The following is a 57,671-nucleotide window of genomic DNA, read 5'->3' as shown; positions in this document are numbered from 1 at the left end:
GTAATGTATTGATAAGGAGCAATAATATCATCTCCCAATACACCATATGAAGCCCTGATCTTCAGGTCGTCAATAAATTTAACTTTATCTTGAAACCAGCTCTCTTTAGATATGCGGTAACCTGCGGATATGGATGGGAAATATCCCCACTGGTGGCCGGAAGCAAAAAGAGATGAACCATCAGCACGAAACTGGGCCTCTAATAAATACTTTTCATCATAATTATAAGCCAGCCTGCTGATCACACTACGGCGGTTATAATTGTAGGTGTTATTGTTATCACTGCTGCTGCCACCATTGGTAGCATCGCTGGGAGCACTGCCTCCCTGTGAAAGCTCTGGCGTAGTAGTTGTTGGAAAATTGTTTCGTTGAGCCCAGAAGTAATTATAAGTATTCTGGCTTTGTTCGTATGCTACGAAGGCATTGATATTGTGTTTACCTAACTGCTTTACAAAGTTTAGCTTAATATTGGAAGTAATAAGCGATTGATTGAGCTGCGACTCATTCAAATAAGCAAGTCCGTTTGAGCCACCCTGAATGCTTGGTGTGTAAAGGTTGGTAGTACTGCTATAAGTATAAACAGTGTAAGGCGTATTAAATGTTTTGTTAAACACGCCTGTTTTATCTGCCGAAAAGAAACCGTCAAGCGAAAGGCCACTTATGCCCGGGATATCATAACTCGCCCGGAGTATACCGTTAAAAGTTTGCGTGGGATTATTGGAGGTACCACCAATACTTGTTGGTGTGAGCGCTGGATTGGTATTATCGAACCCGGAAGTAGGCAGGCCATTTGGATAAAAAGCAGCTGTAGTTGGGTATCCCCTGTAAATACCACGAAAATTATTGGCGGCAGAAGTAGTCGGGAATTTCCTATCTTCTTCCCTGCCCTGTAACGATAGCCCTACTTTAAATCCTTTGGCAACCGTAGCGTCAATATTCGCCCTGAAGTTATATTGATTGTATTTTGCGGCGCCATTTTTATAAAGACCACCCTGAGAAGTGGTACCAACGGAAGTATAATATTTAACATCATCCGAACCACCGGCAATCGTTACGTTCTGTTGGTTCTGCAACGCGTAATTCTTTAGGGTTATTTTTTCCCAGTTCGTATTTGGATAATTAAGCGGGTCAGAGCCGTCCCTGAATTTCGTTATCTGATCATTGCTGTAAACCTGGTTAAAGCCGCCTGCCGGATTATCATAATAGCTGATATCATTCATAATTTGGGCATAGGTTGGCGCATCAGCCAATTTAGGTAAACGTGTTGGTGAGCTAAACCCTTCATTAAAATTATAAGAAACGGCAGCCTTACCCGTTTTACCATGTTTGGTAGTTATTAAAATAACACCGTTTGCCGCGCGGTTACCATAAACAGCCGCGGATGCATCTTTTAATACCGAAACGCTCTCAATATCATTGGGATCAAGACGTTCCAGGCCACCGATCTGACCCGGGATACCATCAACCACCACCAGTACCGAATTACTACCAGTTGTTGCCAGTCCCCTGATTGAAATATTTGAGCCATCGTAACCCGGTTCACCAGATCCGTTGCTGGCGATAACACCAGACACCCGGCCTGCGAATGAACTTGAAACGTTAGGCTGAGGGCTTTTAGCTAAATCACCGCCCTTTACTACCGAGATAGAACCAGTGAGGGTAGCTTTTTTCTGCGTACCATAACCCACAACCACTACCTCATTCAATGATTTTGATTCGGGCTGTAATTGCACATTGATACTTGTCTGCCCGTGTAATGCCACTTCCTGTGATACATAACCAATGTAAGTGAATACCAGCGTGCCTGATGACGCATTAGGTACATTAAGCGAGAACTTACCATTAACGTCTGTTAAAACACCTGTAGTAGTTCCTTTTAATGTAACACTAACACCGGGCAATGTTTCACCTTTTTCATCGGTAACTTTACCGCTTATTTTTTCATCCTGCACGTTGACCATTTTACTACCGCTGGCAAAAGCCACTGAAGGTACCTGGCAGATGATTAAGCAGGTAATTGCCATACCTGCCATTAATAGGAAAAACCGGGGTGCTTTATTCCGATGAGGGGAATCTTTTACATGTAAAATTAATTTCATATATTTTTGAATTGGGGTTTAATTTGGTTTAAACCTTGTTTCGTAAACGACACAGTTACGGACAAACGGTTAAAGCGGTTAATTGCCTTCCCGACTATCCATGTCAGATAAGTGCCAGATACAAAAGGTTGGTTTATACCTTGGTTATTGGTAAGGCTAAAATGAGGCTAAATTGCAAAAGCAAGTGAGGGGCAAATTCGGATTTAAAACGGGATAGAATCATAAAAAAGGCTATAGAACGCCTTTTTAAGCCTGTTTGCTCAGGGGGGTAAACTCATATGGTCTTTATACTTAGTAAAGTTTTCAAAACAGATCTCCCACCCAAATCCTCCCAGAGAAAAAGGCTTTTTATGAAGTTTGTGGCTAATCCTCTCCTAAACATAATCCTTAAACAGGTGAGCTGTTCCACTAAAAAGTGGGTTTACATGGTTTACACTTTTTATGGTTAACATTTATACACTTAATTGATAATCAATTATTTAAATAAACCACTTTTTGGGCTAAAGTATTCCATATCATTAGATAAGAAATCATGAGGTATTAAATATCTGGTGTTGAATAATGATTTGGTGGATGCAAATCAGATTATCATGCGGTGTCGACTCACCCCATCTGCGCTTCGCTGGACGACCCTCTCTTCCGCTTCGCGGTAAAGAGGGTAAAAAAACACCGTCATTGCGAGGTACGAAGCAATCTATATGCTTTACAGAGCAAATATGCAGAGTTAATCGGCTTGTGTAGAGACTGCTTCGTACCTCGCAATGACGCGCGGGAGAAAGATATTGCCTTACCCTCTTTACGCCGAAGGCGAAGAGAGAGGGTGGTCGAGTGAAGCAACGACCGGTGAGTCGATTATGGAATTGATATTTTGCCGAGCACCTCTTTTATCAATTTTCCTTAACCATATCACGATTAACATTATAGTTATTGTGAAAGGATTTGCGATATTTTTTTACGTAATCTGAAGGATTGATACCAAAAAGTTTATTGAACTGCTCCCTGAAATATTTAAGGTCGTTTATACCAACCATAGAGGCAGTTTCATATACTGTGCTATCGGTAGTTAACAGGATCTCTGCTGCCTTTCTCAGCCTGATAAAACGGATAAACCCGTTGGCCGATTGGCCCGAAATGGATTTGATACGCTTATATAAATTGGAATGGCTCATCCCGATCTCTGAAGCCAGTGTTTTTATACTAAACTCAGGATCGGTTAAATGATGCTCTACAATTTTGAGACACTTTTCCAGAAACTCCTTATACTCGGGCGAGATCTTTAAATCGTTCGATTTATTGAGCGTGATCTCATTATAGAAATACTTTTGCAGATTGTTCCTGCTTTTCAGGATTCCGTTAACACGGGCTATCAATATTTCTTTTTCAAAAGGCTTGCTGATATAATCGTCGGCTCCCCCTTCAATGCCTTTGAGCTTAATTTCGGGCGATGAACTGGCGGTTAGCAATATCACCGGTATATGATTTAACAACGGATCCTCCTTGATACGGCTGCATAGCTCAATGCCACTCAGCCCCTGCATCATAACATCACTTACCACTATATCCGGCACCAGCTGGTAAGCAAGCTCAAGTCCATCGGTGCCATTATCAGCCTCAAAAATCTCAAATTCACCGGCAAATATCTGTTTAAGGTAAACGCGGATCTGCTCATTATCATCTATAAGCAGCATCGTTTTGGTATCTGAACTTAAAGCTTCCTGACTTTTAGCGATAGTTGTGGTTTCATTTTTGACCAATTCGCCTTTATTCTCTATCAGTTCGTCTAAAAACACGGAGGTTTCGGCTACATCCTCAAAAACAAACTGTTCGCCAAAATGCGCTCTTCCTTTTAATAACAAAACATGGAACAAGGTACCTTGCCCCGGCTGGCTTGTATAGCTGATGCTACCTTTATGACTTTCAATAAATACCTTAACCAGGTAAAGCCCTATACCAAAGCCACCGGCCAATGGTGTTGTATTTTGTAACTGGTAAAATTTATTGAACAATTGATCACCGACGCCTTCGGCTATACCACAGCCACTATCCTTTATTTCGATATTAACTTGAGCATCATCATCGGTTATAATGCAGCTTACCAAGCCATGCTCGGGGGTAAATTTTAAAGCGTTGGATATCAGGTTAAACAGGGCAATCTCTATTTTTTCCCGGTCGGCAAATATTTCGATAGCTTCTTTTTCGCTCAAAAAATCAAACTGGATATGTTTGGTGCGGGCCTGGTGATTAAAACATAAGAACACTTCATGGCAAAGGGTCACTATATTGAGCCGTACAATTTTAAGTTTATCCGTATCACTTTCGGCTTTTCTAAAAAGCAACAGCTGATCAACCAGGCTTAACAGGCGGCGTGCGTTACGGTAAACGATATGCAAATTACCAGGGTCACTACCCTCCCCGCTCTTGCCAAACAGCATATCCTTAACCGGGTTAATGATCAGCGTTAAGGGTGTACGAAACTCATGTGAAATATTAGTAAAAAAAGAAAGCTTGCGTTCATTAAGTTCTTTATCTTTTTCGGCAGATAACTGGGCAACTTTTATCTCATATTTAAGCTTGGTTTGATTGGCTTTGTATAGTAAATAATAATAAATGACCAGTGCTGCTACGGCGATATAGATCAAATAAGCCCACCATGTTTTATACCAGGGCGGCAAAATCTTTATTTGAATAGTAGCACAGTTTTTAAACCATACTCCATCCTGGTTAGCGGCTTTTACCTTAAATGTATAATCGCCTGGTTCAAGATAACGGTAGGTTGCCAGTCGTTGATTAGCAACATAGTTCCACGATTTATCAAGGCCTTCCAGTTTATAGGCAAAACTGCCTTTTTGCGGGTAGGTATAATTTAACGAGGCATACTGGATAGAAAATACAGACTGATCTGGCTGCAGCGTAATCTGCCGGGTTTCGCTTATTGCTTCAGGTAATACGGTCCTATTTCCATCCAAAGCACCAACTTCAACCTGCTTACCAAAAATTTGCAGCCCTGTTATCATAACCTTGGGCTGATAATTGCTTTGCGTTACTTTTTCAGGATCAAAAAAATTGAGGCCTTCCGTGCCCCCAAAATACAGGAGCCCGTTATTGGAGTCGTGCAAGACCGAGCCGGCATTAAATTGACCAGCTTGCAAACCATCAGACTGGTCGTAGTTCAGTATTTTGTCTGTAAGGATATTAATGTTTGATATCCCCTTATTAGTGCTTAACCATAAGGAGCTATTGCCCGAAGCTTTGATGGCCGATACGGTATTGTTTGCCAGGCCATTTGTTTCGTTAAATTTCTTGAAAAGCCGCTTTTTAAGATCGTAGGAGATCAGGCCATCACCTTCCGTTCCTAACCATAAGCGATGTTGTTTATCCGGATAAATTGAAAAAATTACCTGGCTGGGTAAATTATTCTTTTCATCAGCTGTTTTAAAATAGCGGCTGAATTTATTTTGTTTAAAGTCATAAAAATCAAGCCCGCCCCCATAAGTGCCTATCCACAGGTTCCCATTTTCGTCTTCGGCAATGGAGCGTACGTCGTAAGAAGTAAGACCACTATTAGCCGGTGTATAATTGGTAAATGTTTTGGCAACAGCATTAAACAAGCTTAGGCCGCCGCCATTGGTGCCTACCCATAAATTTTGATGGCTATCCTGAAAGATAACTCTTACATCATTAGCGCCCAGACTTTTACCATCTACAGAATTGTGAGCATAATTAGTAAATGAATCTGTTTTTTTATGATACAGAAAAAGTCCTTTGGCATAGGTACCAAACCAGGTATTGCCGCTTTTATCGCTATAACCATATAAAATGGCGTTATCTGTAATACTTCCGGGTTTGCCATCGGCCCTATATTGTTTAATCAGGCTGCCATTAGGGTTGGTTTTAAATATGCCTTCGCCGTCTGTACCGAACCATAAAAATCCATCCTGATCCTGGCACATTCCATAAAACCTGATCAAGCTTTCGCCACTGGGTTCAATCCGTTTCCTGGTGATCTTTGAAAATTTATCTTTGATATTACTGATCATGTAAATACCATCGCCATAGGTACCCACCCAGGTATTCCTGTCTTTATCAATAAAAAGCGCCTGAACAGAGCGTTGTGTAAGGTAATAACCATCGTCGCCGGTTACCGGCTGTAGTAAAAAGTTTTTGGTATCATAATCAGCGTTTGTTCCCAGATCAACTTTGTACAATCCGCCATCCTGCAGGCCAACAAGCAATTGCTTATCACTATCCTCCATAACCGAAATGTATCTTTTACTTTTAATACCGGGCTGGCTGGTTTGCAGTAAAGTAAATTTATTTGATTGCCTGTTAAAGTATAAAAGCCCATTCCCTGTAGCTATCCAGATGTTGTGAAAATGATCTTCAAAAATGTCATTGAGCCGCGCTGTCGGGAGGTTTAGTATTGGTGATACCAGGTTCTTTTTATAGGTTATGGTGCCTTTTGTATGCTCAAATACGTTGATACCCGTTTCCTGTGTACCTACCCATAACAACCCTTCGGAATCTTCAAACAAACTGATAACCCGGTTACTGGATAGCTGGGGCAAATTGGCCTGGGTATAATTGGTAAACTTTGCCGATTTGATATTAAAGTAAGAAAAACCAAACCCGTAGGATGTTACCCATAAATTACCATCATGGCTTTGGATTATATTGCCTATATCATTTTTAGCTGCACGATTTGAAGATAATTTATAGTGGATGAATTTCTCTGTACGCGTATCCAGCTTGCTGAGTCCGTTTCGTGACGACACCCAGATGTTTCCATGCACATCACAAAAAACCTTCTGAACATAATTACTGGCCAGACTTCCCGGGTCACCCTGTCGTGATTTAAACACTTTAAAAGTTGTTCCGTCAAAACGATTCAGTCCATCATTGGTAGCAAACCACATAAAGCCCTTATTATCCTGGGTGATACTGTTTACAATGCCAAAAGAAAGACCATTTTTTAAAGAATAGTTCAGAATCTTATTCTTTATTGGAGATTGGGCGTAGCTCAGGGAAACGATCACCAAAAGAAAAAAACAAAGGGGGTACTTTTTTGCTATCAAAATAATTCCAGGTTAACAAAATATTATAATTGGGAATTAAAGCTACTTATTAATTGTTTAAAATACAATAATTATTAAAACCATATGCAATTTATTTTTGCCATCCTCCTTAAATCACCCCAATAATATCTATTTACCGATACAGAAAGTGTTAAGTATCTTCGTTAAGACAAATACGACTGATTGGGATGTTTAGTCCTTCCAATGTACCATATCATAAGGGTAATACGGGTTGTCTTTATAGCTGCTATCATCAAGACCCATTATTTTAGTTATGGCACCGGCCTCCCAGCACCAATACCCTCTGTATGCGCGTTCTTTTTTATGAGCGTCGTACCATGGATCATCTTTATGCAGCCTGTACCAGTTTTCCAAATAAGTTTTCATAGCCTTTTCGGCCTCATTTTTGGGCAGTTTGGTCAATGCAAATATATCGCTGTACAGATTTTTATAAATCACGTCATCTGGTATTTTTCCGGTGGAACTTTTGGCGTTGATGATATACCAAAGCAAACCATCCGGTTTCCACTCTTCAAAGCTCGATCCTTCATCGGACTGAGAAATGTAATCAACAATCTTTTTGAAATTTCCGTCGGGGATGTTTAACAGATAACTCAGGGAAACCATATCGATCATATCGGCATAAAAGGCGTCTGCATCCCAGCTTATACCATAATAATCGGTAGCCTTTAAAAAGTCGTTATAGCATGTGCTAACATCTTTGTTCATCGAGTAATTGATGTACACGAGATCAAGATATTCCATAGCAATTATCCAGTGATTATATGGTTTAAGTTTGCCTTCACTCTTAAGTTTTTCATTATCTTCCGAATACATTTCCAGGTTACGCTGTTTCTTTTTGATCATTAAATCAAAAAAAGCCTCGTCTTTAAACTGAGCCCGGATCGGTTTTGCGGTTTCGGCCTTAGAATTTCCAAATATGCTGTTAAAAAAACCCATTTTATATATTAATTATGTTTAAAACCAACTTGCAATTGTTTTGCCCAAGCCGCTACCGGCAATTCCTCCTATCACCCCTCCAACTATTCCTCCTACAACCGTGCCAACGCCAGGGCATATAGCGGTACCAATGATGGCACCTAGTTCTGCTCCGGCTATTCCGCCGGCAAGCCCGCCAGCTGCACCACCAACAGCCTCTTTCGTTTTTTCACCAAAGCCACCTTCTTCTTCGTAGGCCGAATATATGTTATATGCATCAATAGCAACACCAACAACGATAAGACCCCGCCCAGCCACCTTACCAGCAACGCTTAACGCTGGTGATCTGGCAATTGCCTGACTTGCTTTAAACAAACCATCATTAGCTCCGGTAGCATATCTACTGCTGCGCACTGCCTGGGAGAAATTTGATTCAGAAAGCGCCGTTAATGCTTTTGAATTGCGCAGAGATGAGCGGACACTGTTCATCATGTTGCCTGCTCTTGATGTTTGGATCTCCAATGCCTCACTTTGTCCCCTGGTAGCCTTAAAGCCTCTGTCATTCATAGTTTCGGAAGACATGGTCCCATCGGGCCTTACTTTGGTGACCTCCCGTGTAAGCGTACCATTATTATTAGCCCTTGCGAATGCCTCTTCATCGGCCGGATTAATAGCCCCGTTGTTATCAATATGGTTCCTGGTCCAACGGGCACTTAACTCACGCCCGTTGTTGGTATTGGCTATAGTAGCTGTATTATATTTGGTATCGGTTATTTTAAGCTCATTGCCTTTTGCATAAGCACCGTCTATACCAGAGGCTGTAGGCTTATCAATGTTTATTAGCGGGTGTTCGCTTCTTACATCGCGGTACCCCTGCTGCCTGTGGTAAACATTATCTTTCATTTCGCCATAGTTACCTTGCCTGCGGTAGTCGCTTGCGCTGTTAGGGCGCACCAAACTCAGTTTACCGTTTTCAACATCGTAAATAGTGCCCCGTTGTAATATATCTAAAGTATTGGTGTAATCGCCATAAGTAAATACACCTGCACCCAAGCCTGTTAACGCTCCGTTGCTGCTTCCGCTGGGCGCATTAAAGTCTACCTTTATTTTGCCTCCCTTTTTACAGAGCAGGTTCGCATCTTCAAATAATAGTTTATAACCATTTACCTTTACCCCTTTATTAGTTTTATCCCAGTAGATAGGTTCAAACTGACAAGGACCACCCGTAGCTGAACACCTGCCCATTGGCTGAATATTTTCGCCGGGGATCATGTCCATTTCACTGGCCAAATACTCACCATATATTTTGGTATTGTTATGATGAGTTACCTTTAGCCTGCATGGGCTTGAACCTTTATCGCAAGTAAGGCAGCTGTTATCCGGGATATATTTCTTTGACATCTTATATAACTTTAAGACGGTGTAACACTTCCTTCTTATTATACTATTAACGAATTATTATTTATAAGACTACTTCCATTCCATCTGCCTGACTCAGGCAATTCGGCTTGCTCAATCCGTTTACATTGATGCGCGCTTGCAACAGTGTAAAATGAAGGTACGTGTAATTGTAAATATAGATCGGCGCTTTGCAATTCACCATTGTTAAACTGGTATATTTCCTCCATCTCTGTTTGCAAATCAACCTTTAAATCGTACATGTTGGTCAGGTCTTTCATCATTCGGACAAAAGATCTCCGGTCAAACTTTTCGTTGTCAACGGCAGCATTGTTGGTTATTTTTATCCAATTGCCTGTCTGTTGGTTATGCGCATCAATGATTAACGGGAGATCAACCAAGCCAAAAAAACCTTTAAACAACACCGGATATTTTTCTTCAGCCTCCAACGTTCTGTAAAAGGGTTGAAAAAAACACCGGTAATGGCTATAACCCATAAAGCTTTGCAAAAAACGTTTTGGGTCCTGTAGTAATTTTTCAGTCTCAGAGAGCATTACATGAATGCCTTCATGGTTTTGGTATTTATTGGCAATTTTCGCCCGGTAACCATTATTCCATTGGGTAATAAAATGGTTAAAATTATTGATGCCGATAAATTTTCCCTCGGGGTCGGTAATGATCTGTACCGGCGATTGCAACCATTCCATGTCCGCTGCCCATTCGTGGATCAACGCTGATCCCTCCATGTGCTGATCAAGCAAAGTATACTCAAAAATACGCTGTTTCTCGTCCTGATCTATCAATCTTAAGCGCACCCACCTGTCCTGTACAAACTCTAATACTTTTGTACCGGTTATAGTACGATTAGATGAGGTAACCTGATACCAGGCACTTTCAAAATCGGTTGCAAATGATAATTTCATGATCAGGATTGATTAATTTCAACATCAGCCGCGATGATATGTGCTAAACTACCGCCATCGATATTCATTTTATCAACTGAGGTGATCTCGGCAGTTTTGCCTGAAGCAGCAATTTTACCCGCTGGGGCATCCATAGTTACGTCTTTTGCCGTAGCACATAGTTTTACACTCTCTGTTTGACTGGTGAAAGAAATATCTTTTTTTGCATTGGTGGTTATTCCCTCATCCTGCGCAGTAACGCCGATCGATTTTTTGGCCGTCACATTAATTATGCCATCGCCACCACCTTCTTTCGCCGGTGCCGCGGTTATATTTATACTATTACCCGCATTAATATTAATATCTTTTGATACCAGGGTAATGGTATTGGGTGCAGAAATGGTTACAGTTCCATCGCCATTAAGCGTTACCACATTTCCGCTCGGATCTTTAACGTTGACACTGCCATTGCTATCATCTAATATTACTGTATTGCCACTTCGGGTAGTGAGCGCCTTAACTTTATTACTTTGGCTGCCGCCGCCGCCGGTTTTACCACTAAACATACTGCCGATAATAATTGGCCTGGCGATATTGCCTTCTTCAAACGCAACTAAAACCTGATCGCCGATCTCAGGGATAAAAACGAACCCACGGTTCTTGCTTACTTTATCAGAACTGCCCGCATCCGGTGCAACTACCCTTAACCATTCTGTAACATCATTGGATTGGCATTGCCATTTAAATTTCACCTTAATACGTCCATGCCCATCGGGATCAGCATTATCTACTACATCAGCCAGTTGCATATCCGGATTGGGCTTAATCATCGCATTCACCTTTATACGTTCTGTGTCGGCTGTTACCCCTTCAAAAGTATTTTGATAGTGACCCACCCCATCAATCTGGTGATGAACCCCTGTTACCAGGAACTTGCCAAAATCCTGTACCTCAAAGCCCGAATTTCCGCGCATACTCATGCTTACATTAAGTACTTTGCCCAATCCAACCTGCGGATTATCACCGTGACCGATAATATTAACCAATTCTGATACCTGCGCTTTTTGTTTATTATTTACAAAATCGTTGATCTCTTTTTTGGAGTTTACCCTTACATCGATAGGTCCGTTATAAACCTTACTATATACTTTATTTGATGCTTCAACAGCATGTGCCACATCCGGATTGCCACCTGCCACGCCCTGTGGTTCGGCAGTTAACAGTTCATCTTGCTTTGGGTTATAAGCAAACTTATTCTGTTTTAACGGCGCTATCTGCATTGCATATTGCAAACTATGCAGGTCACGACCGTAAATAAGGTTCACTTCATCCAGTTTATCCGGCTTACCAAAGTTTAATTTCTGACCGTCATAATAAAACCATTCGTGATACTCTGCCGACAGGCGATTGATAAAGTCGTAATCACTTTCGCGATATTGGATGATATAATCAATGGGTGTTGTGTTGGTTGGCTTAATATTAAGTTTCAAATCATTTTGCGGAGCGTCCTGTGTGGCCAGTTGAATAATGGTTTTCAGATCCTTATTCAAGTATGATCCCAGATCGGGTCCGCGGTCAATCAATATCCCCGGACTAAAGCCGCTCACCACAATATCACCAAGAAAGCCGTGGCTTTGTGATAATTCAACCCTGGTTACTATCCCGCTAAAAATGTTTTCGCTGCCGCCAACTGCACCAAACTGTACGGTTATATTTTTGCCGATAAAATCCTTAGAATTTTGCAGGGTTACCGCATTATATTCTTCAACCTGATCATGATTAAAACGCAATTGAAAGGTATGGTGCTCATTAAAACGCTGATCAAGGCTAAATGTTGAGAAGTGCGTTATTGGAGTACCTTCAATGTTTATATCAACTGATAGTTTCTTTTCCATAATTTTGTATATAATTCCATTGGGCTTAGGTGGTTACAGGCAGAAATAACTTATTTAATATTATATATTATACAATGGTTTGATTTGGGTTTTGTGTTGTTTTATCTGCTTTTATTTATGATATGATATATGGTTTAGGTGATTTTATATATCGCGATCTTAAACAGGCCTGGAAAAAAATGAGCTTCATAGCCTTTCCTGGTGTATTTATCTGGTTTGATGGTTGTCGGCATCACCTTTTCGTTATAGCCATGTACAACTATTACCTGTCCTTTTTTTAAGTAGCCTGATCCGATCATGGTATCAACATCAGTAGGTTTTACATGGATACATCCATGTGAGCCGGGTAAATCAACTACAAACTTCGATTGATTTGTTTGTCTCGTACTGTTATAATAACTAATGGCCTCGCTACCCGGAATGGTATGTATAAAATCGCCAAGGATACTTTCATTTTTGTCTAAAACCCCATTATAGTTGGTATCCCTAAAATACTTTACGGATATATGCCCAAAATCATTAAAAACCCATCTGTCTGGTGTTTGCATACCATACAATGCAACATGATTGCCTGCATAGGTGGCAAACCCTATTGTTACCCAGTAATCAAGAATGGCCCTGGTGATAGCCTCTTCTGTTTTGTATGTTTTTAACCATAAAGGTCTGTAAACAGTTAACCTTTTCCACAGGCCCTTATTACTTACATCTACATAAGTAACATTATTAATAAATTTTAAACCCGCACCCCAAGGCACTCCAGACCATAAAGCATATTTACCATAGCTAACGTGTTTTTCAATACTGGCTATAACAAATCGTCCAGCGGTGGTGGGTGTCATTTCATGCCCGTCTCCACCCATCGTTTTAGTTGCAGGGCCTCCATGAGCATCAAACTCTTTTATTTTTATTAAAAAATTGATGTTCATAATCTCGATGGTGTAATTTTTATTTGCTCAATGCTATTGTCGCTGTATTCTGGTAGTTTTTTGCTTTCAACCAATATTGATATATTGGGAGCATTTCTATAATTGAACGATGTAAGTATATAAGGAGCTTCTTTAGGTCTTGCATTCAAGGGTGTTTTTTCCCAATCCCCAAGCTTTTGCTTAAAATCATTAAATGTAATTTGTTTATAAATAGATTGTGGAGGTACAAGCGAACAAAAAAATATTTTTGAAGTATCCTTATCACTTTTTACAAAATAAACACTTAGGTATTCCTTACTACTGTTAAAGGGTTTAGTAACATGTTCTATATTAATTTTATAAGTCGACGAATAGGGTTTTAAAACCTCTATTGCTTCCATAACAGAACAATGTTTTTTTGACATGTTTGTTGAAAGATCGGCCACTATACTTAATAAGATATTTTTGTCAATCATTTTTAAAGCCTTCACCTCCTTTTGTTGGCTTGAGCCTGTTACCGGTGAGTTACAAGCACTAATTACAGCTAAAAAGCTCATGCCTATTAGCACAATAATAAGTTTGCATATACTGAGTACACTTTTCATTAAATTTTACTATCCAATAAAATATGCATAGATAACCCAGGGACGGTTTTTATTATAGATTATAATTGATGTATGGGAAGAAAATTAACGGAGGATATAACTACACCCTCCGTTAATAAGCTTAGTCTTTTTTACTTAGGCCAATCGTTTTCGTGCTGGGCATTACCCATTTTTAGCTTGCGTGCCGATATAACAAAGCTTAATGACATTGGGTTGTTTCCAATGATAGATATACCTTCATTATACTGGATAATGTAACCTTCTTCAAAAGTCAACTCCTTCATTTTAGCGTCTTCGTCTGATTTTTTGAAGGTAATCGTTCCGTTGATGGGCTTGTATTGATTATTAACCATTGATTCGATAACCGATGTATCCTCAGTTGATTCAACCTCAACTTGTATGGTACCACCATAAACACCTGATGATGGACGGCCTTTTGCGTCCACATCCCTGTTTAATGAAAAGCTGCACTGCAGCACATCAAATTCTTTTGATCCGAGATTAATTCTTGCTTTGAAAGCCATAATTCTAAAATTTTGAAATTAAAAAAACGCCTGGTGTTTAAATACCAGCTCAATTTGGTCAAAAAAAATTAATTAATTTAATTTTTGCCCGGCCAGTCATTTACATGCTCGGCACTGCCTAATTTAAGCTTACGTGCAGAGATCACAAACTTCAGGCTCATTGGAGTGGATCCAGTAATGTCAATCCCCTCAGAATACTTTACAATGTAACCATCTTCAAAAGAAAGCTCCTTCATTTTAGCATCTTCTTCAGATTTTTTGATCAGTAAAGTACCTGCAATAGGTTTGTACTGGTTGTTTACCATCGACTCGATGATGGAAGTGTCTTCGGTTGATTCGATCTCGATATCGATCGTACCACCATAAACGCCAGAGGAAGGGCGTCCTTTTGAATCAACATCGCGGTTAAGCGCATACGAGCAAGTAAGTACATCATAATCCTTGCCCGAAAAATTTAATCTTGCTTTGAAAGCCATAACGATAAATTTTAAAGGTTAATAATTTAAAAGAATACAGTTTTTCTGTATTCTTTATAACTACAAATAAGAATTATTATTGTTTTACTAAATATTATTTTTTTATCAAATAAGCTTTAAGCCAAACGAATATAATTTTTGCAGCCACTTTTTGCTGTATTCGTTTTGCAAGGAGTATAAATGCCCTATGGTACTGGTATGTACGGGTTTTATCTGCCGCTTTTCAAGGATAGTTTTTTTGATAGCCAGATAGGTGGGATGTTGATTTTTTTGCCAGTCGTCCCAGGCCGGTTCATCCAGTATAGATATTATTCTGGCAGATTTTCCACTAAAGTTAATATCCATACGTCCGGCAGAACTTATAAATACCTGGTCTGGCATAAATATGCGGTCAAAAAACCCTTTGATACGGGTATTAATGGAATCTTTATATACCGGGCAAAAAATAGCGATGTGCGTTGCCCACTTTAACATATTGATAGATTGTAGCAGATCAGGCTCCGTAACGGTATTGGGTGGGGCAAACTGTTTATTAGGATTAAACTTCAAGTCGGCAATAATCAGTTCTTTTACCACACTCTGCGCCGCCTCTGCCCCATCTTTATAAGCGCCGATCAATGCAGCCGTATTTTCGCCTTTATTAATATCTGCGTTAATGATCAACAATTGCCTCATTGGCTACAAACATAGCCAGTATTTAACAATAAATAAAGCTAATAGCGAACTTAAATTAACATCAAACAAAAGAGCCATTTGACGAATGTTAAATGGCTCTTTTGTTTGATGTTATTGTTGCTTTTTGATGTTATTGCTGCTTATATTCGGTATCCCAGGTAGTACTGTCATCATCACCTTTCTGGCCATCAAGCTTCACTACGAAGCTTTTTGCCGGAAAATAAGGTATAATATTGATATCCAAATGAATGCGATCTTTCTGCTGTTCGTCACGTTCAAAACGAATGATCTTAAAACGTTCAATCAATCTATCGGGGCCTTGAATATTATCCAGAAATTTTACGATTTGTGAGCGCAGGTCCTGCTCGGTTTTGGAGTTCCAGTTTTCAAAAGCGCGACGGTTCAAAAAGTCGAACAGTACTTTAGTGATATAATCAAATACGCGAACTACGGAGTATGTCTGAAGCCCGATATTATCCCCATTGAACAATGTTTTGGCCGAAAACGCCATCACTTTACCGTATTCATTAACCATAGGCACCAGCCCTACGCGTTCAAGATGTGATATCTCGCTTTTCTTCAGGTCAAACCGTACACCATCAACCTCGTTTACAGCACCATGTTTTTTCCCTGCTGTAACCTGCGACATCAACGTATAATACATTTTACCGGCCAGCGCTGCTGAACCCGGCACATACAGATCATCCTCTTCTCCTGCTTCGGATACCTTGCCGCGACCAACCAGCCAGTTACAGGTCATGATAGTATTTGATTTAAAGGCATCTCCCCCGGTTAGGTTAGCTGCGGTAAACAGATCTAACACGTCATCCGGTTGTTCCAGATCGGCAAAATCGGTAACCAGCATAACCTTGTTATCATATGCTATTTTTGACCAGCGCTCCACCACTTTATTAGAACCCAGGTAGCCGGGGATAACCAGTATAGAATAGTTTTGACGCAGATCCAAGCGATCATAATTTTGCTTAAGCTCATTGGCGGTAAACTCAATGAATCTTGGGTTGTCCAGTTCTTTCAACTGATCAAGCGAAGCATTCATCACCACTACGTTTTTCAATTTATCGGCTTCTGTATTTTTATAAAACAAATGAACCGAGCGATAAGCCTGCTCCAGCTCACGTGTAGCCTGTAGCGTATTCAGCAGGTTCCGGTTTAAATTCTCTTCGGTACTTTGCAGGTTTTCGGTGCTTTTTTCAACGATATTACTTACCGAATCTCCATTTTCCAAAGCGTCAATCCATTGCTCGAGCTTTAATTTCAGCTCTTCGCGCTCTGCCTTCTTTTCGTCGTCGGTTAAAAATATTTGTTTACGGGCCTTGCGTTCTGGATTAAGATTCTGTAAGCCTTCAATAGCGGATTCCAATAGATCGAATCCACCTACACGTGAAAGTTTATCAAGACTGGATGATAGCGATAGCTCCTCTTTTTCTTTTGGTTTATAAGCCTGACCAGATGACTGATCATTAAGTATCTGCTCGTTGGGTGTTGCCATGATCGTATTTTTATTTGTTTAGGTTATTATTGCTCCAACTCTTTAACTATACCCTTCAGCGCGTCAATAAAAGCCTGTTTGGTTTCGGCATTATCAAGGGTTGTTTTTAACGTTTTGTTTGTTTTTAACTGCTTAATAATATTCTGATACATTTCGCGCTGAATATTGAGCTTACGCAGATAATTACTTTGCTGAACCAATCTTTTTGGAGCAAAATCGCCCAGGTTGGCAAAATGAAAAGTTTCGTTAATGCTTGATCCGTCTATTTTATCAAGCGCTACATTAACTTTAGGTTTGTAATGTCCAAATACCTCTTCCACATTTTTCAACCCTTCTACCTTTTCCGGTCTAAGCGGTTCATTATCTGTAAGTTTTTGGATAAATAATGTTTTATTGGGGGCTATATCATTAAATGCTTCTGAGGTATCGACTTTCTTCTCGTTTCCTCCTATTTCGTAGTTAAACATAATTTCTTAATTAAATGATAAGTATAGAATTGTAAATATTAATAATGTAATTACTCGTAAATTGTTTTACTGTGTCTTAATTCTTTCAAAAAGAGTTACTTAATATCCCATAACAGCTCATCAACACCTGTATTTTTACTTATAATCACGCTATTTCCCTTTTTTAACTCTCCAGAAATAATATATCGCGATATAGGTCGTCTGAGCTGATTGCGGATCACGCCCGATAACTGCCTTGCGCCGTATTTGGGTGTAAAACCTTTTAAAGCCAACATGCTCTTGGCCTCATCACTGATCTGCATATCGATACCCATTTTTTCGAGCGCCTGAACCAGGCTTTTGAGTTGAATGTCAAATATCCGCACTACATTTTCTTCGGATATCGGTGCAAATGGTACAATTTCAGACAGGCGGGCTAAAAACTCCGGACGAAAATTTTTACCCATTACTTCCATTAATTGTGATGATGTGGGCATGTTCCCTTTTTGTATCTCGCCTGCTACCCATTCGCTGCCAATGTTGGAGGTAAACAGGATCAGCGCGTTTGAAAAATCACCCTCTTTCCCCAGCCTGTCATGCATGTGTCCTTCGTCCAGTATCTGTAAAAAGATATCGAATACCGAAGGGTGCGCTTTCTCGATCTCATCAAACAACACCACCGAATACGGTTGCTGCCGGATCTTATTTACCAGGAGGCCGCCTTCTTCGTATCCCACATATCCCGGAGGCGCTCCGTATAATAATGCTGCGGAATGCTCTTCTTTAAACTCCGACATATCAAACCGGATCATGGCTTTATCGTCGTTGAACAGAAACTCCGCGATAGATTTAGCCAGCTCGGTTTTGCCTGTGCCGGTTGGACCAAGTAAAAAGAACGAACCGATAGGTTGCCCCTTTTTATTTAAACCACTCCGCGATTCCAAAATAGCATCCGATACGGCTTTCAACGCCTGATCCTGCCCTACTACACGTTTCTTTAAAAAGCCTTCCATATTTAAAAGCCTTTCTTTTTCCTGGGCTTGGATCTTGCCTAAGGGGATGCCTGTTTTATAAGATATAATGGCCGCGATATCCTGTTTATCAACCACTTCGGTTTTACTACTGGCCAAAGTTTCCAACTGACTTATATTTCTTTCAAAATAGGCATCAAACTCTTCTGTAGTTTCCAGGCTTTCCACCTGGGTTTCGTCTTCCAGTTGGCCCAGTAATACGGCACTGATCTTATTACGTAATAAGGAGTATAACCATTGGTATGATGTTAGCAGTTCCGGATCATCCTTACTGTTTTTAAGCTCTTCAAAACGGGTACGCAGTTCTGCCAATGAGGTAACCGAAGTATCATTCATTAACCGGATGGCGGCCATGGTACGATCAAGCAGATCAAAAGCGGCGTCGGGCAGGCGCCTGTCTTTCAGGTAGCGCTGCGCCAAACGCACGCACTCTTCTGCCGCATTAGCATCCACTTTCAGGTTATGATGTGCCTCATAGCGGGGCACCAGCTTTTTAAGCATTTTTATGGCAGTGGCCGTATCCGGCTCATTTACCTGTAACACCTCAAAACGGCGACTAAAAGCCTGTTCTGGCTCAATAACTTTACGATACTCATCAATAGTAGTAGCGCCTATCACGGTTATTTCGCCCCTGGCCAATTCGGGCTTCAACAAATTGCCTACGCCACCACCTATCGGGCCTTTATTGTCTAATAAGGTATGTATCTCGTCAATAAACAGGATGGCTTTATCCAATTGTTTTAATTCCCGCAGAATGTTCTTTAGCCGATCTTCGATCTCACCTTTATAAGAAGCCCCGGCTATTAATGAGCCCAGATCCAGCTCGTACAGCTGTACATCCTTTAAAGAATCTGGCACCTGGTTATTTACAATATCCAAAGCAAAACCATCCACCAGGGCTGTTTTACCCACTCCGGCATCACCGGTTATCATTACATTAGGCTTGGTACGACGGCTCAGTATTTCCATTACCATGCGGGTTTCCCGCTCGCGGCCAATAATGGGGTCTATCTTATCGCGCCGGGCCAGCTCGGTACGGTCAATACAATATTTCAGCAAAGCACTGTTTGACTTGATTGGCGTATGTGCTCCGCCGTCATCATTCCCGGTTGTTTGCACCGCTTGCTGTATTTCTTCGTTACTCAGGTAAATATCCAACAGTTCCTTTTCTTTTACCGGGAACGATTTAAGCTGATTTACATCAAAACCTACGTTGGGTTTAACCAGTGCAATTAATACACAAACCGGGGTTATCAAATCAACCCCAAGTTTAATACGCACATTATCGGCCTCTTCAAATACCTGCCTAACGGCATTATTTCCCAGCATTTCGTCGGGCACACTAATGGCAGGTGCATACTCTTCTATCCGCACATCGGCCCAATCCTGCACATAGGCGGCATCTTTACCTAAAGATTGCAACATACCACGCAATCCTACTTCCTGATGCATTAACCCTTTTAATAGGTGCGCCGGGCCAAATTCTTTATGGTGATATTCTTTGGCAATTGATTGCGCCACCCTAACGGCTGTTTTTACTGATTCGCTGAGATTAACTATGTTCATGCTATTGCAGGTTGGCCTGAGTTATATAAAAATAAGTTTTGCCATTTGATGTAAAATGCTGGTTAACCAACACCGAGCGTTTAACCTGTTCGCTGCTGTGCACTAAAAACTTAATGTATCCCTCAAACTGTGCCTGAGGCATGTCACCTCTTAAATCGGCCACTTTTGTATTCTGGAAATTATTTTTCCCCGGCAAAGGCAAGCCGGTAACTGTTTTAAAGTATGTGCTCAACGGCATATCTTTAATATCACCCTTTGAGATCTTTTGATTTAATCGTTTCTGGATGATATCAACATAATTTTTAAACAACTTTTTGCGATAATCAGAAGCATCCTGCTGCAGGTTTTCGCCTATCATTAATGACAGTATATCGGTTAACTGGTTATACTCCTGTTCATTTAATATCAGCAAATATTGTAATTGGCCGGAATGCTGACTTACGATATTTGCCGGTAACTCAGCACTAATAAAATACTTAAAAGCGTTATGCGGCATGTTATTGCCCAAGTCATTCGCAACAGGGCTTACCTGTGCAATCACTCCTGGCTGCACGAAACGATTTTCCCGCCCGGTTAACCTGAAAGCACTATCCAGCGCATGCACCTGGGTATTGATGTCATAATCTGTCTCCCGCATCAAACGGTCGACCGATAAACGCATGGCCTGATTGGTTTTCACAACGCCCTTTGGTGGAAAAACCACAGCACCCTGTATCATGCTGTTTTTAGGATAATCTAAATAAAAGGAGATAGAATCAGAAAGCGATGTATTAAACTGCTGTACATTGCTCAAGCCTTCGCCTGTGATCATGCGCTGCTTTTTAAGATCGGCGAGTTTTATGGCTGATTGTGAAACAATTCGCCTGGCCTGTATCACAAAATCATTATAGATGGGATTATAATCACTAAATACCTGTATGGCCAATAAGCGGGCATCTGCAGCGGCCATCTGATCGGCTACATTGGCAATATCATCAGCATTATAGTCGGCCGATCCTGTTGTGCCTATCAGTACAATCAGATTGGTTTCGTTTGTATGTCCTTTAAATAATGTCAGGGCTGTATTTATTCCTTCAAACACCGGCTGATTTTGCAAAGTGGTACCGCAGCCATTGGTTACGGATGCTTGTTTATCAAAATACTTTACAAGTTCCCGGTAGTCTGTCGTAAAGTTTAATTTATTAATACCTCCGGAAGGGCAATCCTTCGCATTTCTGTATACTACCCCCCCATACGTTATCTGGTTGCCTTTTATATGAGCATTAAATATATTTTCAAATGATTGGATAGTACTGGTTATTCCAGAGAAATAATTACGCATGGTGCTGCCTCCATCAACAACAAAAACAACATTAATGTGATGGATATTTTTGCGTATGTTCAGGTAATCCAGGTATTTAAGATGACTACCCTTAACATTAAGAATACTATTGTTCGATTTATCATACACATCTACAGCTAGGCCGGTCCCTAATTTATCATTAGGATTTAGCACATTTCCCGTAATTACCGGTAAACTCCGAAGCACCGGCTCATCCGGTGTTATGAGGGGATCAAATTTAAAGTAAGTGCTGGTAGTTGGCGGGGCAGCAACCAATATAGCCTGATTAATAGCTGTTGCAGCTGAATCATCTACATCAGTGGTATTATTTTTAGCCGAACCAATGTATAGGCGATTACCCCAGTTATGTAACGCGTCGGCCGCTACCCAGCCATAAACGCTCCGGGCGGCACTGTCTGCTACAAGCTGTCCTTCAGAACCAACCAGCATTTTTTTGCCATCATCCGATTTTTTGAAAACATATACAATGTTATTTAATGCCAGTTTTGTTTTTTTACGTTCCAACTCCGGCGAGGTAAATACATACAATGAATCCGTTTTATCATAATAAAAGTCGGGCATCAACAATGGATTTTTACCGCTGATAACAGCTATATATTTACTGGGATAAGTGCCCTGGTTAATGAATGCCGACTGCCATAGTAAAACCTTCGATTTACTGATCCAGCCATAGCTCTGGCTCGATTTTTTATTAGTGAGTTTACGGCCCTGTACCATTCCTGGTTGATATTTGATGAGTTTTATATAACCATTTCTTTCTTCGCTTACATAAAAAGGATCCATGAATTTTAATTTTTTCATGATCAGGGTACCTCCCGGAGAAGTGTAAGTATAATTCTCATCACGATCAGAGAAAACTATCCATGGTAAACTGGTCTTATCATCGCTGTTATAAATATTGGTATTCTCATTTGGCTTTTCAAATGCAGCGGGCAGCGTTATTACTTTCTTACTTATGGATACAGGCGACTGCGCATTTACCGAAAAACAGCCAAGCAGCAGTAACATTATTAAAATATTTTTCATTTTGATAGGTGCATATATTAGGTTCATTTGATAGCGGTTTATTATTTGGATCTTCTCGGAGCGGCATTCGAGGTGGACGAATGTTGTTTAACAGTAAGCATACTTGAGCAGCTTGATTTGGCTCTTAGGGTTACCTGGGCTTCATCAATATTAACCCCGCCACCAAAAGTAAGACGCATACAGTATGAGTAAAAGTCGGTTTGCTTACTATCCCCGTTGGTTTCCAGGTTAACGGTTACTTTTTCATCACCGCAGAAATATTTGTTAACGAGGTAATAGTAATTAGTATTAAAATCGGCCCCATTGGCAATGGCTTGCAAATGCGCTCTGATGTCGTCGATTACTCTTCGTTCCCCTTCACCAGGCGTTACAATGGCGTTAACTGTCGAATCGGGATTTGATATCAGCATACGGTGATAAACGGGGTGTTTGCTTTTATCGGTACTTAATTTTATAAAATAAGTACCGGGATTATGGTAGGTATATAATGCGGTGGCTCCTTTAACATCAACTCTGCCGGTTTCACCAAATGACCATTCGTATATCCGGGCATTACCTTGGGCCTCAAGCCTGATTTGTTCATTGACAATTCCCTGGGTAGGCCCATTGATCGTCATCAGGGTATCAACAGACTGGACAATGGTATCTTTAACATTTACTGGAAACTGTTGCTTGAGGGTACCGTCAACAGTAATTCGTACAATGTAATCTCCGGCGTGTTTAAATTTATAACTCCCGTTTTGCAGGTTTGATTTGTCGCCGTTACCAAACTCCCATACCCAGCTTTTAGCATTAGTTGTATTGTCTGAGTATACGAGGTTTTCGTTTAAAAATATCTCATCTTTTAGCAGCCGGGCATTAACAGTTCTTTTATCAAATAATGAGCTTTTAAATAAAAAGATCAATGCGGCAATAATGAGTATACCAACAATGATATATAAAAAAGCATAGGTTTGCCTATTGGTATCCACGGGGCGGCCGCTGTTGTAATCGTCTTTCATTGGTTTAAAGGTTTTTGTTTTATAGTGATATGATGTTTTGCGTTTATTTGCTGGAACCAAGGCTTTGCTGCAACTGCCGTGTTGATAGCTTACAATCATCAAGCAGTTTACCCAGACGATTTATATCGCTGTAGTTGCCGCTGAGTTCGCGTTTATCATAAAACAGGTTCTCAAACAGTTTTGAAGCATGAATAAAACATTTATACCGGCTATCATACGGGCGGCGGTTATAATATGAATGTATAGCACCGATGGAATTTTTGATATCGTTCTCCAAAAAAAGCGCTTGAACATTCGGGTTAAATTTCACAATATGGGTATAAGTGGTATCAATGGCTGGTATAACTTGTGTAACCAGCGTTTCAAACTCTTCCTCTTCAGCTATTCGTTTGGCAAATTCATCTTTCGATATGGTTGCACCATTATCATAATTATAAAATATGGCAGTACACAGTAGAGATGATGTTATCAGAAACATCCCTAAAAACAAAAGAAATTTTTCTCTTCGTTCCTTTAAATTGAACTTTAACATGGCATATTAATAATGTGAAAACCGGCCACTAAGCTTACTTACAGCCGATTTGTTTATTTTATTACATGACTCCAACTGTGAGCGAAGGCTCTCAATCTGGAAACGGGTGGTAAATAATGAATCTTTAACATTGGCAATAGTGGCAATATGATTGCTTAATTTTTTGTACAGGTCGAAACTTTTGAGCGGATAAGGGTTACTCTGGAGCTTATCAAGAATATGCTGATTACTCTCCTGAATATCATTAAGCAGGATAGTTTGATTATTTAGTTCCTCCGAATTCATTTTTGAATACTGCGACAGCTGTTGCATTCGCATAAGAATAACCTCGAAATTATTGTTGATGTCATTACGAATAGCTACTAATTGATCAGTTTGCTTCACTTTGGCATTCAGCAGTACCATCTCATGGCTTGAGGTGAAGAAAAAGAAATAAACCGTTACAACTGCAAACATTAATAACCCTGCCAGATACATTATAAAAACCCTGTAGGATCGGTTTAGGTCAATTATATTTATGGGTTTCATTAAATATATGTAATATTATTGTTAAGAGGTTATAGATAACTTAAAATTAAAATGATTAATTACCAATATAAATCACTCAGAATAAAGGGTGTAATAAATATTTTATTAACCGTTAAAACATTTCTACAACTATTTTTCAAAAGAAATGTTTATGAAAAAGTAATTTTTTTTATCATCATTGTGAAAATCAAATATTTAATATGGCAAACCCTCTATATTTCAAGCCGTTAAAATTCCAAAACATTACTTTAGGGCGAGATATGCAAACACAGGATCTTGGAGGCTCTATTTCACAATATATAGAGTTGATCATTTTTACCAGGTATGGCGAACATCGCTATAATTCTGAGTTTGGATGCGAGATATGGGATATGGATTTTGAACTTATACAAAGTGAAACTATTTGGGAAGAAAAACTACGACAATCACTACTCCGTTCAATTAAAAAGTTTGAAAAAAGAATCTATGATATTGATATCGATGTACATATCAGCGAGATCAATAAATTTTATCCCTTAAGAAATGTAAGTGAAATAAAGAAACGTGTGGAGATCATTATAAAAGGAAAGCTTAATAAAACCGGTGAGTATTATACCTTTTCCACGTCATTATTTTTGAGTCCATTATCTGCATAAAACCTAAACATGAGCAAATTATTTTTCACATCGAAAGAAGAAATAAAAGGGCGAATGCTCCGGAACGCCATGGATTTCTGGAACACCACGAATGTTAATGATATTGATCCGCTGGTTAAATTATTGATCGAAGCGCTCAGTTCAGAATTATTTAATCTTTCCAATGATGTTAAAAATCTGGAGAACAGAGTACTAAATAAAATATCAAGAATACTCGCTTCAGATTATCTTACCGCCCCGCTTCCGGCCCATGCTCTGTTAAAGGGTATACCAGTTGAAACTAAGGAAACCTTGAGCATCAAAAACCATTTTATTTATAAAAAACCTGTTTCACCAGACACAGGCAAAACAGCACCAGGGCCTTTAGATATTTTTTTTACACCTATTGGCGAAAACAAAGTTTTTAAAGCGGAGATCAAATACACATTTAATGGCAAACAACTTTGGGAACATACTCCGGATATGCAAAGAAGCTTAGTTGCAAATTCATTACCGCAATCCTTTATTGAAAATAATACATTATGGGTGGGTATTGAACCTGATGCTAAGCTCGATACACTTAAAGGAGCCGGAATCTATTTTGAATGGCCAGGTTATACTGCCAATGATGATTTTTACAACCTGTTGTCTGTTACCAGACTCTACACAGATCAGCAGGAACTGCATACAACGAAGGGGTTAATATATGAAGGGGAAGAAACGGAAGAAAACAAACCGGTATTTTATGATCAAAACGTTATGAACTTAATTACCAGGGATGTAAAATCCTACTATCAAAGTCGTTTTATATCCCTTACAGATGATAGCTTAAATGATCTTGACCTGCTTAAGAAAAGCTATCCCTTATCCTTTGAAACATGGTTTGAATCTACCGACCTAAAACGACTTAAGCCTTGTGTATGGATAAAAATTGTTTTTCCGGCTATGATCGGGCGAGATGTGATCAACGAACTACAACTTCATCTGAACTGTTTTCCGGTAATGAGCCGTAAACTGCATGAACAGAAATTCAGGGTAAAGGAAATGAATAATATCATTCCTATCAAGCCTTCGGCTTATGATCATTTTTTATCAGTTCAAAACTTACATGACGATCTGGATACTCACTATAATGAGATCCCATATAGTGCGCCTGATCAAAATTTTGAAGGAAGTTACTCTGTCAGAAACGGTGGGGCCGAACGTTTTGACTCCCGGAATGCACAGCAGATTATCGAGTATCTTTTTGAGTTACTCAGAGACGAAAAAGCTGCTTTTGCTGCTTATGGAAACGATTTTTTAAACTCGACATTAAAAACACTCGAGCAAAACATTTCGCTCATTGAAAAAAAATCAAATCAAGCAAAAGACAATCATGAACTGATCAATTATCTTGTTCTGAAGCCAAGCAATAAAGCCAGTATGTTATATCTTCAGTTTTGGACTACCCTGGCAGATACCGCCAATAATATCAGAAAGGGCTCCCGATTACAGCAGTTCGAAACTACAAAGCTAAAAACGGATAGTTTGCGCCTGATGACCACCTCTATCGGGGGCAGAAATAGTCTCGGTGCCGCCGAACGTATACAGGCCTATAAATATGGGCTTACTACCAAAGACCGGATTGTCACTCAAGCCGATCTGACCAATTTTTGCCAATATGAACTGGGCAGCAAATTAAAAAGTGTCCGCATTGCTAAAGGCGTAAGCATTTCTTCAAACCCAAAAGAAGGTTTCAAAAAAACTACGGATATTTATTTAAAGCCACAAGAGGGAAGTAAGCTATCAACAAACGAATGGGATACCTTACTTAGTTTGCTTCAGTCAAAACTGGAATCACGGAGCATTATTAATTATAATTACCGGCTTTTTATTGAAAATTAGGACCATTCCTAATTGCCTAAATAAGTGGTGTATCCAAGCCTGGCATTATCCTGATCTACTCCGATTATTATTTTTTTCGAAGCAGGCGCAGCCAACAAATTAATCTTCACCCCGGTTTGCATCGGTATAAAGTATGATAATAACACATCCACACAAATGGCAGATCGCTCGCCGGGTAAAAAGTCTATCATTTTTGAAGCACTCAATGGCCCAACGGTAACATGTAACTCCTCTTCGGGCTCAATCAATTGTCCCGCTATAAAATCTATTCCCAGGGCCGCTTTACCCAACGAAGTCTGCATATTTGCCGGGTCTTTTCCCTCACGATTGGTGGAGAACTTATAACTGAGCGACATGGGTGTTTTAAACAACATGGTTAATATTTTACCTATAAAAACAAGATTATTCCGTTGCTCATGAATAACAGGCAAAACATGTATTAATATAAGCATTTGTTTGTTTGTAAAACAGCCAAATTCTTTCCACTCCTTTAAAAATATGTTGATCAGATCGTCATATTCATTTTTCTTGTCAAGACGGTTCTCATAAAGCTCAAGGATCATTTTCAGGTGATTTACCTCTGCTTCAAATGGTGTAAAAAAGCGCCGGGTCTGCTTCTCTTCATCCCTCCTGTCAACAATATCCTTAATCATTTCCTCTTCGGTGATCATTAAACTCGAAGCAGGTGGTTTATGAAATAATCCCTCAGGCAACATGTCATACAATCCATCACGGTTAACCTGAACCTGAAGCATCCGTTTATTCGTAATATCGGTTTGGCTTACAATAACCCCAGCAATTTCTTTTGTAAATGCACGCCGCTGCGGGCCTATCGGTAATATCACAATATCATCGGCTCCAACCAATTCATTCTCAACAATTTCTGCAGCAATAACTGTGGCTTTAAAATCTGTATCGATAAGATTAGGGTTTTTGATCTTCATTTTTCAATATTTTTGCAAATAATATTTAAAACAATAACCACAATTATTGGTAATTGATTAGACTTATATCAAATTTATTTTTTTAAGCCCGTTACAGACCTGAACATACAATCATATCATGGACGTTAAATCATTTTTTATACGTTATCTTATCTTCCCCCTCATCTTTGTGATTGCTGCGGCAATCATGACTATAATTAACAAAAAGAATAAGCTCCTGAGCAATAAACGCCTTATTGTTATTATTCTGTTAACCGCTGTTATTTTAGGCATTCCAGGCTTACTGGGATTTCTTGACCTGCAGTTTATGCCCTGGGGTTACTTGTTTTGCCAACTTATTTACTTAGCCCTGGGCTCTGTTTATGTATGGCTGGCAGGTAAATATCACGAAAATGAACTACTGAACAAAAAAGGATTCTTTATTTTCTGCACACTGATTTCCTGTCTGCTGGGTATATATCTTTTTAAACTGGGCTTTGATTGGCTAAACAATCTGCAATATGGCTTATGGGCAGCCACCAGCATATTCATATTTTTGCTTCCACCCATTTTCTGGTGGGCATATATTGCGTTTATGAGTATCCCACTGGAAATTTACAAGGTATGGCAGTATCCCCGTACACCTGAGGATATCAGCATGGAACATCTCAATTTTGACAAACTGATGGTGCTGGAGCTTGATCTGTACAAAAATACCGACGACCCTGAACCCTTAAAGGTTAAGGCCAAAGCACCGCCAAATATGAACTTTGGGCAATGGTTCCAGAAATTTATTGATGATTATAATTTAAAATTCCCTAATGCGCCTGTGGCCTACAAAAGCAATAAAACCGACAGCTACAAGTGGATATTTTATGTTAAACCATCTTTTTGGAAACAACGGCGATTTATTGATCCCGACCTGAACATTGTGGAGAATAAGATCACTGAAGCAAACACAATATATGCCAAACGTGTTTCTGAGATTGTAAGCGAGCCCGAACGCACAAGCGATCAGGCTGTTTACCTGTAATATTATTATAATAACATCTACATACTAAAAACATGATATGCTTAGTCCGTTAAAAAACAAGCCCGTAAATTGGATAGATGGAATGAAAATTTCCAGCGATCATTTTATCAGTACAGATAATTTCATACACGATATAGTGAGGGATTCTAATTCCTTGCAGCTTAATAACTATAATTTTGGTTTATTACCCCCTGTTGCCAACGAATCCGTAGCACTGGACATACAGATCACGGAAAGGGCTTCTAATCAGATACAGATCAAAATAAACCATTGCAGCGCTGTAACCGCAGAAGGTCACCGCATTGATATATCCCGAACAGGTCCTGAGTTATTGTTCAGCCATTATTTTGGCCAGGATAACGCAACAGAAAATTCAGAAACCTACTACGTATTGCTAACTGTTAACCCGTTTGAGCGCGTGGCAAGCGGCAATCCTGATCCGGAGGAAATACCTTTAAGATATCCCGAGGTTGATAAACAGTACAATATTACCGTCATACCAGCCTCGCAGATAAACACCCGAAGCTCACATTTTCTGGAGGTTGGTAAATTCATTAAAAACGGTAATAACCTGCAAACAGATATCAGTTTCATACCTCCGTGCACATCGGTACTGAGCCATCCGCAACTGGTTAAATATTACGAAAGCTTCAGTAATCAACTGAATAATCTGCAACTGTTATCGTTCCGTATCCTGGATAAAATAACTTCAAAGGAATCTGTTTCAACCATTGGCAAAAACGTAAAAATATTATGCGAAAAGATGTTGGAATATATTGCCCGTATCTATTTCTCCTACCGTAATATGATGCATCAGCAGCCACCAATATATATGGTGTCCTGCTTTTCAGAAATGGCGCATATATTTTTCAGTACTGTGAAAAGTATACCCGGCGCCGAACGCGAAGAATTACTCAAATATTTTTACGAATGGAAGGATGTTACCCCTGGCAACTTTGAAGAGCTACTTGCCCGCCTCATAGAGATTGTTTACAATCATCATGACATCAATTCATCTATGATAACTGTTGATGAGTTCCTCCGCATAATAGTGGCTCTGTGGAATAAATTAAGCTCGCTGGAATATATTGGCCAACGTAAGGAGAACATTGTGGTAGCTGAGCAACAAGTGATACAAACAGTGCAATCCAAGCGTACGTGGACATTGCTTGATTAGCTCACCAGAAACGGCCGTAGAAATTTTAAAAACAGGGCCAATTATCCAAGAATATGGACAAAAGAAATTAACATAACTTATTAATAATTAGTATATTGTTTACCAAAACCCATCAAGGATTATCGCTATTTTGCACCGCTACTTACCCGATACAGAAAGTACTTAGCCGGTGATTATCAGTGAGTTATAAGTTTTGAGTTACAAATGGGTAACAAAAAAATCGACCTGTTTTTAGGTCAATTTTAACCATTTTGGATGTGGAAAACTTGCCTGTAAATACAATGCTTATTAGTGTTGCCAATGTAGTAGAAAGAAACTTTTAACCTAACTTATGCATAGGGGATAATTATCTGCAAACAAATAAAGCTATTCGTTCGATAGCCTTATTGATGTTATTTAGAAGAACGCATTCGAGATAGGTTGTATCTGTTCCTTGCGATTCTCAGTCTGCTATATGATGTTCTTGCGCTATTATATCCGATAACGCCATGGCTATCCATAGCGGAAATGATGATCGACTTCACGTAAGGAGATGCATTTCGTAGTTCAGTACGCCCTTCAATTACAGCATAACCCACGGCTTTTCCCAACTTGGAAAAACACTCATCGGCGAAAGTTTCAGAAATGGTTTCCACTCCCTCAAAATCAAGTATGAGTTGTTCCGATCGGTTCAGACGTGATGCCAGTCGCCTCCTGATATTTGCACCGGTAAACCTTGAGCTCGGATTTGCACCGGCTAATTCTTTAACTTTAATTGGTGAAGCGACTAAATTCATCTTTTGATGCACATTTTGGGACTGCAAAATTAACCTTTGTTTTTTAGATATCAAATAGTTAGCCAATATATAAAATTCCTCAAAATAATTTTACTTGGCTATGAATATTATTTCCAGACGGTTTGCTTTTGTTTGAAGTCAAGCAGGTAGGGCATCATCGCCCTGACACAGATATAACTGATATAAGCGGCATTCGCTTTCACACTTCCGTTTGGCCCGTCGGACTTGTGTTCATTGGTAAAATCCATCACCGATTTGACCACCAGGGCATATTTTTTGGATTTCTGAATGATCTGACCGGCTCTTAGAATACTATAACTTTCCATTTCAAGCCCCTTGATATTTGAATTAATGTTTTTCACAGGAATAGTATCGAAGTCATACTTTTCACTATTCTCCGGATGCTCCGGGTCAAAACTCATTTTGTCTATAAAACCCGAAGTTTTGACTACCCAGGGTCCGCAGGCGAATTCATCGATGACGATTTTGAAATCGCTGCGCAATAAATGTGCGCGTCCTTTGTCAATGATCAACCTCATATTTAGAATGATATCTTCCCGCTTTTTTTCAAGGAAACTGATCAGGTCCCGGTCGGCTTGTGAATAGTATTTTAAAGATTCGAATTTACCCTCTTTGAATTTGCCTGTAGCATAATCATGGACCGTAGAAGGAATGATCACATCATATAAATTCACTGAACCCTGCCGTCCGCCGCAGACACCCGACATTAAAAGGAACGTAGGCTGAATTTGCGAAATGACCTGTGTAGCGTGGATCGCCCCGTCTACCAGGCCCATTCTTTCTTGATGGATTACATAAAACGGCTGGTCATAATCTTCGCCAAAATTCCCCCTTCGTTTTTCTTTAAATATGCTTTTGTGTGAATTATAAACGCCAACACCTGTCTCTAAATTGCAATCCGCTTCATACACTTTGAACTCGTCGTCATACAAAGCCGTCACCACCGCAAAATCAACAACTTCAGGCTCAGCCTGGGCCGGGCTTTTTTCTACTGCACCGGCTGTTGTGCTCTTCCCGTCGCCTGTTTTTCCCCTGAGCTCACGCATGGTGTTCACCGGTAAACAACTCAGGTCAAAGTCGTCATCTGCTAAGGTATTGGCGTGGTAGAGCTTGCCGCCGTTAAAGGATTTATTTTGGGCCCCATCACGGGAGGTATACTCGAATTTCAAGCCCTCAAATGCCTTAAAGCTCCGCAATTCTTTCGCGAAATTGATGCCATCATCTCCTTCCGTGTCATTCCGAAGGCCTGCATGCACCAATAATACAAATGAAAAATCGTCCGGCATACCGTCGAGAAAATCAAAAAACTGGCTCGCCACTGAAAATAGCTGCACCACTGCTTTGTTAAAAAGCAATGAATTTTGACGTAATAACACTTTGTAAAAAATCATGTCGGTTTTTTCCTCAATGCGCCCTAGAATGATCAGGTTTATCTTGCTCATTTTGATGTATTTTTAGTTCCAGTGTAATTTGAAAATCTGCTCCACTACCGCCGGTTACCATATCTTTGTTATTGGTGTAAGAGCCACCGAAGGCTTCCACATAGTGTTTAACAATATTCATTAATCCGCCATCATTTTCAGGCTTTTCCGGCGGAATATAAGGAAAGTTTTGCGTGATGATCAGGCGGACCCATTTTCCCGGTAAGCGTTCGAATTCAAAGCCAATTTCCAATGGTTTCTCCCGTTCGCGTTTTTTATAACAGGCTTTGGCGTTTTTGATAATCTCCAGCAACACGATTTCAAAGATCCGCCTGTTAAAATTAATTAAAACGTCCTTGGCCTTATCCTTGTCCAGTACATTAACTTTAAGATCTGAACGTTTGGATACGTCATGGAGCTCTATCGTAAGGTTCGTTGGGAATTGGGTAAATACGTCATAAAACCCGTCTTTGGTGGTGAAGTCCAGTTTTTGTTGTATCAGCACCTTTAACAGCTCTTTGATCTGGTATACTTCTTCAGCGATGCTGCTGATCTCCTCCTGGGTAACCGGATCTATTTTGTAATAAAGTTCCTTCAAGGTCTTGATATAAAAATCCAAACCTTTGTTTTCATATGAAATTGCGGTAAATACCGTTTTACAATAATGTTTAAGGTTCTGGTCCGCTAAAATTTCATCCAAATTTGGCTCCAGGTCATCCTCAAATAATTTAATGACCTCATGGAACTTGGACTTAATGCGTTCCAGCGACAACGGCGCTTCCAATATCGCATCGATCACCTCGTTGATCTTATCTTTCAGGAAGAAATGGCCTTCCAATCCCTGCCCTTGCAACAGGAATTTGCTCAAATTAAAGAAAGGAACATCTAGTTTGGTCGGATCACTGAGTTCTGCCAGTTTGTAATTCCGGGTGATGATCCTGTAAAATTCTTTATTTGAATTGGAAAAGACCAGGGGATCAGCATTTGTATCCTCATAGCCATGAAGAAATGTTTGCAATAAGAAATCAATATTTTCGCGTTCTTCGTCGATAAAGTCTAACCGGTACACCGCGTGCCATACCTGGTATAGTAACAGTTTTTTTGAATTACTGTCATTCCACTTCAATATGGTGATGAAGTTTGTGTATTTAAAAACATCATCCTTGATCAGTAAGAAGCCGAGTTGTAAAAGCGCATAGGGCTGCCACTTATAGTAAAGTTGATCACTTAAGGACTCTTTGACGGAAAAGATACGTCCTGCCAAATATTTTTTCAGGAAGGAAACCAGGTCTATTAAAAAATTATTTAACAGGTCAATCAAATGAGGCTCGTGAAGCAAGCAAATCAAAACCTGTTCGATCCTAACCTTAATAGACTCGGTTTCAAACGTCGGCAGAGTTTTGTCTTTATTTTCCGCGATGATTTCAGTTTGCAATTGATTGAAATTCTCAAAATAATCCGGATAGAAACGGTAGGTATCGATCCGGCCAAATTCATTTCTCATTTTGAAAATCCCCTTCGTATCAACTTCGCCGTTATGTTTGAAAACAGGTAGATAACGGCTATTTACGAGCTCATCTTTCGCTGTCGTTAAAATAGCCAGTTCTTTTTTTCTCATGCGCAGATATTCTGCAACACTATGAGGAGGGCTGATCCTGTGGGTATGGTCCTTGGCAATAGCATCTAAAGCATGCAGCTCCGCGCAGAAGGGGCATGACAGGGCCGAATTATAAACCGAGATTTGCAGGTTAATGCCGAAAAAAATATCCGTCGGGACACTGGTATGGTCAAGCGGGTGTTCAACCGACGGTGATCCCTTTAATTTTTTAACTTTTAATGCCTTGATCCTTGAAAATAGCTCTCTTGTGAAATCTTCTGTTCTGGTAATGATCGAGAGCACCACAATTTCTTTTACTTCCAGGACGCAAAGGGTATCGATCATTTGTATGATCGAATCACCTGTTAACGAACCGGTATCTAGGATCAGGATTTTCTTTTTATAGGTCAAATGGTTTAACCGCTTGGCAGGTACCGGGAACCGCCAGCCCTTCGGCGTTTCAAAACGTTGTAAGCCGATAATATTGTCCTCGTAAGTTTTGAAAATCCGGCTGAGCTTCAGGGGCCCCAGCTTTTCGACACCGGAAAAAATCGGATAAAAGACATAATCGGGCCGATATTCCAGCGCTTTTTTTTCGGTGTCGGTTTTCGTTTCACCTTGTTCCCTGATCAGGTCATCCAGTAGCGATAAGTCGGACTCGTTACCCAGGTCTTTTAAAATAAACCTGATCTGGTTCGCATGGTAACTTAATTTCTCCTGATGGCTTTCATTTTTCAACTCCAGATACTTATCCGATAGCTTTTCAAACATCGACTGCAACAAATCATAACCTTCCAGCGTCGAAAACAGGGGCCGGAGATCTGTCATATAACCAACATGGGTCAAGTTTTGGCCAAAATGGCCTATTTTAAAGAAATTTTGATGCAGTTTAGGATCGTCGATGATGCCACTCACCTTTGGAAAAAGGATCTTATTGTTCTCGGTATGCGATTCTTTAAATTCAACAATGCTGTTCAGTAAGGGGTTGATCCTTTTTAATTTAGCGATGCCATCATAAGGCCCCTCGAATTTGCGGAGCTCCAATCCGCTTTTGAAATTAGCCAGGGTGAATAAAATGGCGGGTTCAATGTCATCTTTAGGTTCATAGGTGATTTCCCGGCGTAAGGAATCTTTTAGTTTTTCGCCGGCAGGTACCCGGGTATCGGCGATTGAAAAAATAGCATTTACGGTAGCACGCTTGCTTTTTTCAATGATATGCAGCATTTTATTGACCAGTTTTCCTGTTGAAATAACATCGTTAACGATCATGACATAATCCTTGCTGTCAATTTTTTCAAATGGTTTTTCAACATCAAAGGAATAATAGCTGGATAACATGATCAGTGTGGGTAATGCCTCCTTCCCCTTTATTTTAGGCAGCAGGACTTCAAACGCGGCTTCTTCCTGCAAGATATTATAGATGGAAGTGGCTACCAGCTGGCTGCTGATCGTGACAGCAATTATTTTTGTGAAACAAAATGGCGTATAGTCGATATCCGTGATCCCGTCTTTCAACTCTTCGGCCAGGATGGTATTAACTTTAGCCAGGTAATCATCCAGCAGGCACTTCGCAAAATAGCGGGCCATGTATTTATCGTGCAATACGTCGTAAAGCGAGAGGTATTCAAACTGAAACCCACCGCCAGAGGTCAAGAATACATATTCTTCTTTGCCGGCAATGACACCATTTTTAACCTGCTGGTATAGAAACTGTGTAATGTTTTTTTGCCGCTGCTGATAAAATTCATGCTTCAGCTTCTCCAGTCCGGAATAAGCCGAGAGGAGCTGGCCTGCCTGTCGGTAGAAAATCGTTCCTTCCGTATTTTCGGGCGACTGGAAATTGCTCAGCGGATAAGAATCCTTTTTACCCAATAACAAGCTTGTCAAGAGCGGCCTGTCATCCGGGTGTTTTAACCCGATCCATTCGATCAGTTCACCCTCATCTTTGTCACTATTGAATTCAATACAGGGAATCGGTTTGTAAATATATGGCTCAGGGATATGGAGCCTTTTTTTAATGCCCTGGATATCGACATGAATATAATTCTGGATCAGGTCTTTCACCATTTTATCTTCGTCGTCAGGCAAATTGAAAATGATCACTTTGGTCAGTTCGTTGACCTTGGGGGTGATCATCAGGTAATACAGTATTTTGATCCAGGATACATTACCGCTCCTTAAGCCAGCAAAGTCAAAAAACAGGATGCAGTTTTCGCCGCTTAATTCATCAAACTTTTTGTTGATCTCCAGCAATAGTTTGTTGTAAATATCTTTGACGTGAATTTCATGCCTGTTCTCGTCGATCTTCAGCTTTTCAAGAATTTCATTATAAATAAAAAGGATACTTAAATAATGAAAGGATTCCGAAATAAAGTTCGGCGCACTGTGTTCGACCCATTCTTCCGGATTGGCGCCAAGCTGGTAAGCATAATCATTCAGGATTTCGATATCCATCCTGACCGGCGCCACGCTGGTATTATTGGATTTTAACTTGGAAAGATTTTCCTTCTCCGGAATAACGATCGTAAACAGGGTCCCCGGAAATTCAATGTCGTCTTTATTTTCAACGTGGATGATCGCGTCACTGACATTGATCGTCGGCCTCAATTCGGCAATCGGTTTGGAAAGCTGGTTGTCAATATACAACTGATCGGAAAAATCACAGATTACGATACCTTTGCCACTTCTGACCGTGAGCAAGCCATTATAGCGCCGCACCATATCGATCAGAAAATAAAGACCGCGGGGGATCAGCTCATAAAACTCGATATTACGGTCCAAAGGCTCCTTGGAAGAATCGAGCAACAACGCGAATTCAATGATCTTGCTGTCTTCGTTCGCGCTGGCAAAGCTGGAAGATAAAAGGTATTTAGACTTTTTCCCGGCAAAATTTTTACGGAATTCCTCCCCGAGGGAATTCGGTATACCCTGTCCGAAATCGATAAAGGAATATTCCAGGTAGGCCGAATTTTTAAAATCCTCGTTTTGATCAAAGGAGGATAAATTCACTTTTCGCGGAAGCACAGGTCGGTTGTTCCGCGCTGCTAAAGTCTTTGCCACTTTTTCCCGGATACTGTCCTTATCCTTAAAAAAAGTCAACGTTTCCTTATATTTCTCGTCATTGTAAGAGTTTAAAAAATAAGGGGTGTCCGTTTTTGAACCCCATTGCCGGGAGAGGAAAACGGTGACATAGGCCTCCCTTAAGAAAGTCTTGTCGGTACCGTCAAAAGAATGCTGCAATGAATTAATGTAGAGCTCCTGGGTAATGATATTGCTGATGATCTTGCTCTCGAAAGGAGAATAACAATAAGAGTCTCTCAGCATTTGCGCCAGCTCGTTCTGTAGTTCAAATATTTTACTGGTCTTGCTGCTGGTTTCTAAATTATTGCCGATCAGGTCCTGGAAATGCGTATCAAATTTAATATATTGGTTGTCAAGTGCTGTATCGAAGATCGTAAAAGGGATGATCTGATGGCTTTGGGCTTTAAGCTTATCATACTGCTTATTAAATTCCCCGGGTTCAGGCAGATGCTCAAATATACTTTGTTCAAATTCCAGCGTTGAAAATAAACCGTATACGGTCATCAGGTAATCACTGCTCCGCTTTCGCCGGCCGATCTTGCGTTTACTGTCCTTATATAGGGACTCTTGTAGTGTAGCATACCGGTCTTCAAATTTCTTTAATTCTGAAGCACTATAGATCCGGCTTAACTCATGCCTGAATGGTAACCTTACCCTCAATTTCCTCCCGGAGAACTTAATGTTTCTCATCCAAGCAAAAAGAAAATTAATCTGTTCGGTCGCCACCCACTCTGTGAGCGTGAGGTCAAAAATCACTTCTTTCACTGACGGATCGAACGACCGGGTAAAATGATTGACCAATTTTTTTCCACCGTCAGGCGCAGTGGCCGGTATATTATTGATGAAAATAGAATCAAAATGGCTCTGACTGAATTTCGGACCAAAAAAGATGAAATGTTTGTTGTCTCCTACGCTCATGAAGGGAAATAAAGGTTGTATAAAGTTTGGTCGAACAAAATAATAAATATTTAACAATATCAAGACGTTAAATATTGAAAATCAGTTTAATTCGTAGTTGATACGGTTTCAGTATGGTTAAAATTGCATATAGTAATATGCACTAAAGCCAACTATAGTTAAGTTTTTCTTTAAATGTCTCAGAGATAGCCTCTTCTAATACGAGTTTTTAGGTAGCTGTAAAGTAGTAGCGCGCATTTTGTTATAATTTCACTAATACAAAGCAATAAAATAACAAATTAAATATAATGTATATCTTTATTTTTTGTTAATTACAACCCAATCACCGTCGAACCTAAATGAATATCGTTATACCTCGCTTAAAAGAAGTCAAACTTACCGGGTTTGATCCCATTTTTTCTAAAACAGTTGAGTTTGATATTAACGATCAGTTATATATCATTTTGGGAGGTAACGGGTTAGGAAAGACTACAATATTGCAAGCGGTTATTTATGGCATCGCAGGCCCCGCAGATGATAATATCGAACCACAATTCAAAGATAGGCGCTGGAACCGGAGTTATTTTCGTGACAGGTTAGATCATCCAGCTAACGCCAGCATCGAAGTAAGTTTTTTTCTTGGCGAAGCCATAATTACTATAAAAAGAAGCGTCTCTTCTGATAAAATAAGTGAATTATACATTGATGGTGTTTTAATAACTGACGACAAACAGTTATCCGATCAGCGATTTGAGGAATATTTACGGGAACAATGCGGTTATAGCAATATAGAAGATTTCAATTTTGTAGTGCATAAGCTTTGCTATCTTTCAGAAAAAAGGGAAAATTTAGCGTGGAATATGGAGGCGCAAACGCGCATTCTCATGCAAATATTAGCTGATCCAAATGCAGAGAACTGGTTTCGTAAGCGTAGAAACACGATTAAAGAGATTGATAGTGCCATCAGACACAAAACTGTAAGTATTAACGCACTACAAAAAAGGATACAACAATCTACGGATGGCCAAGCTAATAAGCAACCCCCTACTGCGGACATTGATGTTGTAGATTTGACTGAAAAATCATTCGATCAATCCCGACTGGATGTACTACAGAAAAATATATTGGAACTCAACGGCAAACTGACTAATAAACGCCGTGAATTTTACGATTTAAAATTTAAGCATACAAATGCCGTTGTAGAAATCGATAAGCTGAGAGATGATCTTTCAAAATTTGAACACGCTTTTTTCTTTGAGCAATTAAATAAGTTAGAATCTAACGAGGCAAAATTATCAGTTTATAAATTATTGCATTACAAATTATGCCCTGCATGTGGTAATCAATCGGAAGATTTATATAACAGGGCTGTTAATTTTATTAAAGAAGACAGGTGCCCTATTTGCGGCACAGAACAGGTTCTTGAATCTGGATCATTAAAACCCGGCACAGAAGCGGAGTTATCCGAAAAACTCAAATTGAAAATTGACTTGGAAAAGGAAATTATTTCTATTGAAAATGATATAAATAATTTTGAAGAATCGCTAAGAGTATACAACCAAGAAATTAACGAACATATTCTTACTAGACGTTCATCGGTAGTGTATATTGAAAAGGCTGCCGAGGCCAATGAGGTTGAAAGCGCGCCTCTGGAAAAATTACAAGCAGCGTACAATGCTTTAGTCACTGACAGAAACGAACTCCAAATCCAGTTTGACGGGCTTGAACAGGAACTCAATAGTGAATATGAAGGTTTTAATATAACAAATAATAATCGAATAGAGCAACTATTTGTTTATTATGAAAAGTATGCAACGGAGTTTCTAACTATCCCTTGTACATTATCACCTATTGATAGTTCAGATAGGTTTTTGAATTTGAAGCTTTTTGTGCCTGTTTTTAATGATAGAGTTAGGCGTACTCCGGAAAGCTGTTCTGAAGCTCAACGTTTCTTTCTTGATATAGCGTTTAGAATGGCATTGGTTGATCTAATAAATGAACTGAGCGGTTATAAAGGCACATTCATCTGTGAAACGCCCGAAAATGCTTTGGATATTACTTACATAAATAATGTTGCAGATATGTTTCAGCTCTTTTCTTGGACAAACAAAAATATTTTGTTGTTAACAAGCAATATTCAGGTTGAAGGGATCGCACAAAACATTTTAACTAAGGTCAAGGAGAAGAAGAAAAGGGTTAATTATTTTCTCAATTTACTGGAAATTGGCAACTTGTCACAAGTTCAGGCATCTGACTATGGCCGAGAATTATTAAACCGTGAAATCGATAAAATACTTAAAGCGAAATGATTAAAAACAGCAATAACCGATTTATCGATGTGCTGTTGGCGCTTAACAATGCTGAGGAGTACAATCAACTCTTAGGCCGAATTCAATTACAGAAGTATATTTACCTATCAGACACGATATCAGTTATTTGGGATATTTTAGCACCAGCTGAAGGGCACGAAACTTATAAAAATGGCCCTTTCGACGAATCTATAACCAACGCAGTTGATGTGCTTGCCTTTCGTGGTTTCGTAGTTGTTGAATCCATGCATATGGAACATTCGAAAGTTGCTGTATCATATAAAATTTCAAAAGCTGGGATTAAGTTGTTTGAAGCGTTGAATAACGAGGAGCACTTTCAAAATAAAATTATGCTCTTTAATGAAATGGCTAAGCATATTGAAAAAACAGGCTGGAAAAAACTAATGGAACTGGTTTATTCAGAACCGACATACATTCAAAGCAGAGCAACAGGTTATGGTTACAAATTCGATTATATGAGTTTGTTTACCAATGAAAGTTTACGAATATTATATCAATTTGAGGAAATGTTACAAAACGGTCAACGGATTACAAAGCAAAACATGCTCTCATTATTTTTTAAGCTGCTAAATTAATGGGGAAATACATTTACTCAACAGATATTAACGTAAAAATAGATAAGGTATGCAAAGATTGTGCTGTACAATTAATGCTTGATTTCCCCGAACAAAGCGTTGATGAAATAGATGAATTTCTAAAATTAGTTATTCATTTTCTTAAGGATAATTTTGCAAATATTGGGGCACAAGAATGTATCCTTGTTTTAGATTTTGATAAAACCAAAACCGGCCCTATAGTTTCAAGTCAAATAGTTTTAGATGAGATTAAGAATGATAATAATTTAATCAAGGTAAATGGGACATTACAGGTTTTAGAATCTGGAAGAATAGACAATCTAAGTAATCTCGAAGTTTCCCGTTATTCAAAAAAGAATGACTGCATATTGATTCAGATACATAATGGGCTGGATATTTCTATTTATTCAAAGGGAATGCTAACTGATCAAAAGAATGTACGTAATCCATTAGCTAAACCGCCGGTAAATAATCGTTTTAATCGTACCGCAGATGATTATAAAATTTCTCTTATTGATTTTTACAAAGAAAAAGTTAGGACAAATTTAACTAAACATTGGTTTAAAGAGAGTCAAAGAATTTTAAGGGGTGGACAAACAGAGGAAATTTTTCAATTAGCATTAGTTCAATGGTTTAGTGAACATTTATCTATGGTAAAAGTGTATGCAAAACCAAAAAAATTAAGTGCAGATGAGACGGATATAGAAATTGTAAAACATGGTGGCAACAATTATTTACTCGAACTGAAATGGTTAGGAAAAAATGAGAATTCCGATTACACGTTAAGTAAGATTACAAGTGCGATGCACCAGGTTGAAAATTATTTGGAGTCCGACCAAGTAGTTCTTGAAGCGACATTGGTGGTTTATGATGGCAGGATAATAGAAGAGTTCAACAAATTTATCAGTATTGAAGAAGAAACTGGCAACTGGAAACAGATAAAGGAATGCGAAACGATGGAGTTGTCATCGAGGGCAACCGCATATGTATTTCACTTGATCAATCAGCCAGCTTCAAAAAGAAAAAGCGCATAATTTTAATGGAAAATAGATTAGTATTAGACGGGCCTTATAAAAACAAAGACTTTTTTAATTTCACGACAACATCAGAACAGCCTCGCCATCAGTGGTATTATTTCAAGGAGGGATTTTCTTCGACTTTAGTAAAAGAAGCTATTAATGCCACAAATTCAAAGAAAAAATTAAGTATTCTTGATCCATTCAGCGGAAGTGGTACAACCGCCCTAACATCTGCATTACTCGGGCATAAAGCAACTGGCATAGAGGTTAACCCATTCTTACACTTTACTTCAATCATAAAAAGTAGCGTATGGGAACTAGAAGAATCAAAGATTCACAACTTAATTAATAAAATCGTTGACGAAAGTAAGCCTGGCGCATTTTCTGATTTGGAAGGCTTTTCGACTTTTACGTCAAAAGAGGGATTAGACAAATGGTTATTTAATACCAGCGTTATCCGTCGTTATACCGGTACATTACATGCTATCAATAAACATGTGGATGCCCATTTACAGCCTCTGTATAAATTCGCTGCACTTATAAGTGCAATGGAATGCTCAAACGTTAAAAAAGATGGGAAAGGTGTTCGTTACAAAAAAGGTTGGCAGTCAACAGCATATTCTGGTAGCGATTTCGAACGAGAATTTAAACACTTGGTTTTAAAAATCGCAAATGATGTAAAAAACAATCCGATTGATAAAAAATTTGTGCCGGAAATATTACTTTCGGATAGCCGATCATATTTTACCTCGGAAAAAAGACCTGACAATGAATTTGATCTGGTAATTACGTCTCCTCCCTATCTAAATTCATTTGACTACACAGATATCTACCGACCAGAACTGTTCTTGGGGGGCTTCGTTGCTGATAATCTTGAACTTCGCAAGTTAAGGCTTCAAACACTCCGCTCCCATGTACAGGTTGACTGGAATGGCGATATAAATTTTAGAACTCCTTATTTAAAGAAATTTTACGATTTGATTTTGGAGAGAAAAGATATGCTATGGAATAAACGAATCCCGTTAATGGTAGAAGCATATTTTGATGATTTAGCAACCATCTTATTACAACTTAAGTCTTGTTTAAGAAAAAACGGTCAAATTTGGCTTGTTGTTAGCACCTCTGCTTATGCCGGCGTTCATATACCTGTAGATTTAATTATTGGAGAATTAGGACATGAGCTTAATTTAAGGTTAAAGGGCATTCACTGTTTAAGATATTTAAGAACATCCTCGCAACAATATGCCCAACTCAACACAAATAAAGCTCCCCTAAGAGAATCATTAATTATTTTAGAGAAAGTTTAATCGCATTTTAAATCCATGTAATCTCTTTAAAAGCACTTTGCGCCCCGCAAGGGGCCGCCCGGAATTTCGGGCGGCTTTGCAGGTTACTTTGAATATAATTACACTTCGACAATCAAGCCATCTTGACAATCGGTGGCTTCGGCCTCGGCGGCTGGCCGATTATCAAACACTAAATTATTGCCGTCCGTATCGGTACAAATGGCGGCATAGGCAGCCCCGCCGTGCATTTCCAGTACTAAATACTGTTGATTGCTTGGGCTGGCAGGTGTTTCAGGCAGGTAAAACAATTGGATGGCTCTTGCTAATCGTAGCGATTTTGCATGATGCAACCCATATTGCTCTAAACAATGGTTGGTAAAGATGGCAGCATAACCGCTAAAAAGTTGTTCGGCGAATACATTGCTGCTTTTTGCCAATGACTTACCATAACGTTTAATGGCTGCTACTACCTGCTCAGACAAGCTAAGCCATTGCTGATAGCTTAAAAACGGGTTGTTCCAGTTGGCTATTAATTCTCCCTTATCCTTGCTGATCCTTTCGCCCATGCTTTGGCTATATTCCAAAAAATCGGGTATCTCGTTTTTAAACAGGTCAAATATGATCTTGGCTTTATCTACGTTGGTTAATTGCTCTATCGTTTTCATGATGTTTTAATTTTGTGGTAAAGGCATAAAGGGGCACTGCTGCCCCCTGTTAATTAATTAAAAATACTGCTGCCCTGCTTGGCGAAGTCGTTGCATAATTCAAAAGCGGTTTGGTTACGCTGTAAACCTGTACCGCCCATGATGGATTTGAATTTCGCTTCGTTATCCCGGTAACCTTTTACATTTTGGTAATAGCCCGTTACGCTGTTGTAAAAACCGAATAACGTGCCTTTGGTGGTGGCTTCTTGCTGGCTGGGGCTGGTCAGGGAATAATCTAAAACCGCACTTACGGTGTTGTTAAACTGGCTGCTTAATTCGCTTTCCTTACCCGTTTTCAGCAATTCGTAAGTTTCCTTATTCGGCACCATCGCCAATTGTATCAAGCGTTTGAGTTCGGGGTCGCTGATACGCACCCGTGACCAGCGGTTAAAAATGGCCTCCATTTCGGTGCTTAACTGGTTAGTCAGGCCTAACAGTTTATGTGCACTTTTCAATTTTTCGGCTGCGCTGGCAGTATGCCGTATTTTGATACAATTACTGCAATTCTGCAAAGCCGCATTTAAAGTATTAGCGCAATAAATCCTTACGGGCGTAAAAGCAATGGTCATACTGCCCGTACCATCATGAGTTGAGGTCAGGAACAAATATTGCTCGATCAGGTCGGAACGTCCCACCTTGATGTATTCGGGCAGCTTGGCCGTAATATAGGTTAATGCCCCATAGCCTAAACTTCCCGCACTTTCATAATGCAGACCGCCGTAATTTTCGATAATACTGTCGAAAAAGCCGAACGCATCGACATTTTGCACCATCTCGTAATCACAACCGACCTTATCGCCCAAAATGGCTTCGGTATCGGTGCGGAACGTGAAATAACTGTTATCGGAAATAATGTTATTACCGCTCGGTAAAGCGTGTAAATTCGGGTGCTTCCATACGGTAAAATCCAAACCCGCTTCTTGTATCGCCTCGGCGCTGGTTTTGCACTTGGTAATCGTTTTACCTAAAATCTGCCACACTTTGGGCTTGATGATATTTTGATTTTGTGTTTCCATGTTATACTTTGAGTTTATAGTCCATAAATTTGATCTCGTGAACCTTCACCTTTTTGGTGCTGGTAATTGTGCAGGTTGCCTTGTGCTGTATTTCGGCAATAGCTTCATGCACATTTTTGTGACTGGTCTGTATGGTCGCTTTGACCAATAGAAATATGGTATCGTACATAGCTTTACTGATTATAGCAATTCATAAATTCCGCCAGTTCTATTTGAAATACGGCGGGGTTCTCTGTGGCCAGTTGTTCGGCGTAACCTTTCCAAAATATTTGGTTGGTCAATTCGATAAATAATTCTAACATTGTCTTAGCTTTTAGATGGTTCAACCATTTAGCAAAATGGCCTGTGTACACGCATACACAGGCCATTGCCATTATTTACAAAGGGATAACGATACTTGCTTCTACCTCGGCCAGTTTATCAATGCACAATTGTTTTACTTCCTGCGCTACGTAGGCGATAATAAAAGGGTTCTTGGTTACAAACTCGTTGCCGTCATCATCGGAGATCACCAGTTCACAACGGGCAAAACGGCTGTCGCTTGCCATATCGTCCTTTTCACCGTTTTGGGTAACGGTGAAACTGTCCAAATTACTGATGGTGTTTTGCAGCTTATTCTTTTGGGCTATCTTCTTACCCAATTGCTCCACCAGTTTTACGGTATTTTCCAACCGCTGCGCCTGTTGTACCGCAAAGCTTTCTTTCAGTTCTTTCTTATTCGACTCGGCTTGCGGCTGTGCCTGCTCCGCATTTGCAGGTTCAGTTTTGACGGGTTCAGCCTGAACCTGCGGTTTGGGTTCTTCCGCTTTCGGTGCTTCGGGTTTGGCCTCTTCTTTTTTCGGCTCTTCCTTTTTATCGGTAAAGCCATTACCTACGGGCAAGCCGTTCACTTTACCTGTTGTTACATTATTATTGTTATTTCCTTTGTTGCTTTCAACTACTGTCGTTTTCATGATCTTAATTTTTAAATGTTCATTACTTAATTCGATTTCAAATCCTTGTGAGGGTCGGCGGTCTGTGCAGTCCGTCTGCCCGGTGGCGCTCTTTTGTTCCGTGTGTCCATATCCGTTATGCTTTTCCGTTACACCGCTCGGCATACGCCTCGCTGGCTTTTTGTAAGCACCCTCACCTGAACACGGCGGGCAGAAGGACAAGACTTTGCGGAAAAAAATACCTCGCCCGCGTAGCGGGCAGGGAAGATTTTTTTCCAGCAAACCCGCAGGGCCCCGGTCTTGGCATTCAGACCCGCCGTTCAGAAATTTGCTTGCGAAAAAGCCATCGGGGAAAAATTGGGGAAGCTGAAAGCGCTTAGGGGATCGTAATCAACAGCACCCGGCAATATGGCCGGGGAACACGGCCATGTTGCCCAAAAGCCGTGAAGCGGCGGACGAAGGACGCGGCTGGAACGGCTGGCTTTAGTGGCTTGCCAACAGTTGTTCAGGAGTTAATTCGCCGGGTTCCTCGGCATGAAGCAGGCCAATGAGCGAAAAGTAGAGTTGTTCGGTCAGTTGAAGCAGGTCGCTTTCAGCTTCATTGGGTAATGGCTGGGTTAATATGACGGCTAGTGAACCTAAAAGCGATAATAATTCCGGGCCGCTGCAAACCTCAGCCGGTGCTCTGATATCCCAATGATATAAGGATATGGAGCGTGGTAATACTGAAATCAGTCGCTCACCGACCATGACATAAAGTTCAGTAAGAAACTTATCCATTTCGGCAGGCGTCCAATGCCGGATCGACCCTAATCCATGCCCCATGTCTCTCCAGGCCATCAGCGATGCCTTTAACTGGCTGAACATAACCGGCAGCCTGCGGATGATTGGTAATAGCGGTTGCATCAGGTTTTGATCAGCTTTAAAAAATGCAGCGGCTGTTCGCGCACCGCGAGGCGAACTGCCAGTTCCATGGCGGATATCACCGACAGCGCCCTTGCATGCCCGATGCCCCTTATTGCCATCAGGTCTTCCGCTCCCAAAGCCGCCAGCCGCTTCAGGTCATGCCCCGCAACACCCAATACCTGTTCCGCTAAATCCACCGCCGTCATCCCCGGCAGCCCGGCACAAATCAGCATGGCCAGCAATTCCGCATCACTCATTGCCTCGCGCCCCTGTTCCATCAATTTCTCACGCGGCCGGGCTTCGGGTTCCCAGCTTTTAATGCCTTTTATTTTTTCCGCCGGTTTGAACAAGTCGCCCTGACCGCCACGTAACTCCGCCCGGTAAGCCGCTGTACGGAAAACGGAGCAGAGCGCCTGAATGAAGGTTTCTAAATTCTCCTCGAAAATGGGCAGGAAATAGCGCCGGTGCTGCCGCGCATCCACGCAGGCCAGGCTCAAATAATGACTATGGTTAACCGCTTGTTTGTACTCCACATAGAAATGCCTGTTTCGGTAAGAAAAGTTTTCTTCTGCTAAAATATGCTGATCGTTCATTTGGACCTCCTTTCGATCAAAAGTAGGATCACAAAAAAAATTAGCCGGAATGCAATCAATTATAGCCGAACGGCGTTCGTTTATTAGGATTTAATTCATTGAAGATGAAAGAAGTACCGGATCGGCATTGTCTGACCTGCGGTAAAGTGATCAACTTTGGCCGTTCGGATAGGGTGTATTGTGATGATATTTGCCGTGCCAGGGCTACCCGCAAACGGCTAAAGGAATCAGCAGCAGCGGGTTATGAAGATCGGCACCAAGCAGTGATTCGGGCAATCAGAAAGAATTACGCTTTACTCAAGAAAGCGATTGGCGACCGGGAAAAATGGATCGTTGACTTTGAAAAATTATACTGGCAGGGTTTTAAACGGACATTTTACACCGGCAGCAAAGTATTGGAAAACGGTCGAACGCGGTATTATTGCTTTGAATTGGGTTGGGAAGAATTGGACGAGGCCAGGTTTGCGGTAACGGCTGACCCGGCTCAACTGGAAATTTTCGACCCCAAGGAGGGCGATTTCGGCTTCAAAAACCAGCCTGACGAAGATTAACGGGATAGCCGTGGCCTTTTCTTTTTGACGGGTTCGTTGCCGCACTCTAATTTTTGATATACCGGCGCTGGTTCAACGGGTTCTTCCTCGCGGATACTTACCGTCAGTTCCCGGTCACCCATCATTTTACCGTGAAGCGCCTCAATGGCCAGTTCAGCGGCCTCGCGACTAGCCACTTCGACAAAAGCATAGCCCTTGCTCTTCCGGGTTGCTTTATCCCGAACAAGTTTCAACGTCAAAACATCTACATAAGGGCCGACCAGTTGGGCAATCGCCATTTCATCAGTTGCTAAGGGAAACCCGCCGATAAATATTTTGGTGATCATTTGTGCAAATATAATATATCAGGTATAACCGCTATTTAACTTATTTACGTCCGTACTTTCTAAAAGCTGCCACAAACTGAACGATCAGGTAGCCGATCAGTACTTTGGTGAAATAGTCAATAGCCAATGCCCAGCCATTGATCTCCTTTTTGTCTACCAGAAAATCACTCCGGTGGGTAATATCAATAAAGGAAAAATAGTAGCCGATCAGGTTGGCGTCAAAACCCGTGCATTGGAATACCCGATCTAACGACCATAAATACAAAAGATAACCGCCGATACTGATGGCCAGGAACCATAAAAATGGCCGCCCTATCGATTGGCCGTGGTCATTGGAAAGGTCGCTTGTACTCAAAATGAATTTATCACCGCCCGATATCGCAGTGATGTTGCGCAAAGCCGCCTGAGAAATGGACTGTAGTTTTAAGCTTTCGTAACTATTGCCCGTTGCATCCAGCGCCTTTTTTAGCTGTAAAAATATTTCATATTGATCCTTGTCATAATTTTTAGTCCGGTTTTCGGGATAATGGATATTAGCGATCTGTGTGAACTTCGAGAATTTGTCGTAAGAATCAGGAAAACTACAAGAGGTAAAGGTTGCGCTGGAAAACTTGGAACGGTAAAAGGAAAGCCGGTCAAAGTCCTCGAAATAAACATTATCAAACCAGACCTTATCTAAATTACATTTGTGAATGCTTAGCTTGGTTTCTTCTTCGGCCGGTAGCCTCGGGGTAATATTATAAAACCCGGTTTCTGTTTTAGGTGAAAATTCGGACAGGTACCAGTTGCTGATGTTGGTGTTTTCCACCGCAACTTTTCCATCTGGATTACCCGTCAGGGACAAAGATTTCAGGTTAACATTCTCGATCTGCGTAAATTCATCGCCAGCGCCGCTATACTGAACAAAAAGGCTTAGTTTAAGTAAGTTTTCCCGGGTTTCCGATAAATGGTAGCCAATATGGTAGGGCTTGGTATTGTTTTCCATAACATAATAACCGGGCCTATCATCACCTTTTTTGGTGGAAGTAACGGTAAGTTTAACCGGGTTTTCAATGTGATAACGCTGGTCTTCCTCCGTAAAATAATTAAAGCTTATGCTGATCCGCTTGAATAATTGGTTCCACCAGTAGGGAAAAATATTCTCGGTTGTGTAACTGATCCGGATATTGGGGACACCCAGCAAAAACAGGCTGTGAATCAGCAGGCAGTTATTAACTTGGACAAAACTGAGTTTAGGCGCAGAAACCCGGCCAGAAAAGATACACGACGCCAAATGGATCGATATCTTATCATCGGTAACGTTCGCCACCTCCAGTTCCCTGATGAAGGTGTTTAAAAAGTAGATTGTAACATCCTCGAAATTCAAATCCTCCTTGTTTTCGATGATCAGTTTTTTAAATAAGCAAAATTCAAAAACAATGACCATGTGACCAGGGGTATAATTGATACCGGCAAAATGGGCTTTTTCGAGTTTAAGTACGGCTGTATCGGTATAAGCCATATTATAAACCTTGCGGTAAGGGGTCGGTGTAATTGAGATCATCATCGGTTTTGAATACCTAAAAATAGTATTTTTTAACAACAAAGCCCTGTCAAAAGAGGGCAGAACTATTCAAAACCATTCTGTACCGATAGTTATTACTTTCAGATTATTGCACCGTTGGAGTAAAAAATCACAATCTGAACGATGGCATATCTTATTGAATATTAATAGCTTTGAGTGAAACAGTTTACGTTTTGTCTTGTTCAACAGACAGGTATATCACCTGGAGGGGCCCGCTAACTTTACAACCTAACCCGTTTCTTCATTACTATTGCTCGTTTTAGCCGTTCACTTATTTAAGATTCAGCGCATGATCCCCATAGCCATCAATAATCAAACTTACTTCTTCTTTGTTTCGCATATTACCAGCCAAGCCGGGAACCAACTTATCTATGGCATTAATTTAAATAACGATCCGTATTATTTCAGTAAGACGTTGGGGATCAACGACTGTAAACAAATAGACAGCCATGAGCTGCTGGATACGGCAGTACTGGATGAACTTTGTTCCATTATTACCCAAATTGAACTGGCTTATCAATCCCGGCCATCATTGGAGCTTATTAACGAGGATATATGCCAGATCCTGGAAAAAATAAGAAATCCGTCCTTATTGCCTTTACCTGTTGCGGTATAAAGTGATGACAGTTACCGAAATCGACGTTCAAAAAAAATTGGATGAACTGTTCAGCTTACATCGCCAGTTAAGATCAGAGATCAACAAGTTTGGGAAGCCAAAAGGGAATTTGATCAGTTAAGGGATGATTTTCAGCACATCCGGAATAACGGGCATAAAAGAATTGACCTTGCTGATTTAAACTACGCCTATTTTGGCTGATCATGACAACGAAACAATGACTCTAGCAGAAAAGCATACGCGGTGGGAAGCCGGTGTAAAAAAGATAGCCTTTAATTATGGTCATTTATTTACACCACCTATTGAAGCCTATTTTTCCATTGAACCGGATGCGGAAAGGCCTTTGATATTTAACAAGACCATGCGTATGGATACCATCCCGCGCAATGAACTGATCGCGCTTTACGCTTTGATATACAGTTGATATTTTTAATCTTCAATTATAAATATCAACTAACCTTATTTCTTTAATGTTTGTTTGATCTTTTCTTTCAGGCGCCGCCATTCAGCCAGTGCGATCTCCCCCAGTTTGCGTTGCTGTTCCGCCGCCTGTCCCTGCTGATCTTTTTCATTTAAGGGGCCTTCGGTCTTCAGTTCGGCTGGCTGCCTGCCCGGTTCTTTTTTTGCACTTATTGCTGACATGACCTGAAATAATAAAGTCGCTACCACTGGCAGGGCCTGGTTAAACAATTATTGTTATTTGGCTTATTTGATCTCGATCTGGCGATTTTAAGCGGGTTCGGCAATCCGGGGGCGTTTACTGCGGCGTGAAAGATATTTCCGAACTATTCCGTAAAGCTCTTCCAGGTCAAACGGCTTTTTCAGGTAACCGTCAAAACCCAGTTGCTGATAGGCCTGGTCGATCTGGTTATCACAGCTAAAGGCGATCACCGGCAATTCGGGAAAATGCGCTTTGATCCAATGAACGATCTGCCTGCCGGAATAACGGCTTATCCAGCAAGACGAGTTTGGGATGATGCCGCCGGATCATTTCCAGTGCATTTTCATGATGGTCGGTGAGGCTGCAAATCTGGTAGCCTTCCATTTGTAAAGCAACAGTGACCACCTCTAAGGTAGCGGCATCTGTTTCTTGTATCAGGATCGTTTCCATACGCTTTAATTTTAGGTAAAGACAGAAACCGGGATAAAAATACAATTAGCTGCAGCGGCATTCAAGAAATATAAAGTTAAGGAAAATGATTTTTTTTGATGATAATTTTAATTAATTTTTCGCCTGGTGACGTATGCTGTCCACCGTCCTAACGAACAAAGCCCTGCCTTGAAAAAGGCAGGGCTTCCCCAAATCTTTGTTAACTTTTATTATTTTTTGTTTTTCGCTTCGGTAACAGCAGCGCGCACTTCCTGGGCGGCTACTTTAATTTGTTGCATCGTACCACGCAAACGCGTGCCCGCTGCATTATTTCCTTTGCTGAATTTGTCCGCGTCCGCTTCTGCTGCGGTTAGAAGATCTTTCAATTTTGCGATCTGTTCCATGGTTTTAATTTTTAAATGAATATATAGATTAATTGTCTTTTAATAAAAGCGGCGAACATAAGTAAACCGTTTAAACGGCCATGCCCTGTTCCTGCTCCTTAGCCTGTCCTTTGCCTTTGTTGAGTTCCAGCTTCTGTTCCTGCAAAGGCTCTTTTAGGAATTGCTCCCGTTTTTCCGGCTTTCCGTCCTCGCGGAAGAAATTCAACTGGCTATAACGCGGCGAAGTTTCCATAAACAGCTTTTGCTCCTGGTCACCTTTTAAAACCGTTACCAATGGGCGGTTGCCTTTCTCCAGTTCCCGCATCAGCTTTCCGGCTTTTTGCTCATCGCCCATTTCTTTGATCTGGAACTTATCCAGCGTATCCTTCAGGATAAACCCATAGGTCGGCACATGGTATTGCAGCATTTGGAAATTATGGTAACGGTCTTTTTGGTTATCCATATCCAGTTTGTTCCAGGCCGCATAAGGCTCACCGCCTAATTTGATCAGGTCGTCACGAAAAACCGCCCGCCCCTGGATCAGGTTCACCGCCTGCTCGGCAGTAAAACCTTTCCCGCGCTCCACAAAAAAGGTTTGACCGATGCCGGGGTTCTTGTAAGTCCGGGCAAAATCTTTTTCCAGGTAGTTGACGTTGCCTTGCTCCATCCGGGCGAGATCCGTTTTATGCCCGGCGTCTTTACCGGCGGCCAGCAGCGCATCCCCATGCTGTACCTTAAAGAAGCTGATGGCCTGTTCTACCTGGTCAAAAGATTTGACATCGTTCTTGCCCGGTTCCTTTTCGTTGGGGCGGATGACCAGGTATTTCTCCCCCTCGGCCAGCGGTTTGCCGTTCAGCAGGCGCACATCGTACTTGTTCAGGTAATAATTCTCGGACTGGCCCGACTGCCGGAAATGCAGCGTCAGGTCGACCTGCCCTTTACTGCCCATCACGCGGTCATGCAGTTCAAAGCTGCCGGCGCCTTTTTCCATTTGCTTTTGCATGTCTTCCGCGACCTTCTTTCCAAAACCCAGTTTGGAAAGCTCGTCTTTTAAATTCTCCAGATTGTTGTAATTCATATCTTGTTCTTTAGTTAAACCATTCGCTTTTTTAATATCCTCCAGCATTACCTCTACCGATCTGAAATAGTAAACCGGGGCTTCTTCCCATACCGGTGTATCATCGAAAATTGTCAGGTCCTGCCAGTGTTCCTGTGCGGCACCATAGGTATCGAAGAAGCTAAGATCCGAGGGGATGACCGGCCAACCAGGCATCGTTCCCTCACTCCAGACCACATAGTTAAAGCCGACATCCTGGGCCTCTTCGAGCATACTGATGACCGATGAGGCATAGGGCGTTTTCAGGTTCATGTCAATTTTTGTTGAGCCGGAGCAACACCGGTTGCCCGCCGTGCAGCTTTACCCGGATCTTGCGCACTTTCTTACCCAGGAGACTTTTCGCCGTCGAGATTCCCGCCGTCGCCGCCTGCGTGCCGAGCGAATAGTCCGCCGACAGGAATTGCATACTTTCCAGCGCGCCGTTTACGCCCTGCCCGGCGGCCTCGTCGAGTTCCGCTTCCGGCGCCGCAATGCCCGCCATCCCGTCCAGCGAAAACACGGTGAGATTGACCGGGATAATGGAAGTGCCCAGGCGCACATTCCGGATATCCAGCAACAGCCGCTGGTTAGTCACCGTGCACAGACCGGACAGCGATTGCCCTTTTTGCAGCAGCATCCCGTTGATGCGCATGGTATCGCTCAAGACCAGCCTGATCACACCGCCGGGCGCTACCTTCTGGTTACCGTCGATGGTAGCCGGTATCGCTTTAAAAGCGCTGTCCGGCTTTTGCACCACCGCGGTCGCCTTCAGTTTCTCCTGCACCAGGGCGGGATTTTGGATATCCCTGATCTTATCCAGCATGCTGCTCAATTGGGCCATTTGCGGATCAGGTTCGCTCACTTCCGCCTGCTTTTGCCTGAGCAATTTTTCCAATTGCTTTAATTGTTCGCTTTGCCCATTGTCCGCAACAGCAGTGATTGGCTTCACCGGCTGCGGCGGCTGGCTGATCTGCCGGTTAATGGCGGCCAAACGTTGCTGAATTTTAACCTCGTTATCCTCCGCGGGAGTGGCCGGCCGGCTGAATTTCGCCGTGTCCCAGCCCAGTGCCGCGAACGCCCCGGCAGCCGAATGTGATCTCACCGCCGCGCTGTCCCGCTGCGCCCGGTCATACAGGCTCAACTTGTCCGTCGCCCGGTCCTTTTGCAGTTTCGCGCCCGGCAAAGCCGTGTTGATACCCGGATTTCGTGCCGCCGTTTCTCCCGCATCCGCGCCCTGCCCGCCGCCCAGGGCATAAAAGCCCAAGGCGGAAAACAGCAGCACAAAAACCGGCATAACCAGCAGCACGATGAGTTTTCTTTTTTCTGGTGTTGTCATAAAATATTGGCTATAGGTGAATAAATGCTTTGATACATAAGAGCAGGCAGCAACCGCCGAACAGCAGGATAAACAAGCCCAGCGCAATCAGCCGCGAGCTCCGGTTCCAATACTGCGTCCGCCGGCTGAGATAGCCTGCAACCTTCCGTTGTCTTCGCTCGATGTCCGAGCAGACCTTAACCAGCCAAACCGCTGGTTGCCTGCCACCCTTGTTTTGTTTTTTGAATAGGTTCATCTGCTATTAATTGATTTTAAATGGCCAGCTGGAGCTCGCAAGCTCACTTCATGGCTGATTACTTTTTTCGGGTTCATCCTGGTTTTGCAGGATCTCCCAACCCTGGATCAGAAAGCCGTGCGGGTTCTGATCCGTCTCTATCTTCAGGTCGCTGACCTTGCCTTGGGTCACCAACCGGCGCGTGACCGTACTGGTCGCCCGGACCAGTTTCTCGGTGGCGAAACAGGTGAAGCTATAAGGATAGCTGTTCATATCCAGCCGGATGCTGTCCACCTGCACCTGCTGATTGATATTGGCAGATACCAGGTTATTGTAATAACCGGCCTCCCGTAAATTATCATAAGCCGTTTTGGCGCTGCCGTCGGCCAGGTAAAGCGCTTTAGTGATGGTCGCCTGGATCTGTTTATCGTCCGGCACCAGCGTAAAAAAGTCCTCGTGAAAGGTCTTGATATGGTCGCGCAGCTCTACCGGCAGGTTGGTTTTCCGGTCGGCTGACAACGCTTCCAGCACCTTGCCGTTATAGAGGATATGTACCCGGTTCTGCGCCCGGTCCACCACCTGGTAGCTTTTATAAATACAAAAACACATGGTTGCCACGTTAGCCGCGATCAGCAAATAGCTGAACAGCTTGATATGCTTAAATGCGGTGTCGATATTTTTAAAGTGTTGAAACATAAGCCGCAGCCTCCTCTAAACCTCCCCGGAAGGGGAGACTTTAATTGAATGGTTGATAAATCGTGTTAACTGTCTTTACCGGAAAGCCGGTCTTTCTGGTGCTGGCTTCCGGCGCTGTGATAGCCTTCCCAAAAGTTGCGCGGGGCATGCAAAACATTCCAGGCCCCATGCCCCGTGCGTTCAGCGGCGGTTCCGCTCAATTTTGCTCCTGCACGAGCGGTATCTGCGGCGGTATGGCCCGCAGCCGAAGCAATATTCATGGTAGTGCTTACCGTTGTTGCCGCCACGCTGGTGACCCGGTTCAGCAAGCCGTTACCGCCATGCGCATGGATGACATAATTGGCGACGCCTGGCACCGAAAAATAACCGACAATGCCAATGCAGAGAAATATCAGGTACGAAAGATCCGTCTGGCTAAAGAACGTATCCCCGCTGCTTTGGATCTGCGAAATATCCAGCCGGATCATTTCCTGCTGTACCTGCCCGATGATGCTTCCGAAAATATTAGCGATAGGCAGCCACAAAAAGATATTGATATACCGGGCGATCCATTGGGTCAGCGTATGCTGCAAACCGTCGAACACCGCGAAGCCAAATACGAGCGGCCCTAAAATGGCCAGTACGATCAGGTAAAAAGTGCGGATCACATTGATACAAAGGATGGCCGCCGCATACAGCACCTGCAGGATCTCGCTCAGCCATTGTTTGATATTGTTCTTGAAATTATACTGCATTTTATCCATCCAGAACTTCACATCATTACCCAAACCCGAAAAAGTGCCCTCATTTTGGTCGTTCGGATCATCAGGATGGGTATACTTATACCACTTACTGCGGTCGCCATTGCCATCATCACCCACATACATTTCATAACCGGAACTGTGCTTAATCGCATCTTCCTTTTGCTTCAGCAGTAAAGCGATACTATTGTCCGAATTGGTCACCATCGCCCCGGTTGCCGATACGATAGGCCGCATGATCCCATTCATCAGTGCAATAACAGCCGGAAATAACAGTATGGCCATCCCCAAAGCGAATGGCCGTAACAGCGGATAAAAGTAGGCAACTACCCAATGAGGGCAGGAAGCATATTATGTACGCCATAGATTGCCTTATCCAGCATGCTAAGACAAGGTTAGCTTATAAAAAGTAAAAGCCCAACCGATATGGTTGGGCTTCGTATTGCGTTTACTTGTCCTGTTGACCACAAGCGGGACGTTTGCGGTAGCAGGAAATACTCGAAATCAGTGAATATTTTTCCAATCTATAGTATCATGATGTTCATAGTAATCAGCAATAGACTCCATATCATGAAGGATCGGCTCCGTCGTTATGGGAATACTTTCTAAATATTTTAGGTATTCCTCATGCGTTGCAAAGCCTTTTTCTATTTTTTTCCCTGGAATTATGACATACCAACCTTCCTTTACATAATTTCCATGAAGAAGTGAGTTAGTGTAATATACCAGGATAACGCCTCTTATAATATTTGCTTTCTTAATATTAAAAAAACCTGTATCGCCGTCTATACCATCCAAATTCATACCCCATCCCGACTCCTTAGTCACAATAACTGCTTCATAAGGTTTAATGAATGGCAATCTGGCTGAATCCCATTCTCCTTTATCGGTATAAAATTCATCCACATCGGATTGTTTGTGAGATACCCGTGTACAAGAAAATAATGACAAAATTATTAAAAGAAATAAAAAAGTTATTTTCATAGTTTGTTATCATACATTATTTCACTCCAGTTACCTTGCACTGCCATATTATTCCGGCCGTCAAGAACGCCTATAAATATAGGCTTAAGAATTCCATTGATCCCATTATAAAGTGCTCCTCGGCCCTGCTGATAATCTAAATCAAATTTATCATTAATCTGAAAATTGATGACAGTTGCACCATCGGAGTGCTCTATATCCGCTGTTAATACTGCACCGCGAATCGATAATTTCACTTCTGTGTCTCCATTTGATGAAAAAAACGGCATCCCGCCCAGTTTCAATGCAGTAGTAAAATGCCTAAGCTTCGGATCCGCCCGATATTTCGCAAGTACCTTCTCCCGCCACGCCTGCAATGCAGGGTCCTTCTTTAACTTTTCCAATAACTCTCCTTTGACAATCGTTTTACTAGCTCGCCTTACGGTTGCGTTCTTCATCATTTCTTCAAAACTATTAGCCTCTTCGATTCGTTGGCGTCGATCCCCGAATGTATGCGATCGATTAAGTGAAGCTAATCGCTGGTAATATAACACCGTTTCCAGGACGTCCCTGATAAGTTTAGTAGCCGTTACTTTAACTTCATTAAGATTAATTACTTTCCCGGTATCTAATCCGAACTTATCAATATATAATATCGGATTATTGTTACAATAGTTATATGGCGAAATATTTTGATTCATATCAGCCAACGGATCCACACTCGTCCACCTGGCAATCATCGGATCGTAGAACCGTGCGCCATAATCGTATTGCCCCTTATAAGTTTTACGATTTTCTCTGGTTTTTCCACTTGCACGTTTTCGGTGCTATAAAGAACG

The 57,671-nt window shown here is 41.2% G+C and carries 51 protein-coding genes and 1 pseudogene (1 of these 52 running past the window's edge); 11 read left to right on the top strand and 41 right to left on the bottom strand.

Annotated features, from left to right (window positions below):
* From AB6735_RS14710 to AB6735_RS14625, 18 genes are all read right to left on the bottom strand, one after another.
* On the bottom strand, window positions 1–2,099 hold the 5' portion of the coding sequence (locus AB6735_RS14710) for a SusC/RagA family TonB-linked outer membrane protein (protein ID WP_370996603.1). 1,120 nt of this gene lie to the left of the window's left edge; the window shows 2,099 of its 3,219 coding nt (coding positions 1–2,099); it begins with the start codon at window positions 2,097–2,099; its stop codon lies off the left edge, out of view.
* Between the two features lie 887 nt (window positions 2,100–2,986).
* A complete protein-coding gene (locus tag AB6735_RS14705; RefSeq protein ID WP_370996602.1) occupies window positions 2,987–7,171 on the bottom strand; it encodes a two-component regulator propeller domain-containing protein in 4,185 nt (1,394 codons plus the stop codon).
* Between the two features lie 192 nt (window positions 7,172–7,363).
* Window positions 7,364–8,131: a PoNe immunity protein domain-containing protein gene (locus AB6735_RS14700; protein ID WP_370996601.1), complete on the bottom strand. Its 768-nt coding sequence runs from the start codon at window positions 8,129–8,131 to the stop codon at window positions 7,364–7,366.
* Window positions 8,132–8,149: 18 nt separating this feature from the next.
* Window positions 8,150–9,511, bottom strand: a complete 1,362-nt coding sequence (locus tag AB6735_RS14695; protein WP_370996600.1) for a PAAR-like protein — start codon at window positions 9,509–9,511, stop codon at window positions 8,150–8,152.
* A gap of 38 nt (window positions 9,512–9,549) precedes the next feature.
* A complete protein-coding gene (locus tag AB6735_RS14690) occupies window positions 9,550–10,431 on the bottom strand; it encodes a hypothetical protein (protein ID WP_370996599.1) in 882 nt (293 codons plus the stop codon).
* Window positions 10,432–10,433: 2 nt separating this feature from the next.
* Window positions 10,434–12,305, bottom strand: coding sequence for a type VI secretion system Vgr family protein (locus tag AB6735_RS14685; RefSeq protein WP_370996598.1), 1,872 nt, complete (start codon window positions 12,303–12,305; stop codon window positions 10,434–10,436).
* Window positions 12,306–12,439: 134 nt separating this feature from the next.
* Window positions 12,440–13,231 (bottom strand): hypothetical protein, encoded by a 792-nt coding sequence (locus AB6735_RS14680; RefSeq protein ID WP_370996597.1) that lies wholly within the window; start codon window positions 13,229–13,231, stop codon window positions 12,440–12,442.
* A complete protein-coding gene (locus tag AB6735_RS14675; protein WP_370996596.1) occupies window positions 13,228–13,815 on the bottom strand; it encodes a hypothetical protein in 588 nt (195 codons plus the stop codon). The genes AB6735_RS14680 and AB6735_RS14675 overlap by 4 nt, the downstream gene beginning before the upstream one ends.
* 131 nt (window positions 13,816–13,946) lie before the next feature.
* On the bottom strand, window positions 13,947–14,339 hold the full coding sequence (tssD, locus tag AB6735_RS14670; RefSeq protein ID WP_370996595.1) for a type VI secretion system tube protein TssD: 393 nt from the start codon (window positions 14,337–14,339) through the stop codon (window positions 13,947–13,949).
* Window positions 14,340–14,416: 77 nt separating this feature from the next.
* The gene (tssD, locus tag AB6735_RS14665) at window positions 14,417–14,815 is read right to left on the bottom strand and encodes a type VI secretion system tube protein TssD (RefSeq protein ID WP_076376521.1); all 399 of its coding nucleotides are present in this window, start codon (window positions 14,813–14,815) and stop codon (window positions 14,417–14,419) included.
* 105 nt (window positions 14,816–14,920) lie between these two features.
* Window positions 14,921–15,490 carry an NAD(P)H-dependent oxidoreductase gene (locus AB6735_RS14660; protein WP_370996594.1) on the bottom strand — a complete coding sequence of 190 codons (570 nt, stop codon included), beginning with the start codon at window positions 15,488–15,490 and terminating at the stop codon, window positions 14,921–14,923.
* 130 nt (window positions 15,491–15,620) lie between these two features.
* On the bottom strand, window positions 15,621–17,000 hold the full coding sequence (locus AB6735_RS14655; protein WP_370996593.1) for a DUF5458 family protein: 1,380 nt from the start codon (window positions 16,998–17,000) through the stop codon (window positions 15,621–15,623).
* 26 nt (window positions 17,001–17,026) lie between these two features.
* Window positions 17,027–17,467 (bottom strand): type VI secretion system contractile sheath small subunit, encoded by a 441-nt coding sequence (locus tag AB6735_RS14650; RefSeq protein ID WP_370996592.1) that lies wholly within the window; start codon window positions 17,465–17,467, stop codon window positions 17,027–17,029.
* Between the two features lie 95 nt (window positions 17,468–17,562).
* Window positions 17,563–20,043, bottom strand: a complete 2,481-nt coding sequence (locus AB6735_RS14645; RefSeq protein WP_370996591.1) for an ATP-dependent Clp protease ATP-binding subunit — start codon at window positions 20,041–20,043, stop codon at window positions 17,563–17,565.
* 1 nt (window position 20,044) lies between these two features.
* Window positions 20,045–22,438 carry a type VI secretion system protein TssR domain-containing protein gene (gene tssR / locus AB6735_RS14640; protein WP_370996590.1) on the bottom strand — a complete coding sequence of 798 codons (2,394 nt, stop codon included), beginning with the start codon at window positions 22,436–22,438 and terminating at the stop codon, window positions 20,045–20,047.
* Window positions 22,439–22,452: 14 nt separating this feature from the next.
* Complete coding sequence (locus AB6735_RS14635; RefSeq protein WP_370996589.1) at window positions 22,453–23,412, bottom strand: PKD domain-containing protein; 960 nt, start codon at window positions 23,410–23,412, stop codon at window positions 22,453–22,455.
* A 43-nt stretch (window positions 23,413–23,455) separates the two neighbouring features.
* Window positions 23,456–23,944, bottom strand: a complete 489-nt coding sequence (locus tag AB6735_RS14630) for a type VI secretion system transmembrane protein TssO (protein ID WP_370996588.1) — start codon at window positions 23,942–23,944, stop codon at window positions 23,456–23,458.
* 6 nt (window positions 23,945–23,950) lie between these two features.
* On the bottom strand, window positions 23,951–24,400 hold the full coding sequence (locus AB6735_RS14625) for a hypothetical protein (protein ID WP_370996587.1): 450 nt from the start codon (window positions 24,398–24,400) through the stop codon (window positions 23,951–23,953).
* A gap of 332 nt (window positions 24,401–24,732) precedes the next feature.
* Between AB6735_RS14625 and AB6735_RS14620 the strand changes: the two genes are divergently transcribed.
* Together AB6735_RS14620 and AB6735_RS14615 are read left to right on the top strand one after the other, a co-directional pair.
* The gene (locus tag AB6735_RS14620) at window positions 24,733–25,107 is read left to right on the top strand and encodes a GPW/gp25 family protein (RefSeq protein ID WP_370996586.1); all 375 of its coding nucleotides are present in this window, start codon (window positions 24,733–24,735) and stop codon (window positions 25,105–25,107) included.
* 9 nt (window positions 25,108–25,116) lie between these two features.
* On the top strand, window positions 25,117–26,970 hold the full coding sequence (locus tag AB6735_RS14615) for a hypothetical protein (protein WP_370996585.1): 1,854 nt from the start codon (window positions 25,117–25,119) through the stop codon (window positions 26,968–26,970).
* A gap of 8 nt (window positions 26,971–26,978) precedes the next feature.
* On the opposite strand, the gene AB6735_RS14610 is transcribed toward AB6735_RS14615, so the two are convergent.
* Window positions 26,979–27,914 (bottom strand): type VI secretion system baseplate subunit TssG, encoded by a 936-nt coding sequence (locus AB6735_RS14610; RefSeq protein WP_370996584.1) that lies wholly within the window; start codon window positions 27,912–27,914, stop codon window positions 26,979–26,981.
* A gap of 118 nt (window positions 27,915–28,032) precedes the next feature.
* Between AB6735_RS14610 and AB6735_RS14605 the strand changes: the two genes are divergently transcribed.
* Both AB6735_RS14605 and AB6735_RS14600 read left to right on the top strand, forming a co-directional pair.
* The gene (locus tag AB6735_RS14605; protein WP_370996583.1) at window positions 28,033–28,926 is read left to right on the top strand and encodes a TssN family type VI secretion system protein; all 894 of its coding nucleotides are present in this window, start codon (window positions 28,033–28,035) and stop codon (window positions 28,924–28,926) included.
* 37 nt (window positions 28,927–28,963) lie between these two features.
* Window positions 28,964–30,103: a hypothetical protein gene (locus AB6735_RS14600; RefSeq protein WP_370996582.1), complete on the top strand. Its 1,140-nt coding sequence runs from the start codon at window positions 28,964–28,966 to the stop codon at window positions 30,101–30,103.
* A gap of 392 nt (window positions 30,104–30,495) precedes the next feature.
* Here the strand turns inward: AB6735_RS14600 and AB6735_RS14595 are convergent, their stop codons facing one another.
* The 3 genes from AB6735_RS14595 to AB6735_RS14585 are packed head-to-tail and all read right to left on the bottom strand — an operon-like array spanning window position 30,496 to window position 37,917.
* Window positions 30,496–30,945: an STAS-like domain-containing protein gene (locus AB6735_RS14595; protein ID WP_370996581.1), complete on the bottom strand. Its 450-nt coding sequence runs from the start codon at window positions 30,943–30,945 to the stop codon at window positions 30,496–30,498.
* Between the two features lie 41 nt (window positions 30,946–30,986).
* Window positions 30,987–32,342: a hypothetical protein gene (locus tag AB6735_RS14590; RefSeq protein WP_370996580.1), complete on the bottom strand. Its 1,356-nt coding sequence runs from the start codon at window positions 32,340–32,342 to the stop codon at window positions 30,987–30,989.
* A complete protein-coding gene (locus tag AB6735_RS14585; protein WP_370996579.1) occupies window positions 32,305–37,917 on the bottom strand; it encodes a hypothetical protein in 5,613 nt (1,870 codons plus the stop codon). Before AB6735_RS14585 ends, AB6735_RS14590 begins: the two co-directional genes overlap by 38 nt.
* A gap of 338 nt (window positions 37,918–38,255) precedes the next feature.
* Between AB6735_RS14585 and AB6735_RS14580 the strand changes: the two genes are divergently transcribed.
* The 4 genes from AB6735_RS14580 to AB6735_RS14565 are packed head-to-tail and all read left to right on the top strand — an operon-like array spanning window position 38,256 to window position 43,127.
* Window positions 38,256–40,205: an AAA family ATPase gene (locus tag AB6735_RS14580; protein ID WP_370996578.1), complete on the top strand. Its 1,950-nt coding sequence runs from the start codon at window positions 38,256–38,258 to the stop codon at window positions 40,203–40,205.
* Window positions 40,202–40,801: a hypothetical protein gene (locus AB6735_RS14575; RefSeq protein ID WP_370996577.1), complete on the top strand. Its 600-nt coding sequence runs from the start codon at window positions 40,202–40,204 to the stop codon at window positions 40,799–40,801. The genes AB6735_RS14580 and AB6735_RS14575 overlap by 4 nt, the downstream gene beginning before the upstream one ends.
* Window positions 40,801–41,835, top strand: coding sequence for a hypothetical protein (locus tag AB6735_RS14570; RefSeq protein WP_370996576.1), 1,035 nt, complete (start codon window positions 40,801–40,803; stop codon window positions 41,833–41,835). Before AB6735_RS14575 ends, AB6735_RS14570 begins: the two co-directional genes overlap by 1 nt.
* A gap of 5 nt (window positions 41,836–41,840) precedes the next feature.
* Window positions 41,841–43,127: a DNA methyltransferase gene (locus tag AB6735_RS14565; RefSeq protein ID WP_370996575.1), complete on the top strand. Its 1,287-nt coding sequence runs from the start codon at window positions 41,841–41,843 to the stop codon at window positions 43,125–43,127.
* Between the two features lie 98 nt (window positions 43,128–43,225).
* On the opposite strand, the gene AB6735_RS14560 is transcribed toward AB6735_RS14565, so the two are convergent.
* The 7 genes from AB6735_RS14560 to AB6735_RS14530 all read right to left on the bottom strand — a co-directional run bounded on the left by AB6735_RS14560 (window position 43,226) and on the right by AB6735_RS14530 (window position 47,257).
* Window positions 43,226–43,771 carry a hypothetical protein gene (locus tag AB6735_RS14560; RefSeq protein ID WP_370996574.1) on the bottom strand — a complete coding sequence of 182 codons (546 nt, stop codon included), beginning with the start codon at window positions 43,769–43,771 and terminating at the stop codon, window positions 43,226–43,228.
* A gap of 53 nt (window positions 43,772–43,824) precedes the next feature.
* A complete protein-coding gene (locus AB6735_RS14555; protein ID WP_370996573.1) occupies window positions 43,825–44,826 on the bottom strand; it encodes a DUF932 domain-containing protein in 1,002 nt (333 codons plus the stop codon).
* A gap of 1 nt (window position 44,827) precedes the next feature.
* Entirely contained in the window at window positions 44,828–44,995 is a 168-nt protein-coding gene (locus tag AB6735_RS14550; RefSeq protein WP_370996572.1) for a hypothetical protein, read from the bottom strand.
* A gap of 4 nt (window positions 44,996–44,999) precedes the next feature.
* Entirely contained in the window at window positions 45,000–45,128 is a 129-nt protein-coding gene (locus AB6735_RS14545) for a hypothetical protein (RefSeq protein ID WP_370996571.1), read from the bottom strand.
* Between the two features lie 75 nt (window positions 45,129–45,203).
* The gene (locus AB6735_RS14540) at window positions 45,204–45,779 is read right to left on the bottom strand and encodes a hypothetical protein (RefSeq protein WP_370996570.1); all 576 of its coding nucleotides are present in this window, start codon (window positions 45,777–45,779) and stop codon (window positions 45,204–45,206) included.
* A 462-nt stretch (window positions 45,780–46,241) separates the two neighbouring features.
* Window positions 46,242–46,664, bottom strand: a complete 423-nt coding sequence (locus AB6735_RS14535) for a hypothetical protein (protein ID WP_370996569.1) — start codon at window positions 46,662–46,664, stop codon at window positions 46,242–46,244.
* Complete coding sequence (locus AB6735_RS14530; protein ID WP_370996568.1) at window positions 46,664–47,257, bottom strand: UPF0758 domain-containing protein; 594 nt, start codon at window positions 47,255–47,257, stop codon at window positions 46,664–46,666. The genes AB6735_RS14535 and AB6735_RS14530 overlap by 1 nt, the downstream gene beginning before the upstream one ends.
* A 104-nt stretch (window positions 47,258–47,361) precedes the next feature.
* Here AB6735_RS14530 and AB6735_RS14525 point away from each other — a divergent pair, with 104 nt between their 5' ends.
* Window positions 47,362–47,808 (top strand): DUF2116 family Zn-ribbon domain-containing protein, encoded by a 447-nt coding sequence (locus tag AB6735_RS14525; protein ID WP_370996567.1) that lies wholly within the window; start codon window positions 47,362–47,364, stop codon window positions 47,806–47,808.
* On the opposite strand, the gene AB6735_RS14520 is transcribed toward AB6735_RS14525, so the two are convergent.
* Together AB6735_RS14520 and AB6735_RS14515 are read right to left on the bottom strand one after the other, a co-directional pair.
* On the bottom strand, window positions 47,805–48,134 hold the full coding sequence (locus AB6735_RS14520) for an RNA recognition motif domain-containing protein (RefSeq protein ID WP_370996566.1): 330 nt from the start codon (window positions 48,132–48,134) through the stop codon (window positions 47,805–47,807). The two genes, AB6735_RS14525 and AB6735_RS14520, sit on opposite strands and share 4 nt — an antisense overlap.
* 40 nt (window positions 48,135–48,174) lie before the next feature.
* Window positions 48,175–49,680 carry a hypothetical protein gene (locus AB6735_RS14515; RefSeq protein WP_370996565.1) on the bottom strand — a complete coding sequence of 502 codons (1,506 nt, stop codon included), beginning with the start codon at window positions 49,678–49,680 and terminating at the stop codon, window positions 48,175–48,177.
* A gap of 307 nt (window positions 49,681–49,987) precedes the next feature.
* Between AB6735_RS14515 and AB6735_RS14510 the strand changes: the two genes are divergently transcribed.
* Together AB6735_RS14510 and AB6735_RS14505 are read left to right on the top strand one after the other, a co-directional pair.
* The gene (locus AB6735_RS14510; protein ID WP_370996564.1) at window positions 49,988–50,314 is read left to right on the top strand and encodes a hypothetical protein; all 327 of its coding nucleotides are present in this window, start codon (window positions 49,988–49,990) and stop codon (window positions 50,312–50,314) included.
* 217 nt (window positions 50,315–50,531) lie between these two features.
* On the top strand, window positions 50,532–50,738 hold the full coding sequence (locus AB6735_RS14505; RefSeq protein ID WP_370996563.1) for a hypothetical protein: 207 nt from the start codon (window positions 50,532–50,534) through the stop codon (window positions 50,736–50,738).
* 35 nt (window positions 50,739–50,773) lie between these two features.
* On the opposite strand, the gene AB6735_RS14500 is transcribed toward AB6735_RS14505, so the two are convergent.
* From AB6735_RS14500 to AB6735_RS14455, 10 genes and pseudogenes are all read right to left on the bottom strand, one after another.
* Window positions 50,774–50,956, bottom strand: a complete 183-nt coding sequence (locus AB6735_RS14500; RefSeq protein WP_370996562.1) for a hypothetical protein — start codon at window positions 50,954–50,956, stop codon at window positions 50,774–50,776.
* A gap of 87 nt (window positions 50,957–51,043) precedes the next feature.
* A complete protein-coding gene (locus tag AB6735_RS14495; RefSeq protein WP_370996561.1) occupies window positions 51,044–51,205 on the bottom strand; it encodes a hypothetical protein in 162 nt (53 codons plus the stop codon).
* A complete protein-coding gene (locus AB6735_RS14490) occupies window positions 51,192–51,425 on the bottom strand; it encodes a hypothetical protein (protein ID WP_370996560.1) in 234 nt (77 codons plus the stop codon). Before AB6735_RS14490 ends, AB6735_RS14495 begins: the two co-directional genes overlap by 14 nt.
* A gap of 209 nt (window positions 51,426–51,634) precedes the next feature.
* On the bottom strand, window positions 51,635–51,808 hold the full coding sequence (locus AB6735_RS14485) for a histone H1 (RefSeq protein WP_370996559.1): 174 nt from the start codon (window positions 51,806–51,808) through the stop codon (window positions 51,635–51,637).
* 70 nt (window positions 51,809–51,878) lie between these two features.
* Window positions 51,879–53,156 carry a hypothetical protein gene (locus AB6735_RS14480; RefSeq protein ID WP_370996558.1) on the bottom strand — a complete coding sequence of 426 codons (1,278 nt, stop codon included), beginning with the start codon at window positions 53,154–53,156 and terminating at the stop codon, window positions 51,879–51,881.
* A 1-nt stretch (window position 53,157) separates the two neighbouring features.
* On the bottom strand, window positions 53,158–54,219 hold the full coding sequence (traM, locus tag AB6735_RS14475) for a conjugative transposon protein TraM (RefSeq protein WP_370996557.1): 1,062 nt from the start codon (window positions 54,217–54,219) through the stop codon (window positions 53,158–53,160).
* Between the two features lie 283 nt (window positions 54,220–54,502).
* Complete coding sequence (gene traK / locus AB6735_RS14470; RefSeq protein ID WP_370996556.1) at window positions 54,503–55,129, bottom strand: conjugative transposon protein TraK; 627 nt, start codon at window positions 55,127–55,129, stop codon at window positions 54,503–54,505.
* 65 nt (window positions 55,130–55,194) lie between these two features.
* Window positions 55,195–56,154, bottom strand: coding sequence for a conjugative transposon protein TraJ (locus AB6735_RS14465; RefSeq protein ID WP_370996555.1), 960 nt, complete (start codon window positions 56,152–56,154; stop codon window positions 55,195–55,197).
* Between the two features lie 219 nt (window positions 56,155–56,373).
* Window positions 56,374–56,853 carry a hypothetical protein gene (locus tag AB6735_RS14460; RefSeq protein ID WP_370996554.1) on the bottom strand — a complete coding sequence of 160 codons (480 nt, stop codon included), beginning with the start codon at window positions 56,851–56,853 and terminating at the stop codon, window positions 56,374–56,376.
* Window positions 56,850–57,611: pseudogene (locus AB6735_RS14455) on the bottom strand (RHS repeat-associated core domain-containing protein); the annotation flags it as partial. The gene AB6735_RS14460 and the pseudogene AB6735_RS14455, both read right to left, overlap by 4 nt.
* Window positions 57,612–57,671: the final 60 nt, after the last annotated feature.

The sequence above is a fragment of the Mucilaginibacter sp. RCC_168 genome, assembly GCF_041355315.1.
Lineage (GTDB): Bacteria > Bacteroidota > Bacteroidia > Sphingobacteriales > Sphingobacteriaceae > Mucilaginibacter.
The sequence above is the reverse complement of the archived record's forward strand: the minus strand, read 5'-3'. Positions and strand labels throughout refer to the sequence as shown.

Coding starts and splice junctions, on each gene's coding strand:
- AB6735_RS14540 (WP_370996570.1), bottom strand. CDS start 45,779: ATGAAAACGACAGTAGTTGAAAGCAACAAAGGAAATAACAATAATAAT.
- AB6735_RS14505 (WP_370996563.1), top strand. CDS start 50,532: ATGACTCTAGCAGAAAAGCATACGCGGTGGGAAGCCGGTGTAAAAAAG.
- AB6735_RS14590 (WP_370996580.1), bottom strand. CDS start 32,342: ATGAGCAAGATAAACCTGATCATTCTAGGGCGCATTGAGGAAAAAACC.
- AB6735_RS14660 (WP_370996594.1), bottom strand. CDS start 15,490: ATGAGGCAATTGTTGATCATTAACGCAGATATTAATAAAGGCGAAAAT.
- AB6735_RS14575 (WP_370996577.1), top strand. CDS start 40,202: ATGATTAAAAACAGCAATAACCGATTTATCGATGTGCTGTTGGCGCTT.
- AB6735_RS14510 (WP_370996564.1), top strand. CDS start 49,988: ATGATCCCCATAGCCATCAATAATCAAACTTACTTCTTCTTTGTTTCG.
- AB6735_RS14565 (WP_370996575.1), top strand. CDS start 41,841: ATGGAAAATAGATTAGTATTAGACGGGCCTTATAAAAACAAAGACTTT.
- AB6735_RS14520 (WP_370996566.1), bottom strand. CDS start 48,134: ATGATCACCAAAATATTTATCGGCGGGTTTCCCTTAGCAACTGATGAA.
- AB6735_RS14550 (WP_370996572.1), bottom strand. CDS start 44,995: ATGTACGATACCATATTTCTATTGGTCAAAGCGACCATACAGACCAGT.
- AB6735_RS14530 (WP_370996568.1), bottom strand. CDS start 47,257: ATGAACGATCAGCATATTTTAGCAGAAGAAAACTTTTCTTACCGAAAC.
- AB6735_RS14525 (WP_370996567.1), top strand. CDS start 47,362: ATGAAAGAAGTACCGGATCGGCATTGTCTGACCTGCGGTAAAGTGATC.
- AB6735_RS14610 (WP_370996584.1), bottom strand. CDS start 27,914: ATGAAGATCAAAAACCCTAATCTTATCGATACAGATTTTAAAGCCACA.
- AB6735_RS14465 (WP_370996555.1), bottom strand. CDS start 56,154: ATGGCCATACTGTTATTTCCGGCTGTTATTGCACTGATGAATGGGATC.
- AB6735_RS14655 (WP_370996593.1), bottom strand. CDS start 17,000: ATGGCAACACCCAACGAGCAGATACTTAATGATCAGTCATCTGGTCAG.
- AB6735_RS14585 (WP_370996579.1), bottom strand. CDS start 37,917: ATGAGCGTAGGAGACAACAAACATTTCATCTTTTTTGGTCCGAAATTC.
- tssD (WP_370996595.1), bottom strand. CDS start 14,339: ATGGCTTTCAAAGCAAGAATTAATCTCGGATCAAAAGAATTTGATGTG.
- AB6735_RS14480 (WP_370996558.1), bottom strand. CDS start 53,156: ATGAACCTGAAAACGCCCTATGCCTCATCGGTCATCAGTATGCTCGAA.
- AB6735_RS14685 (WP_370996598.1), bottom strand. CDS start 12,305: ATGGAAAAGAAACTATCAGTTGATATAAACATTGAAGGTACTCCAATA.
- AB6735_RS14700 (WP_370996601.1), bottom strand. CDS start 8,131: ATGGGTTTTTTTAACAGCATATTTGGAAATTCTAAGGCCGAAACCGCA.
- AB6735_RS14555 (WP_370996573.1), bottom strand. CDS start 44,826: ATGGAAACACAAAATCAAAATATCATCAAGCCCAAAGTGTGGCAGATT.
- AB6735_RS14650 (WP_370996592.1), bottom strand. CDS start 17,467: ATGTTTAACTACGAAATAGGAGGAAACGAGAAGAAAGTCGATACCTCA.
- AB6735_RS14580 (WP_370996578.1), top strand. CDS start 38,256: ATGAATATCGTTATACCTCGCTTAAAAGAAGTCAAACTTACCGGGTTT.
- AB6735_RS14500 (WP_370996562.1), bottom strand. CDS start 50,956: ATGTCAGCAATAAGTGCAAAAAAAGAACCGGGCAGGCAGCCAGCCGAA.
- AB6735_RS14545 (WP_370996571.1), bottom strand. CDS start 45,128: ATGTTAGAATTATTTATCGAATTGACCAACCAAATATTTTGGAAAGGT.
- AB6735_RS14625 (WP_370996587.1), bottom strand. CDS start 24,400: ATGTTTGCAGTTGTAACGGTTTATTTCTTTTTCTTCACCTCAAGCCAT.
- traM (WP_370996557.1), bottom strand. CDS start 54,219: ATGACAACACCAGAAAAAAGAAAACTCATCGTGCTGCTGGTTATGCCG.
- AB6735_RS14515 (WP_370996565.1), bottom strand. CDS start 49,680: ATGATGATCTCAATTACACCGACCCCTTACCGCAAGGTTTATAATATG.
- AB6735_RS14645 (WP_370996591.1), bottom strand. CDS start 20,043: ATGAACATAGTTAATCTCAGCGAATCAGTAAAAACAGCCGTTAGGGTG.
- AB6735_RS14635 (WP_370996589.1), bottom strand. CDS start 23,412: ATGAAAGACGATTACAACAGCGGCCGCCCCGTGGATACCAATAGGCAA.
- AB6735_RS14600 (WP_370996582.1), top strand. CDS start 28,964: ATGCTTAGTCCGTTAAAAAACAAGCCCGTAAATTGGATAGATGGAATG.
- AB6735_RS14605 (WP_370996583.1), top strand. CDS start 28,033: ATGGACGTTAAATCATTTTTTATACGTTATCTTATCTTCCCCCTCATC.
- AB6735_RS14570 (WP_370996576.1), top strand. CDS start 40,801: ATGGGGAAATACATTTACTCAACAGATATTAACGTAAAAATAGATAAG.
- AB6735_RS14690 (WP_370996599.1), bottom strand. CDS start 10,431: ATGAAATTATCATTTGCAACCGATTTTGAAAGTGCCTGGTATCAGGTT.
- AB6735_RS14490 (WP_370996560.1), bottom strand. CDS start 51,425: ATGGAAACGATCCTGATACAAGAAACAGATGCCGCTACCTTAGAGGTG.
- AB6735_RS14695 (WP_370996600.1), bottom strand. CDS start 9,511: ATGTCAAAGAAATATATCCCGGATAACAGCTGCCTTACTTGCGATAAA.
- AB6735_RS14615 (WP_370996585.1), top strand. CDS start 25,117: ATGAGCAAATTATTTTTCACATCGAAAGAAGAAATAAAAGGGCGAATG.
- AB6735_RS14460 (WP_370996554.1), bottom strand. CDS start 56,853: ATGAAAATAACTTTTTTATTTCTTTTAATAATTTTGTCATTATTTTCT.
- AB6735_RS14485 (WP_370996559.1), bottom strand. CDS start 51,808: ATGGAACAGATCGCAAAATTGAAAGATCTTCTAACCGCAGCAGAAGCG.
- tssD (WP_076376521.1), bottom strand. CDS start 14,815: ATGGCTTTCAAAGCAAGATTAAATTTTTCGGGCAAGGATTATGATGTA.
- AB6735_RS14675 (WP_370996596.1), bottom strand. CDS start 13,815: ATGAAAAGTGTACTCAGTATATGCAAACTTATTATTGTGCTAATAGGC.
- AB6735_RS14535 (WP_370996569.1), bottom strand. CDS start 46,664: ATGCAACCGCTATTACCAATCATCCGCAGGCTGCCGGTTATGTTCAGC.
- AB6735_RS14620 (WP_370996586.1), top strand. CDS start 24,733: ATGCAAACACAGGATCTTGGAGGCTCTATTTCACAATATATAGAGTTG.
- AB6735_RS14560 (WP_370996574.1), bottom strand. CDS start 43,771: ATGAAAACGATAGAGCAATTAACCAACGTAGATAAAGCCAAGATCATA.
- AB6735_RS14680 (WP_370996597.1), bottom strand. CDS start 13,231: ATGAACATCAATTTTTTAATAAAAATAAAAGAGTTTGATGCTCATGGA.
- AB6735_RS14630 (WP_370996588.1), bottom strand. CDS start 23,944: ATGTTAAAGTTCAATTTAAAGGAACGAAGAGAAAAATTTCTTTTGTTT.
- traK (WP_370996556.1), bottom strand. CDS start 55,129: ATGTTTCAACACTTTAAAAATATCGACACCGCATTTAAGCATATCAAG.
- tssR (WP_370996590.1), bottom strand. CDS start 22,438: ATGAACCTAATATATGCACCTATCAAAATGAAAAATATTTTAATAATG.